Source organism: Oceanitalea stevensii, assembly GCF_014837105.1.
Lineage (GTDB): Bacteria > Actinomycetota > Actinomycetes > Actinomycetales > Actinomycetaceae > Oceanitalea > Oceanitalea stevensii.
The window spans coordinates 75,470-131,029 of sequence record NZ_JACSPO010000002.1; the positions used below are offsets into that span (position 1 = coordinate 75,470).

The following is a 55,560-nucleotide window of genomic DNA, read 5'->3' on the forward strand; positions in this document are numbered from 1 at the left end:
CCCGCCCGCCCCCCCCCCCCCCCCCCCCCCCGGGTCCCGACACGGAGGAGACGTTGACGATCCGGCCGTAGCCAGCAGCCTGCATGAGGCGCACGACGGCGCGGGTCATGAGGAACGTCGTCATGAGGTTCCGGTCCAGGGAGGCGTGCCAGTGGTCCAGGGAGAGCCGGCCGGCCGCCCCCGAGGCGTACGAGCCGGACACGGCAGTCATCCCGGCGTTGTTGACGAGGATGTCCACGCCGCCGAAGGCGTCCAGTGCGCACGCGACGACGGCGTCCACGCCGCCCTGGTCGGTGAGGTCGGCGACCACTCCTTCCGCGTCGATGCCCTGGGCCCGCAGCTCCGAGACTCGCCGGAAGATGCGGTTCGTCGTCGACGTGATCACCACCCGACGTCCGCCGGCACACCGAGGAGACGTGCCGCTGCGAAACCGATTCCCTGCGTGCTTCCCGCGCCGGTGACGATGGCGACCCGCTGCCTCTGCGTGCTCATGGTGACACCTTCCGTTGTTGTGGCACTGCCGCGCCGTCGTCGGGGTCCTCGCCTCCGCCTGCGTCGAACTGAGCCATGACCAGGGCGGCCGTGCTCGCGAACCCGGACGCGAGGAGGAGGAGCAGCGAGGGGACGAACTCGGCGGGTCGCGGAACCCACCCGCCGAGCGCCCAGGGCAGGACCATGGCGGCCAGGACCGCTGCGCTCGTCACCCACTCGTTGATCACGAACGCGTGGGACATCCCGGACCTGCCACCGGCCAGCGTGCGACGTCCCGTCTCGACGGTCAGCACGACGAGGACCGTGCCGAGGACGGCGAACGTGATCGCGCCCCAGAGCCGGTCCGTCGCCGCCAGGAAGAGCGGGACGAACAGCGGGATCGAGTAGGCGGTGAAGACCCATCGCGTGCCGGACCGGAGGTACACGTCCGTGGCACGGGAAGCGGTCATCCGGCGGTGCATGCTGGAGTCGATGTAGAAGAACACCCCGACGATGAAGGTTCCCAGGAGCGTGCCGGACACCCCAGCCAGGCTCAGCAGGAACTCCTGGTCCACCGCGGTCATGAGCGTTCCCCCTCTGTCTGGGCGACTCGCCGGGCACAGCGCGACGCGCTGTGGGGTCCGGTCCTGCTCGTCACCCGCACGGCGTCACCGAACTCGAGGTCGCGGCCCGATCCGGCCGAGATGCGTATGGGTGAAGCCCTCGTCGAGCTTGAGTCCGTAACCGAGCGCTCGGTCGACCGCGACGTGGAAGGCCCAGCACGCCGCGACGAGGAGGAGCCAGACCACCCGGTGGTCCGCGACGAGCAGGGCGAGGTACAGCGCCGACGTCATCGCCGGACCGGCGTAGCTGTGGACCGCGTTGTACGAGACTGCACCGGCACGTGAGCCACGGAGGTACCCGACGGCGGAGAGGTCGAAGAGGAGGAAGGCGGCGAGGAGCAGCCACCACGGCTGCCCGAGGGCCACCATCGCGAGAAGGATCGCGACGGCGACGGCAGCGTTCTCGACTCGCTGGACCGTCATGGCCATGTCAGTCCTCACCACCGGGACCTCGCCGCCCCTGTCGGGTGGTCCACCGCGGCTGCTCACGCGGCCGGCATCGACGACCTGCCGGTCGATCCCGGGCTCAAGGGTACGCATCGAAGGCTCCTCTCCGCCGTCGCAGCCCGCCACGTCCACGTCGATCCGTCCCGGAGCTCCGTGTGCAGGAGAACCAGGTGGACCGAGGCGACGGCGGTGCGTGCAGGGCCCGGACGGTCCGCTTGCCGCCGGCTCCTGAGATCCCTCAGGCTCGCACCGGTGGCAGGCCCTTCGCGTCGGTAGAAGCCCCTTAGAACGTGATCGCGCGGATCGCGCTCGCCCGGGTCCCTCAGTGGTCACCCGCACGAGACCCGACCGCTGCCCGGAGCGGTCCGTCCACCCAGCGGGTGACCTCCCTCGGCGAGCGGAGGCGGACGACGACGAGGTGAGGAGCATGCTCCTCGAGCTGCGGCACCCGGACGCGGAGCTTGCCGCGGGTGTGCACAGCCCAGCGCACGACGTGCTCGCGGTCGGTGAGGACCGTCCACAGCGGTGGCTCCACGTTGCCGTTCCACAGCTCCTCCCGGCGCACCCGGCGCCCGACCGTGCGGCGCAGCAGGCGGGGAAGGGTGACGGTGGTGAAGGGCAGGTCGAGCCAGACGAGGAGGTCGGCACGCGCGGCGAGGATCGGACGGGCCTCGGAGTACTGCCACTCGGTGGTCCAGGCGTCCTGGGCGGCGAACGCACGGACGTCGTCGAGGAACTCCGTCCGCGGCACCCAGCCGGGACCGTGGAAGAGCGCGTCGATCTCCGTGTGCGGGGCACCGACGAGGGAGCCGACCCGCCGCGCGAGCGTCGTCTTGCCGGCACCCGACACCCCCGCCACCAGGACCCGCCGGGGACGGCGCGGGAGGGGGTCGTCGTGGCGCAGCACGCCCGGAATGCTACGCGGCGGGCCGTCGGGTGGGGAGGCTAGCCCTCGGCGCCGGCCATGAGCTGCCCGAAGTACTCCCCGACCGTCGCGTCGGCCCAGCTCCAGGCGTCCTCCCCGCGGAGCACGACGTCGCTGCCTCCGTCGCAGTAGATGGTCTGCCCCGCGCAGTGGCTGTTCTCCACGGACGTCAGCCAGATGCACAGGTTGGCGATCGACTCGGGGGGCTGGTGGTAGTTCAGCGGCATCGGCACGACGGCGTCGACGAAGGCGGTGGACTCGGGCGACGCGAGGAGCTCCTCGGTCATCGGCGTGGTGACGATGCCCGGCCCGACGGCGTTGAGCGGGATCCCCGCGCCGGCCCACTCCGCCGTGACGGACTGTGCCCGCACCCAGCGGGAGATCGCCCGCTTGGACGAGGCGTAGATGAGGTTGCCGGTCTGCGGGTCCGCCGCCAGCTGCTCGGCGATCTCCCGGGCGGTGGCCTCGTCCGCGCCGAGGAGGGCCTCGACGAGCGGCGGGCAGTTCGGCTGCAGCGAGGACATCGAGCTGACGACGACGGCCCGGGGGGCCTCGGACTGCGCCAGCGTGGGTCGCAGCGCGGTGAGGAGCTCGGTGACGCCGTAGTAGTTGACCGACACCGTGAGCGCGCTCGGCAGCGAGACCCCGGCCGAGGCGATCACCGCGTCGACCCTCCCGCCGGTGGCCTCGAGCACCGCGGCGACCGCCTCCTGGCGCCCGGCCGGCGTCGAGAGGTCCGCGGTGACGTCCGAGCCGCGCAGGTCGACCCCCACGACGGTCGCTCCCGCCTCACGCAGCAGTCGCGCGGCCGTGGCGCCGATGCCTGAGCCGGCGCCGGTGATGACGTAGGTGCGAGCCATGGGATCCTCCGATGTTCGGTGTGGTCCCCACTCTTGCGGACCGGGGGCGCCCGAACGACGGCCGAAGGTCCCGCGCTCCCCTCCCGGAAACACCGAGAGCTGGACTGCGCGCGGCAGTCCAGCTCTCGGTGACCGGGCTGGGTCTAAAAGTCCCAGTCCTCGTCCTCGGTGTCCACGGCCTTGCCGATGACGTAGCTGGACCCGGAGCCGGAGAAGAAGTCGTGGTTCTCGTCGGCGTTGGGGCTCAGCGAGGAGAGGATCGCCGGGTTGACGTTGGTCTGGTCCTTGGGGAACAGGCCCTCGTAGCCGAGGTTCATCAGCGCCTTGTTCGCGTTGTAGCGCAGGAAGGCGTTGACGTCGTCGGTGAGGCCGAGGGGACCGTAGAGGTCCTCGGTGTACTGCTCCTCGTTGTCGTAGAGCTCCAGGAGCAGCTCGAAGGTGTAGTCCTTGAGCTCCTGGCGCCGCTCCGGGGAGGCCGTCTCGATGGCCTTCTGGAACTTGTAGCCGATGTAGTACCCGTGCACGGCCTCGTCGCGGATGATGAGGCGGATGAGGTCGGCCGTGTTGGTGAGCTTGGCCCGGGAGGACCAGTACATCGGGGCGTAGAAGCCCGAGTAGAAGAGGAACGACTCGAGCATCACCGAGGCGACCTTGCGCTTCTCGGGGTCGTCGCCGCGGTAGTACTCCATGATGATCGCGGCCTTGCGCTGGAGGTGCTCGTTCTCCTCCGACCACGCGAAGGCGCCGTCGATCTCCCGCGTCGAGATGAGCGTGGAGAAGATCGAGGAGTAGCTCTTCGCGTGCACCGACTCCATGAAGGCAATGTTCGTGTACACCGCCTCCTCGTGGGGCGTGACGGCGTCGGGGATGAGGCTGACCGCGCCGACCGTGCCCTGGATGGTGTCGAGCAGCGTGAGCCCGGTGAACACCCGGGTGGTCATCGTCTGCTCGGCCTCGTTGAGCGTGTTCCACGACTGGATGTCGTTGGACAGCGGCACCTTCTCGGGCAGCCAGAAGTTCCCGGTCAGGCGGTCCCAGACCTCGACGTCCTTCTCGTCCTGCACACGGTTCCAGTTGATGGCCTGGACCCGGTCGACGAGCTTGAGCTTCTCCACAGTCACGGCGCTTCCCTCTCTTCTCTCCAGTCGGCCGGGGACGCCGCCGACTCTTGGCAGTACTGGCAGGTCTCACTGACCTTGCCTTTGTTGGTGTGGTGTCGTGTATGAGCGTTTCGTCTGCTGCTGGGCATCGGCCGTCCTCTCAGCGCGGCCGAAACCCTTGCACGCGCCTCAGCGCTCGGCGTTTTCCCATAGTTTGGGTTCCGCTCTCCACGACGAGCCTCCGACAGCGCCTGACGCTGCTCCGGAGTCATCACGTGTCCGTAGGAGGGATGGTCCGGGCCAAACCTCCCGAAGTTGGGGTTCTTCGCTCCAAGATTCATCCCCCGCCGAGAAAGTGACCACGCCTCGCGCTGCTCGGCAGTGTGACTCTTCCCAAAGAAGGTGTTAGCGGCACCGAAACGACTGGTCCCCGGCCGGCCGGTGGAGCGCTGTCGAGCAGCCTCGCGCTGCTCGTCGGTCCACACGGCTCCGGTCGGGCCCAGACCGCCGTCGGTCAGGTTGAGCAGGCGATCTCCAGCCGCACGGCGCTCAGAGATCCAGCGCACCTCCGCCATGCCCAAGTCTTCACGGGTCGTGGTGATCGTCTCCAGTAGATCGACCTCGACGTTCTCAGCACCCTCTCGCCTTAGCCAGTCATAGAACGGCGTCTTGCGTCCTTGGCGTGCATTGCTGAGGTGTCGACGAAGCCGCCGTCGCACGGAGTACTGAGTCATACCGATGTACCGGTACTCAGTCGCGCCCACCTTGCGAATACCGTAGACGTAGCCCACGGCACCATTCTTGGGCGCAACCGAGTTCACGGCATCACACCTACAACGTGCAGCTGACGCAGTTTTCCACTTCCGTCCCCTGAAGCGCCATCTGCCGCAGGCGGATGTAGTAGAGGGTCTTGATGCCCTTGCGCCAGGCGTAGATCTGCGCCTTGTTGAGGTCGCGCGTGGTGACGGTGTCCTTGAAGAAGAGCGTCAGCGACAGGCCCTGGTCCACGTGCTGCGTGGCCGCGGCGTAGGTGTCGATGATCTTCTCGGGACCGATCTCGTACGCGTCCTCGTAGTACTCGAGGTTGTCGTTGGTCATGTAGGGCGCCGGGTAGTACACGCGCCCGAGCTTGCCCTCCTTGCGGATCTCGATCTTCGACACGATCGGGTGGATCGAGGAGGTCGAGTTGTTGATGTAGGAGATCGAGCCGGTGGGCGGGACGGCCTGGAGGTTCTGGTTGTACAGGCCGTGCTCCTTCACCGAGGCGGCCAGCGCGCGCCAGTCCTCCTGCGTGGGGATGTGGACGCCGGCGAAGAGCTCACGCACCCGCTCGGTCTGCGGCACCCACTCCTGCTCGGTGTACTTGGTGAAGAACTCACCGCTCGCGTAGGCGGAGCGCTCGAAGCCCGCGAAGGACCGGCCCCGCTCGATCGCCAGCTTGTTCGACGCGCTGATCGCGTGGAAGGCCACCGTGTAGAAGTAGATGTTGGTGAAGTCGATGCCCTCCTCCGAGCCGTAGTACACCCGCTCGCGGGCGAGGTAGCCGTGGAGGTTCATCTGGCCCAGGCCGATGGCGTGGGACTCGTCGTTGCCCTTCTGGATCGAGGGCACCGAGGTGATGTGCGTCTGGTCGGAGACCGCAGTCAGCGCGCGGACGGCCGTGCTGATCGTCTTGCCCAGGTCCGGGGAGTCCATCGCCTTGGCGATGTTGAGCGAGCCGAGGTTGCACGAGATGTCCTTGCCGACCTCCGCGTAGGAGAGGTCGTCGTTGAACGACGACGGCGTGGACACCTGGAGGATCTCCGAGCACAGGTTCGACATGCTGATCCGGCCGTCGATCGGGTTCGCGGCGTTGACCGTGTCCTCGAACATCACGTACGGGTAGCCGGACTCGAACTGGATCTCGGCGATCGTCTGGAAGAAGTCGCGCGCCTTGATCGACGTCTTCTTGATGCGGTCGTCGGCGACCATCTCGTCGTACTTCTCCGTCACGCTGATCTCGGAGAAGGGAACCCCGTAGACCCGCTCGACGTCGTACGGCGAGAACAGGTACATGTCGGCGTTCGTCTTGGCGAGCTCGAAGGTGACGTCGGGGACGACGACGCCGAGCGAGAGGGTCTTGATGCGGATCTTCTCGTCCGCGTTCTCCCGCTTGGTGTCGAGGAACTTCATGATGTCGGGGTGGTGGGCGTTGAGGTACACCGCACCGGCACCCTGACGCGCCCCGAGCTGGTTGGCGTAGGAGAAGGAGTCCTCGAGGAGCTTCATCACGGGGATGACGCCGGAGGACTGGTTCTGGATGCGCTTGATCGGCGCACCCGCCTCACGGAGGTTGGTCAGCGAGAGGGCGACCCCACCGCCACGCTTGGAGAGCTGGAGCGCGGAGTTGATGCCGCGGGCGATCGACTCCATGTTGTCCTCGGTGCGCAGGAGGAAGCAGGAGACGAGCTCGCCGCGCGAGGACTTGCCGGCGTTGAGGAAGGTCGGCGTGGCCGGCTGGAACCGTCCGGAGATGACCTCCTCGACGATGTCGAGCGCCACCTGCTCGTCCCCGGCCGCGAGCGCGAGGGCCACCATGACGACCCGGTCCTCGAAGCGCTCGAGGTAGGTCTTCCCGTCGAAGCTCTTGAGCGTGTACGACGTGTAGTACTTGAAGGCGCCGAGGAAGGACTCGAAGCGGAAGTCGAGGGAGTCGGCGAACTGCCAGACCCGGTCCAGGAACTCCGGGGAGTACTGCTCGAGCACCTCCTTCTCGTAGTAGCCCTCCTCGACGAGGTAGCGCAGGCGCTCCGCGACGCTGGGGAACGTGACGGTGCTCGGCTCGACGTGCTGACGGAAGTACGCGTCGACGGCCTGCCTGTCGGCGTCGAACTGGATGTTCCCGTCGGCGTCGTAGAGGTTGAGCATCGCGTTGAGGGCGTGGTAGTCGAGCTCCGGAGCCGCGCCCTGCGTCATGCCGATATCAGTGACCGTTGCTGCCAAAACTGTCCCAATCCCTCATGGACGCGCGAGACGTCCTCTGCTGTTCCGAGTAGTTCGAACCTGTACAGGTAGGGCACCTGGAGCTTCGCGGCGATGATGTCGCCGGCGATGCAGTAGGCGGTGCCGAAGTTCGTGTTCCCTGCCGCGATGACCGCGCGGCACAGCCGGCGGTTGTCGACGTCGTTGAGGAACTTGATGACCTGGCGGGGCACTGCCCCGCGCTGGTTGCCGCCCCCGTAGGTCGGCACGATGAGCACGTACTCCTCATCCACGGTGAGGAAGGGCTCCGTCGGCCGCAGCGGGATGCGGTGCGCCTCCAGGCCCAGCCGCTCCACGAAGCGGTGCGTGTTCTGGGAGGCCGACGAGAAGTAGACGAGGTTTCCCATGTCACCCCCTCGGGAGTCGGTTGCGTCGCCGGGCCGGGGCCCGGCTGGTCTCGGCCGGGTCGCCGGGTGAGGGCGACCCGGCCGAAGTCTGTGGGTCAGACCGCGACGGAGGCGGCCTGCGCCGCCAGCGCCTTGATCTTGTCGGGCCGGAAGCCCGACCAGTGGTCGCCGTCGGCGAAGACCACGGGAGCCTGCTGGTAGCCGAGCGCCTTGACGGTCTCGAGCGCCTCGGCATCGGTGGAGATGTCGACGACCTCGTACTCCAGCCCCTGCTTGTTCAGCGCGCGGTAGGTGGCGTCGCACTGCACACAGGACGGCTTGCTGAAGACGGTGATGCTCATCGGAGGATCTCCCCTCGGTTGCGGTTCCCCGCCGGCGGAGGCGGTGGAACGACAGGCGTGTAGTTCACTGGACGACTGGGCACGACACTACACCTAGTGGTCCGGCTTCGGAACAACCCCAAGGTGTTGTGTCGGCGAGTCGTGTTTTCGGCGTGTCATCCACAGCCCGCCGCGGTTTCTGTGCATCACGCTCCTCTTCCTGGGGACGGCCTGTGGAGCCCGTCGCGCCGCCTCGTCAGGCCCTGTCACCACCATCCCACCGAGCACTGACATCGCCGGTGACGACCGCCTGTGCACACCCGTCCTCGGCGTGTCGTCCACAGGTGGTGGACAGAGCTGAGGACAACCGTCGAGATCGCCGTCAGCGCCGGAGCGGGTGGCGAAACCCACACGCACCTGCCGGAGACAGGCCCAGACCCATCGCCCATGATGGGAAGCGTGAGGAAGATGAACGTCGAGAGCTTCAACCTCGACCACCGAGCCGTGAAGGCGCCCTACGTGCGCGTGGCGGACGCCAAGACCCTGCCGGGCGGTGACACGCTCACCAAGTTCGACATCCGCTTCTGCCAGCCGAACGTCGACCACCTCGAGATGCCGGTCGTGCACTCCCTCGAGCACCTCATGGCCGAGCACATGCGCAGCCACACCGACGCCGTCGTCGACATCTCGCCCATGGGCTGCCAGACCGGCTTCTACGCCCTCCTCCTGGAGACCGACCTCCCCGCCTTCCTCCCCCTGCTCGAGGCGACGCTCCGCGACGTCCTCGGCGCCGCGGAGGTGCCCGCCGCCAACGAGGTCCAGTGCGGCTGGGGCGCCAGCCACGACCTCGGCGGCGCACAGGACGCGGCCCGCGAGTTCCTCGACCGGCGCGACGAGTGGGAGCAGGTCCAGGCATGAGCGAGCTCTTCGGCGTCCCGGTCGCCCCCGGTGCCCCCCTCACGGCCCCGATCGCGACCGTCGACGCCGTCGTCGTCGCCGCCATGGACGAGGAGATCGCGCCCTACGAGCAGCGCGCGGACAGCCTGGCCCACCAGCGGCACGTCGGGATGGCGCGGTCCGTCATCGCAACCATCGGCGGACGCCAGCTGCTCCTCATCCGCTCGGGCATCGGCGGCGTCAACGCGGCGACCGCCACCGCCCTCGCCGTCCACGCCGTGCGCACCCCGCTCGTCGTCTCGACCGGGTCCGCCGGCGGCCTCGCCGACGGCGTGCGGGTGGGTGACGTCGTCGTCGGCGACGAGCACGCCTACGCCGGGGCCGACGCGACCGCCTTCGGCTACGCCCTGGGCCAGATGCCCGGCATGCCCGCCACGTACCCGGCGGTCGACACCCTCGTCGACCGCGCGCGGAACCGTCCCGGCGTGCTCGTCGGCGCGATGATCTCCGGTGACTCCTTCGTCGACGCCCGTACCGTCGACGCGCACCGGGCGACCTTCCCGCGAGCGCTCACGGCGGACATGGAGACCACGGCCATCGCCCAGGTCTGCTACTCCTTCGGCATCCCCTACCTCGCGGTGCGGGGCGTGTCCGACCTGTGCGGGCCCACCGCCGGTGACGACTTCCGCCTCGCCGTCGACGACGTCGCCGCCCTGGCCGCCGACGTCGTCCTCGACCTCCTCGACGTCCCCGCCCCCGTCCTCAACGGCTGACCCGCGACCGCTCCGCCTTCGGTGGTGGGCGGCGGGGCCGACCGTAGGATCGGGACGTGCTCACCTCCTGGTCCGCGCTGCTCCCGGTCATCGGCGTCATCGTCGTGCTCGCGGCGGGCGTCACGGTGGTCGTCGTGCTCCTCGTGCGGCGCAGCAGCAGTCAGCCGGGCCGGCTCGGACCTGTCGCCGCCCCGGGCCAGGCCGAGCGCAACGCGGCCGCCGGCCGCCTCGTCCACGAGCTCGACGACGCCGTCGCCCGGGCAGGCACCTCACTGCACTTCGCCCGGCTCCAGCTGAGCTCCGACGCCCCCGAGGAGCTGGCCGCCGCCGTCGAGGAGGCGCGGGCGAGCTCGGCGGCCCTCGCCGCCACCCTGGCCGGCACCCGCGACGGTGCGGCGCACGGCCCGGCCGGCACGGAGGTCGCCGGGCGCCTCACGTCCGCGCTCGCCCGGGCGGAGAGCGCCCACAGCCGGATCGCCGCAGCGGAGGCACGCGTGGTCGAGGAGACCCGCCGGCTGGAGCCCCCCGCGCGCTGACGCCTCCTCGTGCCCCCGCCACGGCCCCTCGGTACTGTCGCCGCAGGACCCCTGACGACGGAAGGACGCCCCCGTGGCCACGCCGCCCGAAACCTCACCCACGACACGACCGGAGCAGCCCGTCGACGACGGGCCACGCCGCTGGTACCAGTCGATCCACCCGCCGGTGTTCTGGCCCTCGATCGTCCTCATCCTCGCCTTCGTCGTCCTCGCCATCGTCGGCGGCGACGCCGTCGGGGAGACCATCTCGACGGTGCAGAACGGCATCGTCACCTACTTCGGGTGGTACTACACCGCGCTCATCTCCGCCTTCGTCGTCTTCGCCCTGTGGATGGGCCTGAGCCACTTCGGCGACATCCGCCTGAGCAAGGACGACGAGGGGCCCGAGTTCCGGCTCGGGTCCTGGCTCACCATGCTCTTCGCGGCCGGCATGGGCATCGGCCTGGTGTTCTGGGGGGTGGCCGAGCCGCTCAACCACTTCGCCGGGATCCCGAACCGCGCCTCGCGGATCGTCGCCGGCGACGCCGCCGGGGCGCAGGACTCCCTCGTCATCACCTTCCTCCACTGGGGGCTGCACCCCTGGGCGATCTACGTCGTCGTCGGCCTCGCGATCGCCTACGCCGTCCACGTGCGCAACCGGCCGATCTCGATCCGCTGGACCGTCGAGCCCGTGCTCGGCAAGCGGGCCAAGGGCTGGCTCGGCGACGTCATCGACGTCATCGCGGTCGTCGGCACCGTCTTCGGCATCGCGACGTCGCTGGGCCTGGGCGTCACGCAGATCGCCGGCGGGCTGGAGTTCCTCGACATCATCTCCACGCCGAGCAACATGGTCCTCGTCATCATCATCGGCATCGTCACCGGTCTGGCCCTCTTCTCCGTCGTCAGCGGCGTGACGAAGGGCATGAAGTGGCTGTCGAACATCAACATGTCGATGGCGGTGGCACTCATGATCTTCATCGCCGTCACCGGCCCGACGATGTTCCTGCTCCGCGAGCTCATCCAGGCCTCGGGCGCCTACTTCCAGAACCTCATCGCGCTGAGCTTCCGCACCTCTGCCCTCGCGGGCGAGCAGGGCATCGAGTGGCAGAGCTGGTGGACGGCCTTCTACTGGGGCTGGTGGATCTCCTGGGCGCCCTTCGTCGGCGTGTTCATCGCGCGGATCTCCAAGGGGCGCACCGTCCGCGAGTTCGTCATGGGCGTCCTCCTCGTGCCGACGGCCTTCAGCTTCGTGTGGTTCACCGTGCTGGGCGGCTCGGGCCTGTACCGGGAGCTCTTCGGCGGCGGCGGGATGGTGCAGACCGACGCCGAGGGCAACGCCGTCGTCGACGAGACGAACACGCTGTTCTTCCTTCTCGACGACCTGCCGGCGGCCGGGCTCGTCATCGGGGTGGCGATACTCATCGTCGTCCTGTTCTTCGTCACGTCCTCCGACTCCGGCTCCCTCGTCGTCGACATGCTCGCCTCGGGCGGCGAGGTCGAGCCGCCCGTGTGGAGCCGGGTGCTGTGGGCGGTGCTCGAGGGCGCAGTGGCGGTCGCCCTCGTCCTCGCCGGCGGCCTGACGGCGCTGCGCGGCGTCGCGATCTCGATCGCCCTGCCGTTCAGCATCGTCATGATCGTCATGTGTTTCGCCCTCGTCAGGCAGTTCCGGGTCGAGCGGCACAAGACCCTGCAGGCGGAGCTGCGGCTGCGTCGGGAGCAGTTCACCGCCCACGTGACCCAGACCCTGCAGGAGGACGGGCTCCTCGAGGAGGAGGCGAGCACCCCCGAGGTGGGTCGCCCGCGGCGTCGGCGTCGGCGCACCTGACGCCACGCTGCCCCGCGGTGTCCGCGGGGCCCCGCCACAGCCGCTATGGTGACCTGGATCACGGCCGGCGGCGGGGCACCCGCAGGCTCCACCGGTCGTCAACGACGAAGATCGGAGCGACGTGAACTCAGTGCTGCTCGCCGCCATCGGCATCGCCATGGTCCTCGCCGGGTACTTCCTCTACTCCAAGTACCTCGGCAGCAAGGTCTACCGGCTGAACGCCCACTTCCGCACGCCGGCCCACGAGCTCCAGGACGGCGTCGACTACGTGCCGACGAACAAGTACGTCCTGTGGGGTCACCACTTCACCTCCGTCGCCGGGGCCGCGCCGATCGTCGGGCCGGCGGTCGCCGTCATCTGGGGCTGGCTGCCCGCCTTCCTCTGGGTCACGCTCGGCACCGTCTTCTTCGCGGGCATGCACGACCTCGGCGCGCTGTGGGCGTCGATCCGCAACAGGGGCCAGTCCATCGGCACCCTCTCCGGCCGCTACATCGGCGCGCGGGGCCGCAACCTCTTCCTCGTCGTCATCTTCCTGCTGCTACTCATGGTCAACGCGGCCTTCGCCGTCGTCATCTCCGGCCTGCTCGTCAGCACGCCCACCTCCGTGATCCCGGTCTGGGGCGCCATCCTCGTCGCGCTCGTCGTCGGCCAGGCGATCTACCGGTGGAAGCTCCACCTCGTCGCCGTCTCCGTCATCGGCGTCGTCGCTCTCTACGCGCTCATCGTGCTGGGGGACAGCGTCCCCGTCGTCCTTCCCGACACGGTTCTCGGCCTGTCCGCCGAGGCCTTCTGGGTCGTCGTCCTCTTCCTCTACGCCGGCGTCGCCTCCGTCCTGCCGGTGTGGGTGCTGCTCCAGCCCCGCGACTACATCAACGGCCTGCAGCTCTTCGTCGGGCTCGGGATCCTCTACCTCTCCGTGTTCATCGCCTCGCCGGACTTCGTCGCCCCGGCGTTCAACAGCAACGTCCCGGAGGGGACGCCGAGCCTCGTCCCGCTCCTCTTCGTCACGATCGCGTGCGGCGCGATCTCCGGCTTCCACGGCATCGTCTCCTCCGGCACGAGCGCCAAGCAGCTGGACAAGGAGACCGACGCCCGCTTCGTCGGCTACTTCGGCGCCGTCGGCGAGGGGCTGCTGGCGCTCGGCTCGATCATCGCCGCGACCGCCGGCTACCGGACCCTCGCGGACTGGGAGGCGGTCTACTCCGCCTTCAACCAGGGCGGGGTCACCGCCTTCGTCGAGGGCGGCGGGAACATCATGAACGCCGGCCTCGGCATCCCGGCCTCGCTCAGCGCGACGATCCTCGCCACCATGGCCGTCCTCTTCGCGGCGACGACGATGGACACCGGCATCCGGCTCCAGCGCTTCGTCGTCCAGGAGTCCCTCGAGCTCGCCGGCCTGCGGCTGGGCAAGGGGGTCGCGACCGTGATCGTCCTCGTCGTCGGCATGGGGCTGGCCTTCGGCGCGGGGGCCGACGGCTCGGGCGGCATGGTGATCTGGCCGCTCTTCGGCACCACGAACCAGCTGCTCGCCGGCCTCACGCTGTCGATCGTCGCCGTCATCCTGCTGCGCAAGCGCCGGCCGGTGCTGCCCGTGCTCATCCCGCTCGTGTTCGTCATGGCGATGTCGCTGTTCGCGGCGATCGTCCAGGTGAGGACCTTCTACACCAGCGAGAACTGGCTCCTGCTCGTCCTCGACCTCGTCATCATCGTCGCGGCCATCTGGGTGATCCTCGAGGCGACCATCGCGATGACGAAGGCACGCAAGTCCCCTGCCGAGACCGACGACGAGAGCCTCGCGGTGGAGACCAGCGTCGACGGATGACCGAGCACCCCACCCGCCCGCCCGCGCGGGCCCGCCTCGCGGCGGGCCTGCGCGAGCTCTACGTCGGCCCGTACCGGCGCACCTTCGCCCGCGCCCAGCGCGACGAGGACGACCTCTTCACGATGATCGTCCTCGCCGAGGCGCTCGGCGTGCCCAACCCCGCGAGCTACTACACCGTGGAGCTGCTGCCCGTCATGTACGACCGCTTCCACGACTGGCACCGCCGCATGGGCATGGACCGCTCGCCGCTGGACCACCTCTCGTGCTGCTAGAGCTGGCCGCGCGGCGGCAGGTGCTCTTCGTCGGCGGGAAGGGCGGGGTGGGGAAGACGGCCGTCGCCTCCGCCGTCGCCCTCGCGCAGGCACGGGCGGGGCGGCGGGTGCTCGTCGTGTCAACCGACCCGGCCCACAACCTCGGCCACCTGTGGCAGCGGACGGTCGGTGACACCGTCGTCCCCCTCACCGACGGGCTCGACGGGCTGGAGATCGACCCGGCGAGGACCACCGACGAGCACCTCGCCGCCGTCGGGCACACGATGCGCCGCCTCATGCCCGAGCACCTGTCCGGCGAGGTGACCAAGCACCTCGAGCTCGCGCGGGACGCCCCCGGGACGCACGAGGCCGCCGTCCTCGAGCGGATCGCCGAGGTGCTCGAGGAGCCACAGCACGACCTCGTCGTCTTCGACACCGCACCGTCCGGGCACACCGCCCGCCTCATGACGCTGCCCGAGACGATGTCGGCGTGGACCGAGGGGCTGCTGCGGCGGCAGGACCGCTCCGCCCGTTTCGGGGCGGCGATGAGGGCCATGGACGACGACGGCGCAGCCGCGGACATCGTCGGCACCGGCCGGCGGCGGGACCGCCGGGAGGACCGCGACCAGGAGATCCGGCGGATCCTCCTGCGCCGCCGGACCCGCTTCGCCGCCCTGCGCGACCTCCTGGCCGACGGCGAGCGCACGGCCTTCGTCATCGTGCTCGCCGCCGAGCGGCTCCCGGCCCTGGAGACGGTCGAGCTCTACGGGAGGCTGCTGCGCGCCGGCGTCGAGGTCGGCGCGCTCGTGGTCAACAAGCGCTCCCCCGCGGACCGGGGGGAGTTCCTCGCCCGACGGCACGCGCAGGAGGAGGTGCACCTCGACACCGTCCGCGCCGCGCTGCCGCACGTCCCCCTCGTGCAGCTGCCCCTGCTCGCGGAGGACGTCGTCGGGGAGCGCGCGCTCGAACGCTTCGCCGAGGAGATCGCCCGCTCCCGCTGACCGTCGGGGCTCAGACGGCGTCGCGGCGACGGAAGACGACGGCGCCGAGGACGACGACGACGGCGGTGAGGACGAGCAGGTAGACCGCGCTGTGCCCGAAGGCCAGCGTGTGCTCGGTGAGGTCACACATCGTGCCGCCGGCCTCGGTCGTGCACTCCTCGGTGTAGTACATCGTCCCGTGACGGACCCACCCGTCGACGTTGATGACCGGCATCCAGGGCGCCATCCGCGGCACGAGTCCCTGGATCATCTGGCTGCCGATGAAGCCGACGACCACGACGCCCAGGACCCCGGCGGTGTGGCGCAGCAGGATGCCCAGCGCGGCGCCCACGAGCGCGCCGATGACCGCGAGGCCCACGATCCGCAGCGCCATCCACCCGGTGTCGGCCCACTGGGCGGCGCCCATCCCGGACACGAGGTCGAAGTGGTCGCCGATGAGCCACGAGCCGGCAGTGACGACGGCGACGGCGAGCACCGCCACCGGCACCACGCCGATGGCGGCCGCGGCCAGCTTGGAGGCGTACACCCGCAGGCGCCGCGGCTCGAAGCTCAGCCAGGTGCTCATCGCGCCGGTGCTGATCTCCGCCGCCGTGAAGGTCGCCCCGACGAGACCGACCGCGAACACGAGGAAGGTCGACGCGGCGCTGAGCGAGGAGGGCAGGGTCTCGTGAAGCGGTGAGGCGGTGAAGACGTACCACTCGCGCTCCGGGGCGGTCATCCCCTCGCAGCCCCAGTCCACGTCCTCACCGAGGCGCTCGGCCTCTGCGGCCTCGTCCTCCAGGCACTGGGCCCTGTCCTCCTCGCCGTGCTCCTCCCAGTACGCCAGCTCCTGCTCGTACATCTCCTCCGCCATGGCCAGGTCCTCGCCGGACATCGGCTGGGAGGAGTCCCACGCGGCCCACAGGACGAGCAGGGACGCGGCGAGCGCACCGAGCATCGTGAGGACGACGAGCTGCCGGGAGAAGAGCCGGCGCAGCTCGACGCGCAGCAGACGCATCATGCGGGGTCACCGCCGTCCGTCGTCGGGCTGGGCGTTCGGCCGTGCCGGCCGCCGGAGCCCTCGTCCAGGCCCTGGCCGGCGGTGAGGTCGAGGAAGACGCGCTCGAGGTCGACCCGCTCGGCGGTCAGCTCGTTGACGTACAGGCCCTGCTGGGCGAGCAGCTCGGTGACCCGCGCCGGGTCCTGGACCCCGCGCACCCGCAGCAGGCCACCGTCGACGCGGACCCGCAGTCCGGCGCGGGTGAGAACCTGCTCGGCCGCTGTGAGGTCCCCGACCCCGACCTTGATCGCGCCCGCCTCGGAGCGTGAGCCGATGACGTCGGCGACCCGCCCCTCGGCGAGCAGCCGGCCACGGCCGATGATGGAGACGGTGTCGGCGACCTGCTCGACCTCGGCGAGGATGTGGCTGGAGACGAGGACCGTCCGGCCCTCGTCGCCGAGGCGGCGCATGGTCTCGCGGATCTCCCGGATGCCGCCCGGGTCCAGGCCGTTGGTCGGCTCGTCGAAGATGAGCAGGTCGGGTGACTTGAGGAGCGTGGCGGCGATGGCCAGGCGCTGCTTCATGCCCAGGGAGTAGGTCCGGTACCGGTCCCCGGCCCGCTCGGACAGCGCCGTCGACTCGAGGACCTCGTCCACCCGGCCGGCCGGCGCCCCGATGGCACCGGCGAGCAGCTCGAGGTTCCGGCGCGCGGTGAAGGTGGGGAAGAACTTGGGCGACTCGACGATCGCGCCGACCCGGCCGATGACGTCCGGCAGCCGCGTGGGCACCTCCTGGTCGAAGATCCGCATGGTCCCGGAGTCGGGGCGGATGAGCCCGAGGAGCATGCGGATCGTCGTCGTCTTCCCCGAGCCGTTGGGGCCGAGGAAGCCGTGGACGCCGCCGACCGGGACGTGGAGGTCGAGGTTCTCGACGCCGACGCTGCCGCCACCGCGACGGCGGTAGGTCTTGCGCAGCGCGGAGGTGTCGACCGCGAGGTCGCTCATGCAGGGCTCCAGGGGAAGACGCAGACGGCCAGCGAGAGCCAGCCTTGGGGGAGGCTACCGGCTCGCGACCGCGCGGGACGGCGCTTTCGCGCGCGTCGTCGACAGGTGGGCGCACGCGCACGGCGCGCGTGGCCGTGCGTACGGTGGGTGCGGACCACCACCGACGGAGAGGGCAGCACCATGGGACAGCGACGCATCGCGATCGCCGGCTACGGGAACCTCGGCCGGGGCGTGGCCGCCGCCGTGGGGCAGAACGCCGACATGACGCTGCACGCCGTCTTCACCCGCCGCGACCCCTCGACGATCGACCCGCCCACGCCGCAGACCCCTGTCCTGCCCTGGGACGAGCTCCTCGACCACCGCGACGAGGTGGACGTCCTCGTCCTGTGCGGTGGTTCCAAGGACGACCTGCCGCAGCAGGGACCCGAGCTCGCCGCGCACTTCACCACGGTCGACAGCTTCGACACCCACGCCCGGATCCCCGAGTACGTCGCAGCCGTCGACGCCGCGGCACGGGCGGGCGGCAACACCTCGATCGTCGCGGTCGGCTGGGACCCGGGGATGTTCTCCCTCAACCGGCTGCTCGGTGAGGCGCTCCTCCCCGAGGGCGGGACCTACACCTTCTGGGGACCGGGACTCAGCCAGGGCCACTCCGACGCGCTGCGACGCGTTCCCGGGGTCGCTGCCGGCGTCCAGTACACGGTCCCCTCACCGGCGGCGATCGACGCGGTCCGCAGCGGCTCGCGACCCGAGCTCACCACCCGCGAGAAGCACACCCGCGAGTGCTACGTCGTCCTCGAGGACGGCGCCGACGCCGCGGAGGTGGAGCGGGCCGTCGTCACGATGCCGCACTACTTCGCCGACTACGACACCACCGTCACCGTCATCAGCGCCGAGGAGCTCGCGCGCGAGCACGCGGACATGCCCCACGGCGGCTTCGTCATCCGCAGCGGCACAACGGGCGGCGGCCACGACCAGGTGGTCGAGTACCGGCTCCAGCTGGGGAGCAACCCCGAGTTCACCGCGAGCGTGCTCGTCGCCTACGCCCGCGCGGCGGCCCGGCTCAACGAGCGGGGCGAGACCGGGGCCCTCACCGTGCTCGACGTCGCGCCCTCGCTGCTCTCGCCGAAGCCCGTCGACCAGCTCCGCGCCGAGCTGCTCTGACCCTCCTCCCTTGGAGTGAGCACCTCCTCCGAAGGGAGGAGTATGAGGCCTGCATGTGTCGTTCGGAAGGATGACAAAGGTCACAGGTGCGACCCCTTGCCGGGCCTGAACCCTCCCCGCAGACTTCATCCGTTCGCATGGATCTGCGACCCCCGGGCTTCGGCCCGGTGACTCCCATGGAGGGAACCCAATGGCTACGACGACTTCGACGTCCCGTTCCGCGCGCTACGCCAAGTGGCTGGCAGTCCCGCTCGGTCTCGTCATCAGCGCGGTGCTCGTCTGGCAGGCGTCCTACGCCGCCTTCACCGACACCACGGCCAACCGTGGCAACTCCTGGACCGCGGGCTCCGTGACGATCACCGACAACCGCGAGGGCGTGGCAATGTTCCAGGCCACCGACCTCGTCCCTGGTGCTGCGCCGGCAGGACAGACGATCACTGCCACCTACGAGGGCACGCTCGACGCCGACGTGAAGCTCTACGGTGAGGGGTTCAACGTCCTTGCCCCGACCAGCGCCGGGCTCCAGCCGGTCAGCGGCACGGAGAAGACGCTCGCCGACTACATCCATCTCACCATCGTCGGCAACGAGGGTGCGACCTTCGGCGCGGGCCCTCAGGGGGAGATCTTCCGCGGGACGCTCGCCGCGTTCGCCAGGGACTACGGCAGTGGCAACAGCAACCTGATCTACCGCGTCCCCGGCGGAGACATCCACGAGCAGGGAACCTTCAAGTTCACGTACTGGGTCGACGCAGGTGCGCCCAACTCGGTCCAGGGGCAGCAGGTCACCCTCGACTTCGTCGCCGCGGCCACGAGCACCCGCTGACCGGTCCGGTCACCGGGAAGGAGCCCGCCGTGAGCGAGGCACCTCCGAACCGGTGGGTCCGGCACACCGTCGCCCTGTGCGCGCGGTCGGTGCTGGCCACCGTGGCCGGACTCCTTGTCTGGACGGTGCTGCCGGTCCTCATCGGCTGGCATCCGACCGTCGTTCTCAGCGGTTCGATGGAGCCGGCGATCCGCACGGGTGACGTCGTCGTCACCCGCGAGATCCCCGCGAGCCGCTTGCGTCCGGGCCAGGTCCTCCTCGCCGATGCCCCCGGCGAGGAGGGCAGCCGGCTCCTCCACCGCCTCGACAGCACCGATGACGAGGGCGGCCTCGTCCTGCGCGGCGACGCCAACGCCGCGCCGGACACCCTGCCCGTCGCGGCGCAGGCGGTCCACGGGGTCGGCGTCCTGCGCGTCCCCTGGGTCGGACTGCCGTACGTCTGGGCAGCACAGGGGCGCTACGTCAACGTGGTGCTCACCGTGCTCGGCCTGGTTGCCTGCGCCCTGCTCGGCCGGGTCCGCGACGTCGACGGCCGCCACCGGGCCCCCGCCCACGCAGCCCCGGGACGGAGACGCACCTGGGGGCCCCTCGCCGCGGTCACGCTCCTCGCGGTGGCCGTCCCCTCGACGGGCAGTGCCGACGCGGCCTTCGCCTCCTCCGTCACCTTCTCCATGACCTTCACCACGCGGGCCCCCGAGACGCCCTGAGCAGATTGCGTCGCTCGGGGCACAGGCGGAGCATGGCTCCCATGGCTTCCGAGGACCCGGCAACCGCAAGCACGTCCCCCGCAGCGCCGGGGAGCACCGGTGAGGTCGGGGGCTTCCTCGGGCAGCCGCGCGGCCTGGCGAACCTCTTCTCCGTCGAGCTGTGGGAGCGGTTCTCCTTCTACGGCATGCAGGGCATCGTCCTGCTCTACATGTACTTCGAGACCACCCAGGGTGGTCTGGGGATCGACCGGACGGTCGCCGCCGGGATCGTCGGCGCCTACGGCGGGTCCGTGTACCTCTTCTCCATCCTCGGTGGCTGGGTGGCCGACCGTCTGCTCGGCTCCGAACGCACGATGTACGTCAGCGCCGTCCTCATCATGCTCGGACACGTCGCGCTGGCGGTCGTGCCGGGCGTCGCCGGTCTCGGCGCCGGTCTCATCCTCGTCGCGATCGGCTCCGGTGGCCTCAAGGCGACGATCACCAACCTCGTCGGTGCCCTCTACACCGAGGACGACCCCCGCCGGGACGCCGGCTTCTCCATCTTCTACATGGGGATCAACATCGGCGGACTGCTCGGCCCGCTCCTCACCGGCCTGGTCCAGGAGAGCTGGGGCTTCCACCTCGGCTTCGGCCTCGCCGCCGTCGGCATGGCCATCGGGCTCGTCCAGTACTCCCTGGCCCGCCGCCACCTGCCCCACCCCACGCGCCGCGTGCCCGACCCGCTGCCTCGCGAGCAGTACGGGCGGTACGGGGCGATCGCCGTCGGGACCGTCGTCGTCCTCGTCGTCGCCGTCCTCACCGGGCTCCTCACCCCCGGCAACCTGGCCGACGTCGTCGTCGTCGCCACCGCCGTCGCTGCCGTCGTGCTCTTCGCCATCCTCCTCACGAGCCGGAAGGTGCAGGGGGACGAGCACTCGCGGGTGGTCTCCTTCATCCCGATGTTCGTCGGCTCGGTGGCCTTCTGGGCGCTGTTCCAGCAGCAGTTCACCGTCATCACGATCTACTCCGAGACGCGCCTGGACCGCGACTTCACCCTGCCGCTGATCGGCGACTGGACGATGCCGATCCCGTGGGCACAGTCCTTCAACCCCTTCTTCATCATCGTCCTCGCGCCGGTCTTCGCGGCCCTGTGGACCCGGCTCGGACGCCGCCAGCCGACGACGCCGGTGAAGTTCAGCCTCGGCGTCATGCTCATGGGCGCGGCGTTCCTCGTCTTCCTGCCCATGGCCGGCACGGCGGCGGTGCCGGTGCTGTGGATCGCGCTCATCATGCTCGTCGCGACCTGCGGTGAGCTCCTGCTCTCCCCGGTGGGCCTGTCCCTGTCCACCAAGCTCGCACCGAAGGCCTACCCGGTGCTCATGGTGTCGCTGTTCTACCTGTCCGTGGCGCTGGGCACCGCGCTGTCCGGCTCGCTCGCCTCCTTCTACAGCGAGGACAACGAGGTGGCCTACTTCGGGACGCTGGGCGCCGTGACCATCGGCATCGGCCTGGTCCTGCTCGCCCTGGCGCCGCGGATCACGCGGGCCATGCGCGGCATCAGATGAGCTGGCGGCCCTCGCGGCGGGCCTCGCGCCAGTCGCGGAAGAAGCCGCGGGCGATCACGAAGAGCACGACCGCCACGGTCGCGGGCCACATGAGGACGTAGAAGGTGAGCATGTCTGCCTCTCAGCGGGTCGGGGTGGGGGCGGGGGTGTCGACGGCGTCGTCACGCTGGTCGAAGTCACCGGTACGGCGGGCGATGAGCGAGAAGTCGAAGTTCTCCCGGCTGCGCAGGGACACCGCCACGCACACGAGCGTGCTCACCGCGTAGGCGACCAGCGAGGCGCTGAGCACGGTGTAGTCGTGGAGGAAGCCGATCCCGAAGGGGGCGACGACGACGGTCGCCACGGTCCCGACCGCGAGCGCCACGCGCAGCCCGAAGAAGCCGAAGCACATGAGACCGAGGACGACGCCGACGCCGATGACGGCGAGGACGTCGACGAGGAGACCGACCGGGCCGCTCATCGGGACGAGCTCGAAGCGGACGGGCACGAAGAGCGCGATGGCGCTGAGCGTCGCGACGGTGAAGGCCGCGTTGGTGACCCGGGGCCAGTAGAAGCTGGCGATGACCGGGAACACGAGCGCACCCCACAGCGCGCCGACGAAGACGAGCAGGTCGAGGATGTTCATCTGCCCGCTGGCGAAGTACAGACCCGCCGCCGTCGCCACGATCATCGTCACCCGCCCGACGAGCAGCATGGTGCGCGGGTTGGCGCCGGTCCGGCCGGCGACGTTCTGGCCGTAGACGTCGGCCATCATGATCGAGCTCAGCGCCGAGAGGTCGGAGTCGGCGGTGGAGGACAGCGCACCGATGATCATGATGAAGAAGACCGCGAGCAGCACCGGCCCGAGGTAGGTGGTGGCCAGCTGCGGGATGAGGTTGTTGACGTCCCCGCCCGCCGGCTCGACCCCGAGGTACAGGGCGAGGACGCCGAGCATCCCGATGCCGATGATCGTCGCGCCGTAGCCGACGGTCGCCGTGACGAAGGTCGGCTTGATGAGGTCCTCGCGGACGGCGAAGAGCCGCTGGGCGATCGTCTGGTTGCCGATCGCGTAGGCGAGGACGGCCGCGATGTACGGAGCGCCCTGGTTGAGGAAGGCGTCGGAGGAGAAGAAGCTCTGCTGCTGCGGCGTCACGTGCGCCGCCGCGCCCTCGGTGAAGATCGCCGGACCGCCGGCGGCGAAGAAGATGACGGGGATGATGACGACGACGGCCCCGAGCATGGCCATCACCTGGGTGAAGTCGGTGAGCACGGAGGCCCGGAAGCCGGACCACAGCGTGTAGAGCAGGACGCCACCCGCGATGGTGACGATGCCCTGCTGGAAGCTGAAGGGCGAGAGCATGGCGACGAGCGCCCCGCCGGCGATGAAGTTCGAGGTGAGGCTGATGACGCTGCCCAGGACGTTGGAGCCGGCGAGCATGAGCTGGCTCGAGCGGCCGTGGCGGGCGTACATCACCTCGGCGAGGGTGTGCGCGCGGGGGGCGACCGTCCGGATGCGCCGCCCGAAGGGGTAGATGAACAGGATCATCAGCGCGCCCCACAGCCCGTAGTGGATGGGGCCGGAGACGCCGTAGGTGTACCCGGCGGTGGCCGAGGCGTACATCGAGGACGCCCAGATCCACGTCGCCGTCATCGAGGCCGCCGAGACGCCGAAGCCGATCTTCGAGCCGGCCGTCATGTACCCGTCGGCGTTCTCCTTCTTCTTCCTGATCGTGAAGGTGATGAGCAGCGTGCCGCCGTAGAAGAGGACGAGCAGCGCGATGATGAGGGGAGCGCTCAGCTGGCCTGCGGTTCCCTCGGGACTCATGGTCTTCCTCTCCTCGGCGGGCCGGGGCGGCCTCGCGGATCTCAAGGCACACGGGCGCGACGGCCCGCCGGACCGGCCCCGCAGGGCGTCCGCGCGTCCGTGCACACCGGCGCGTGCGGCTCCCCGACGTCGGGCCAGGAAGCCCGGTCAGCGCGCCAGGCAAGCTCTCCCGCCGTCTACGAGCGGGGGGCGCGGGCACCGACCAACGCGACGGACACTAGCAACATCGGTCAAGGAAGGCTAAACCGTCGGCGTGCATCCGGGCATGCGAAAGCCCGTTTTCCGCATGGTGACGGGGCTGGCGAGGCCGGTCGTGCTCAGGCGGGCGCGCGGTCCGGCGGGAAGCCGCCGGTGGCCACGGGCCCCCACCCGGTGACCGTGATGCGCAGCAGCGACTTGCCCTGGCGGCGCATCGCCTCGCGGTACTCCTGCCAGTCGGGGTGCTCGCCCGCGATGCAGCGGTAGTACTCGACGAGTGCGTCCTCCGCCTCGGGCGAGGGCATGTCGAGGACCTCCGCGGTCCCGTCGACCTGGACCCACGCGTCGTCCCAGTCGTCGGAGAGCACGAGGACGGAGGCTGCCGGGTTCCGCCGCAGGTTGACCGCCTTCGCGCGGTCCGGGTAGGTCGAGATGACGATCCTGCCCTCGGAGTCGACGCCGCCGGAGACGGGCGAGAGCTGGGGGCGGCCGTCGGCCCTGCTGGTGAGCAGGACGAGGTGGTGACGGTCCCGCACGAAGGCGAGGAGCTCCTCGCGGGTCACGCGGTCAGCGGTGGCGATGCGAGGCATGCGCACCATCGTAGGTGGGGCACGGGTGCCGCGCCGGGTCAGTCCCCGCGCATCCCGAGGACGAGCCACGAGCCGCCGAGCAGGAGCCCGCCGAGCATCACCATGAGTCCCAGCCCCTCGGGCCCGGACTCGGGGAGCTCCTCGAGCACCTCGGCCTCCGCCTCGTCCGTGGCGACGGCGGCCGCCGGCTCGGGCACCACCGCGGCCACCGTGAGCACCGGGGCGGGGAGCTCGAGCTGCTCCTCCGCCTCCTCCTGCGGCTCCTCGGGGGTCGTCCCGGGCACCGCCGGTGACGGCGCCGCCTCGGGGACCGGTGCCGGCTCGACCGCCGTCGGCGGCGCGTCGGTGAGGACGAGGACCACCTCGACGGCCCCTCCCGCGCCCGGGAGGGTCTCCACCGGTGCGCCGTCGACCTCGAGACGGTGCCCGTCGGCCGCGGTGACGGTGAGCACGACGGTGGCCACGCCGTCGACGTACTCGGCCGTCACCGGATGGGTGCCGGCGTCGAGAAGCTCGGCTCCGGCGTCGCGCACCACCTGGGTGGCGGCGTCGGGGACGACGACGGCGTCCTCGCGGCCCTCGCCGTCGAGCGAGGTGGGCGCGACGAGCTCGGCCGCGACACGCGGGTCGACGACGGAGCGGACCGGGGAGGTCGTGCCGTCGGGTCCGAGCAGCTCGTGGCCGGGGTCGGCGACGACGGCGAGCACGAGCTGAGCGGCGTCCCTGCCGAGGGCCGCGGCGCTGAGCTCGTACGAGCCGCCGTCGGGCGAGAGGCGTGCGGCCGCACCGAGCTCGTCGACGCGGACGCCGTCGACGAGCCACGTGAAGCCGCCGTCCCCGAGCGGCAACGTGTAGCCGGGGGCACCGTCGACGACGCCGAGCACCGGCTCGGGCACGACGACGAGGACCGGCCCGGAGTGCTCGGGCTCCTCAGGTGCGTCGCCAGTCGGTGCGTCGTCGACCGGCGTCTCCGCGGCCGGGGGTGCGTCGGTGGTGGGCTCCTCGAGCGGAGGCCCGTCGGTGGCCGGCTCCTCGACCGGGGGCACGGTCGGGGCGGTGTCCGCGGGGTCGTCCGGGCCGGGTTCCTGGGTCTCGTCCTCGGCCGGGGTAGGAGCCTCCTCGGCGGGGACCTCGGTGACGGGGTCCGGACCCGGCTCGAGCGGCTCGAGGTCGGCCCCGGGCAGCGCGGCGCCACCGGCGAGCAGGAAGGCGGCCGTGCCGGCAGCCCATCGGCTCGACCACGCGCTGGCGCTGATCACGGTGGGCTCCCCAGGGATGTCAGGCAGAAGAGGGCGCGCACGCGCCCACCGCACCTATCGGCACGCTCGAGGCACTTTCAAGGGGTTGGGACGATCAGCCGGCCGAGGACCACGCGGCCGCGAGGCCCGCACTCTCCTCGTCGTCCCGGGCCTGCGCCAGGGGGTGGCGACGCAGGACCGGGAGACTGCTGCCGGTGGCGGCCTCACGGACGGCGGGGGCGTCGACGTCCGGGGCGACCTCCCGGCGAGCGGGAAGCGGACCGAGGTCGGAGTCGGCGGCGATCGGCCTCAGGTACGGACGCCTTCGCTTCATCGACCGACTCCCTCAGCGGCTCTGTCGGGGAACGGCTGGTCCGCTCCCGTGCCCAGTCCCATCGGCGGAACCGGCCGGGACCTGAGGGGTCGGCGGGTTCCGGACTTCCCTCGCGGTGGAGGCGCGGTGCGTCTCGCCAGTCCTTCGAGGACCCGCACCGTTCGCCTGCGGGGTGGCGTCGCCCGTCCCTAGGGTGACGGGATGAGGCGGCTCGTGACACTGGTGCTGGGCATGCTCGGCGGTGTGGTGGTCTATCTCCTCGCCACGCAGCTCGTCCTGCTGACAGCCGGTTCGGGTGGTGACGGCCTGGCTCCGCGACTCGTCGGAGTGCTGGCGTCCGCCGCTCTTGTGGCTGCGGCAGTGATGGTCGGGCGCTGGTGGCCGACCATGGCGATGGCGGGCGCAGCGGTTGTGGCGCTCCTCGTGTCCATCAGCCTTGCCACCTTCGAAGGTGGGCTGCCCACAGGGATGCTCCTCAGCGCTACTGACCTCATGCGGTACGGCGCCAGCTCCCCCCTGCCCGTTGCCATTGCTGCTGCGGGTGGTGTCGCCGCACTCACGGGCAGGGACCCGAGGTCGCGCGCGGGCGCTCCGACGACGACCGAGCCATGAGGGGCAGCGCAGAGGGGGAGTGATGGTGACAAGCCGGTGCCGAGGACCGTCACTCGAAGACAAGAAAAAGACCCGCAGGCCCCAACTTCTCGTCGGGATCCTGCGGGTCTTCTGCTGTGCGCGAGGGGGGAGTTGAACCCCCACGCCCTTTCGGGCACACGGACCTGAACCGTGCGCGTCTGCCTATTCCGCCACTCGCGCGTTGTACAGCGTGGACGAGATTAGCACGCAGCCCGGGGCCCCGACGACGCCGCTGCCCCCAGGGAGAGGCGTCTCACAGCGGGGCCACCCGCTCCCCCGCATCGCGCCGTGAATGCGTCAGCCGCGATGCACAATCGTTACGATCATGAGGGGTCGTGGGAGGAGGTGTACCGATGGGAACGCTCGATCGCTTCGAGAAGAAGGTCGAGAACGCGGTGAACAACGTGTTCGCCAAGGCGTTCCGCAGCGAGGTCAAGCCGGTAGAGATCGCGAGTGCGATCCGCCGGGACATGGACGACCGCGCTGCCGCCGTGTCGCGTGACCGCACCGTCGTGCCCAACGAGTTCACCGTGCTCCTGAGCCCCTCCGACCGCGAGCGCGTGGACGCGTGGGGCGCCGACGCCCTCGCCGAGGAGATGGTCGCGGCGGCCACCTCGCACGCCGACTCCCAGCACTACGCCTTCGTCGGGCCGGTCCGGGTGCACTTCGAGACCGACGAGTCCGTGAGCACCGGCCGTCTCAGCGTCACCTCCGCGACCCGCCGCGGCTCCACCGCGCCCGCGACGTCGACGGCGGCCTCCACCCGTCACCCCATCATCGACATCGACGGCCAGCGCTATCTCCTCACCGGCCCGGTCACGGTGCTCGGCCGCGGCACAGAGGCGGACGTCGTCGTCGACGACACCGGCGTCTCGCGCCGTCACCTCGAGCTCCGCGTCACCCCCGCCGGCACGGTCGCCACGGACCTCGGCTCGACCAACGGCACCTTCGTCGAGGGGCACCGGATCCAGGCCGCCACGCTGCTGGACGGCAACACCATCACGATCGGCCGCACCCGGATCATGTTCTGGAACGGCGCCGACGACGACGACCTGGCAGGCGGCTGACCCATGACCGAGCTGGCCGTGACCCTCCTGCGCGTGAGCTACCTCGTGCTGCTGTGGGTCTTCGTCCTCGGCGCGCTCGCCGTGCTGCGCCGCGACATCTTCGGCACGAAGATCACCCGCCGCTCCCGGGGCGAGTCCCAGCGCGGCCGCCGCCCCACGCCGCCCGCCCCCAGGCGGCCCGCACGCTCCACCCCCACCCGTCTCGTCGTCACGCAGGGCCCGCTCACGGGCACGACGATGCCGCTGGGCCCCTCGGCCGTCGTCGTCGGCCGCGCCGCCAGCTCCACGCTCGTGCTCGACGACGACTACTCCTCCGGACGGCACGCCCGCTTCTACCCCCAGGACGGCGCCTGGTGGGTGGAGGACCTCGGCTCGACCAACGGCACCTTCGTCGGGGACCAGCGCCTGACCCAGCCCGTGCAGCTGACCGCCGGGACCCCCGTGCGCGTCGGGCAGACCGTCATCGAGCTGCAGCGCTGAGCCCATGCCCCTGACTCCCCACTACGCCGCCCGCTCCGACGTCGGGCTCGTGCGCTCGAGCAATCAGGACTCCGGTTACGCCGGTCCCTACCTGCTCGTCCTCGCCGACGGCATGGGCGGGCCGGCCGGCGGCGACATCGCCTCCTCCGTCGCCCTGGCCCACCTCGTCCACCTCGACGACGACCACCCGCCCGCCGACGAGCTCCTCCCCAGCCTGCGCGACGCCGTCGCCGCCGCCCACGCGGACCTCGAGGAGCGCGCCGACGCCGACCCCGAGCTCGCCGGCCTGGGCACCACGTGCATCGCGCTGCTGCGCTCCGGCAACAAGATCGCCATGGTCCACATCGGCGACTCCCGCGCCTACCTCCTGCGGGACGGCGAGCTCACGCAGGTCACCACCGACCACACCTTCGTCCAGCACCTCGTCGAGACCGGGCGGCTGAGCCCCGAGCAGGCCGAGCGGCACCCCCAGCGCTCGGTGCTCCTGCGCGTGCTCGGTGACACCGACGGGGACGTCATCCTCGACGAGTCGGTCCGCGAGGTGCGCGTCGGCGACCGGTGGCTGCTGTGCTCCGACGGTCTGTCCGGCGTCGTCAGCGCCGAGACCATCTCCGACACCCTCATCCGCGTGCCCGACCCGGGTCGCTGCGCCGAGGAGCTCATCGACCTCGCGCTGCGCGGGGGCGGGCCCGACAACGTCACCTGCGTCGTCGCCGACTTCCTCGACTCCGACGACCTGCCCGCCGGCCTCGTCCCGGCGTCGGGCCCGCAGGTCGTCGGCGCGGCCGCCACGGACCGCCTGCGCGGCACCCGCGGCACCACGGGGGCCGCCGGCCGGGCCGCCGCCCTCTCCCCCGCCGCCCCGTCCCCGGACGACGACGACGAGCCGGAGCCGCCCCGCAGGCGACGCTGGATCGGGCGCACCCTCCTCACGCTCCTCGTGCTGGTGCTCGTCGGCGCCGGCGGGTGGCTGGGCTACCGGTGGACCCAGACCCAGTACTTCCTCGCCCCCGAGGGTGAGGTCGTCGCGATCTACCGCGGCATCCCCCAGGAGCTGGGGCCGCTGTCCCTGTCCACCGTCCACTCGCGCACCGACCTGCGCCTGGACGAGCTGCCCGGCTACGCGCGCGACCGCCTCGAGGCGACGATCACCGTCTCCTCCCTGGACCAGGCCGAGGACCGCGTCACCGAGCTGCGCGACGAGGTCCGGGCCGTCGACCCGGCACCCACGCCGACCACCACGCCGTCGCCCGGACCGTCGCCCAGCACCTCGCCCAGCCCGGCACCGACGGCGGAGGCCGGCTGATGGCCATCGTGAGCCAGCAGCCCGGCCGCCGGGGACGCGGCGTCGAGCTCGTCCTCCTCCTGCTCGGTTTGGCCATCGGCCTGTACGCCTACCTCCAGGTCGGCCTGGCGACGGAGGGCGCCCCGCCCGCGGACATCGTCACCCAGGTGGGAGTGCTCGTCGTCCTGGCGCTGGTGACCCACGTCGTCCTGCGGTGGCGCGCCCCCTACGCCGACCCCGTCATCCTCCCGGTCGCCGTCGCCCTCAACGGGATCGGGCTGGCGATGATCCACCGCATCGACATCGCCGAGGGCAGCGCCTTCGCCTCCCGCCAGGTGCTGTGGACGATGCTCGGGGTCGCGGCCGCCGTCGCCGTGGTCATCGCGCTGCGCGACCACCGGCTGCTGCGGCGCTACACGTACCTGTCGATGATCCTCGGCCTCGTCATGCTGCTCCTGCCGCTCCTGCCGGGGCTCGGCCGCACCATCAACGGCGCCCGCATCTGGATCTCCATCGGCTCGATGTCCTTCCAGCCCGCCGAGCTCGCCAAGGTGCTCCTCGCCATCTTCTTCGCCGGCTACCTCGTCACCAACCGCGACACCCTGGCACTGGCCGGGCGGCGGGTGCTGGGCCTGCAGCTGCCCCGGGTGCGCGACCTCGGCCCGATCCTCCTCGCCTGGGCGGTGGCGCTCGTCGTCCTCGTCTTCCAGCGGGACCTCGGCACGGCACTGCTGTTCTTCGCGCTGTTCGTCGCCATGCTCTACGTCGCCACCGAGCGGGTGAGCTGGGTGCTCCTCGGCCTGCTCCTCTTCGGCGGGGCCGCCGCGCTGGCCGCAACCACCCTCGGGCACGTGAGCGACCGCTTCGACGTGTGGCTCAACGCGCTGGACCCCGACATCTACTCCCGCCAGTTCGGCGGCTCCTACCAGGTGGTCCAGGGCCTGTTCGGGATGGCGTCGGGCGGCCTCATGGGCACCGGCTGGGGCCAGGGCCGGCCGGACATCGTGCCCTACGCCCAGTCCGACTTCATCATCGCCTCGCTCGGCGAGGAGCTGGGGCTGACCGGCCTGCTCGCGATCCTCCTCATGTACCTCGTCCTGGCCCAGCGCGGCATGCGCGCGGCCATCGGGGTGCGCGACGGCTTCGGGACCCTGCTCGCCTCGGGCCTGTCCTTCGTCGTCGCCTTCCAGTGCTTCGTCGTCGTCGGGGGCGTCACCCGCCTCATCCCGCTCACCGGTCTGACGATGCCCTTCCTCGCGCAGGGCGGGTCCTCGCTCGTCGTCAACTGGGTGATCGTCGCGCTCCTGCTGCGCATCTCCGACGCCGCGCGACGCCCGGTCCCGATGAGCGGCGACCTGCCGATCGGCCCGCTCGACACGAGCGGCGACGTCGCCGAGGTGAGCTTCCGCCCCACCGGGGACGACGCGAACCCCACCGAGGTGGTGAGGCTCTCGTGAACACCCCCGTCCGGCGGCTCATGACGATCGTCGCCCTCATGTTCCTCGCGCTCATGGTGGCCGCGACGTCCGTCCAGTTCGTCCAGGCGCCGTCCCTCAACGCCGACGGCCGCAACGTCCGCACCATCTACCGCGAGTTCGGTCAGGACCGCGGCCCGATCATCGTCGCCGGGGACGCCATCGCCTCCTCCACGCCGGTCGACACCGCCTACGGCTACCAGCGCGCCTACGCCGAGCCGCTCCTCTACGCCCACACGACGGGCTACTTCGCGGCCGCGCTCAGCTCGATGACCGGCATGGAGCAGGCCGCCAACGACGTCCTCGGCGGCACCGCCGACTCCCTCGTCGTCCAGCGCCTCCAGGACCTCGTCACCGGCCGTCAGCCGCAGGGCGGTTCTGTCGAGCTCACCCTCGACCCCGCCGCCCAGCAGGCCGCCTGGGACGCCCTGGGGGACCAGCGCGGCTCCGTCGTCGCCCTCGACACGCGCACCGGCGCGATCCTCGCCTCGGTCTCCAAGCCGAGCTTCGACCCCAACGAGCTCGCCACCCACGACGCCGCCGCCGCCCAGGCTGCCTACGACGCGCTGCTGGCCGACCCGGCCGACCCGCTCGTCAACCGCGCCATCGCCGGCGACCTCTACGCGCCGGGCTCCTCCTTCAAGGTCATCACCGCCGCCGCGGCGATCGAGGAGCTGGGACTCGAGGCGGACAGCCCGGTGCCCTCCCCGGCCCAGCTCCAGCTGCCGCTGTCCACCCAGGTGGTCAACAACCCCGGCGGGATCTCCTGCACCTCCGAGGACACCGCCCCGCTGCGGTACACGCTCGAGCAGTCGTGCAACACGACCTTCGCCCAGCTCGGCATGGACCTGGGCCCCGAGCGCCTCGCCGAGCAGGCCGAGGCCTTCGGTTTCGGCCAGGAGCTGCGCATCCCGCTGCGCGTCACCCCGTCCACCTTCCCCGCGGACATGGACGGTGCGCAGACCGCGATGTCCGCGATCGGCCAGTTCAGCGTCCGGGTGACCCCGCTCCAGATGGCGATGGTGTCCCAGGCGATCGCCAACGGCGGGGAGCAGCTGCAGCCCTACCTCGTGGCGACCGAGCGCAACGCCGACCTCGAGGTCGTCGCCACCACCGAGCCCACCGTGCTGCGCCGGTCCGTCACCGAGGAGACGGCCGACGTGCTCACCGAGCTCATGACGAGCGTCGTCGCCAACGGCACCGGCAGCGCCGCCCAGCTGCCCGGCATCGCCGTCGCCGGCAAGACCGGCACGGCGCAGAGCGGCACCGACGCGCCCCCGCACGCGTGGTTCACGTCCTTCGCGCCGGCCGACGACCCGCAGGTGGCGGTCGCCGTCGTCGTCGAGAACGGCGGCATCGAGGGCGACATCGCCTCCGGTGGCACGACCGCGGCGCCGATCGCGCGCGAGGTCCTCGCCGCGCTGCTGACGGACTGACCATGGCCATCCGTCCCGGCCACCTCCTCCGCGAGCGCTACGAGCTCACCGAGCGCATAGCCGTCGGCGGCATGGGCGAGGTGTGGCGCGCCCAGGACCTCCTCCTCGGCAGGACCGTCGCCGCCAAGGTGCTGCGCGAGGACCTCCTCGGGGACGCCGCCTCCCTCGCGCGGCTGCGCGCCGAGGCCCGCAACGCGAGCGGCGTCGTCCACCCGAACGTCGCCGTGCTCCTCGACTACGGCGAGCAGGACGGCGGCGGCTTCCTCGTCATGGAGTACGTGCCCGGAGAGCCGCTGTCGGAGCTGCTCGAGCGGGACCGCACCCTGTCCCCGCAGCGGCTGCTGCCGGTCCTCGCCCAGTGCGCCGAGGGCCTGCACGCCGCCCACCAGGCCGGGGTGGTCCACCGGGACGTCAAGCCGTCCAACATCCTCGTCATGGCCGACGGCACCGCCAAGCTCACCGACTTCGGCATCTCCCTCGGCGCCGGGCAGCCCGCGCTCACGGCCGCCGGCATGGTCATGGGCACCGCCCAGTACCTGCCGCCCGAGCTCGCCATGGGCCGTCCCGCCCGGCCGGCCGGCGACGTCTACGCCCTCGGCGTCATCGCCTACGAGGCCCTCGCCGGCCGACGGCCCTTCACCGGCAACAACCAGGTCGACATCGCGATGGCGCACGTGACGACCCCCCTTCCGCCGCTGCCCGACGACGTGCCCCCGCCCGTCCGTGAGCTCGTCACCGCCATGCTCGCCAAGGACCCGGCCGAGCGCCCGGTCTCCGCCGCGGCCGTCGCACGCCGGATGAGGGAGCTCGTCGCCGCCGACGTGCCCTCGCCCACCCCCGACGTCGCCCGGTCCTCCGGCGACGCCGCACCCCCGCCCGAGCCGCGCCGGTGGCGCCGCCCCACGTGGGCGGAGCTCGCCGCGGACCGGCTCTGGCTCACCGTCGTGGGCGCCGGTCTCGCCCTCGCCGCGGTGCTCGCGCTGACCCTCGGTACCCTTGCCCTGGGCGGGGACCAGCCGTCGGGCAGCAGCCCGGAGACTCGAGCCGATCGACTGACAGTGAGGAACCACTAGTGGTGGACGAAGTACCCAAGGTGCTCGCCGGACGTTACGAGATCCGCGAGCTCATCGGTCGTGGCGGCATGGCCGAGGTCTACCTCGGCTACGACAACCGGCTCTCGCGCACCGTCGCGATCAAGGTGCTCCGCTCCGACCTCGCCCGGGACCCCACCTTCCAGGCGCGCTTCCGGCGTGAGGCGCAGTCCGCCGGTTCGCTCAACCACCCGGCGATCGTCTCCGTCTACGACACCGGGGAGGACGACGTCGTCACCTCCGCGGGCGAGCGCGCCCACGTGCCGTACATCGTCATGGAGTACGTCGAGGGCCACACCGTCCGCTCGCTGCTCACCGACGGCTCCGCCGTGCCGATCGACGAGGCGAGCGAGATCGTCATCGGGGTGCTGTCCGCGCTGGCGTACTCGCACCGCGAGGGCATCGTCCACCGGGACATCAAGCCCGGGAACGTCATGCTCACGCCCACGGGCCAGGTCAAGGTCATGGACTTCGGCATCGCCCGCGCGATGGCAGACTCCGCCGCCACGATGACCCAGACCCACGCCGTCGTCGGCACGGCGCAGTACCTCTCCCCGGAGCAGGCGCGCGGTGAGGTCGTCGACGCCCGCTCGGACATCTACTCCACCGGCTGCCTCCTGTACGAGCTGCTCACCGGCCAGCCGCCGTTCAGCGGTGACTCCGCCGTCGCGGTGGCCTACCAGCACGTCCGCGAGATCCCCAAGCCGCCGAGCGAGGTGGCCTCCGACATCCCCGAGGCGCTGGACCGCATCGTCCTCAAGGCGCTGGCCAAGGACCGCGAGGACCGCTACCCCGACGCCGCCGCGATGCGCAGCGACCTCGAGGCCGCGCTGCGGGGCGGCGCCGTGAGCGCCCCGGCGACGAGCACGTGGGCCGCCGCCGCGGCCGCCGCGAGCCAGCCCACCACCGTCATGGGGGCCGGCCAGGCCACCCAGGCGATGCCGGCCACGCGCGCGCGCACCGCCGTCGCGCCCGAGGAGGACGAGGAGGAGAACAAGCGCTCCCCGTGGTGGGTGTGGCTGCTCGTGCTCGTCGGACTCCTCGCCGCTGCGGGCGTCACCTACCTCCTCCTGACCAACGACCGGGAGGAGGAGCCGCCCGCGCCGACGACGGTCACCGTGCCCCCGCTCGAGGGGATGGACCAGACGGAGGCCCGCGAGGCCGTGGAGGCGGAGGGCCTGACCTTCGCCATCGGGGACCCCGAGTTCTCCGCCGAGATCGAGCCGGGCCTCTTCGTCAGCTCCGACCCCGAGGTCGGCGAGACGGCCGAGGAGGGCGAGACGGTCACCGTCCGCTTCTCCGCCGGTCCCGAGGCCGTCGAGATGCCCGACGTCACCGGCCTGAGCCAGCGCCAGGCGCAGGACCAGCTCTCCGAGCAGGAGCTCGGGATCCGGGTCCGCATCACCTACGCCCCGATCGACAGCCCGGACTACGAGAAGGACCGCGTCGCGCGGACCGAGCCCGAGGCCGGCGTCGCGATCGAGCCGGACGCCGAGGTCGTCCTCCACATCGCCACCGGCAACGTCGAGGTCCCCGACCTCACCGGGGAGACGGTCGAGTCCGCCACCGAGACCCTGCGCGAGCTCAACCTCTCCGTCACCCAGACGGAGCAGCCCTCCGGCGACTTCGACCCCGGGACGGTCCTGGACCAGAACCGCACCGGCCCGGTGCCGCGCCTGAGCACCATCGAGCTCGTCGTCGCCGTCGAGCCGCCCGAGCCCGAGCCGACGACGCCTGAGCCCACCACCGAGGAGCCCCCGCCGGGTGACGAGGAGGAGCCGCCGTCGGACGAGCCGAGCGACGAGGAGACGTCCGCCGACGGTCCCGGCAACAGCGACTTCGGCCGCGGCCAGGGTCGCGGCAACGGACGCTGACCGCCACCCCTCTTCCGCGAGTACGCACAAACGGTCACGCACAGCCCCCGTCCGGGGCTCCGCGTGACCGTTTGTGCGTACTCGGCGGGGGGTGGGTGGTGCGGGGGTGCCAGGGGTCGCGTCAGGCGCGGACGAGCGGGGCCATGCCCTCGCTGCGGGCCGGCGCCTCGGCGTCCCCGGTGACGGCCAGCCAGTTCGCCAGCAGCCGGTGACCGTGCTCGGTGAGCACCGACTCGGGGTGGAACTGCACGCCGTGGAGCGGCAGCTCGCGGTGCTGCAGGCCCATGACGACGCCACCGGCCGTCGTCGCCGTGACGGCGAGCTCCTCGGGCACGGTCGCGGCGTCGACGGCGAGGGAGTGGTACCGGGTGGCGGTGAACGGCGTGGGCAGGCCGGCGAAGACGCCGGAGCCGTCGTGGTCCACCGGGGAGGTCTTGCCGTGCATGAGCTCGGCGGCGTGCGTGACCGTCCCCCCGTAGAGCTCCCCGAGGGCCTGGTGGCCCAGGCACACCCCGAGCATCGGCACGCGGTGCTCGGCGCAGCGCTCGATGACCTCCAGGCTCGCGCCGGCCTCCTTGGGCGTGCCCGGGCCGGGGGAGACGAGGACGCCGTCGAAGTCACGGGGGTCGGCGGTCACCGCGTCGTTGCGCTGGACGACGGTGCTGGCCCCGAGCTGCTCGAGGTAGCCGACGATCGTCCACACGAAGCTGTCGTAGTTGTCGACGACGAGGAGCCGGCTCATGCGCCGTCCTCGATCGTCGTCTCGTTGAAGGGCATGTACGGGGCGATCTCCGGGAAGAGCCAGGTGAAGCACGCGTAGACGACCGCGGCCGCAAGGAGCAGCGCGAGGATGACCCGGAACCACACGGGCCCCGGCAGGACCCGCCACAGTGCGCCGTACATCAGCGTCCCTCCTCGAGGAGCTCGGCCGGCTTGCCGTCGCTCTTGTCGATCCAGTACTGGAACTCGCCATAGGTGATCCACCGCTCGGCCGCCGAGAACAGCGGGTGGCAGGTGGTCAGGGTGATCATCCGCTCGGTCGGGGCGACGCCCGGCTCGTTCGGCACGGGCGCGATGACCTCCACCTGCGAGGGGTGGACGATCTCGGTCTCGGTCACCGCGTAGACGAGGTAGGCGTCGTTGGTCTCGACGATGAGGGAGTCCCCGACGACGATCTGCTCGATCTCCCGGTACGGCGCCCCGTAGGACTGGCGGTGCGCCGCCGTGGCGAAGTTGCCGGTCTCGCCGGGCAGCTGGGTGTCTGGGTAGTGCCCGATGTAGCCCTTGTTGAGCACGTCGCCCAGGCCGACGCCGTGGGCGATGGTGACGCGGTAGTCGTCACCCAGGCGCGGGATGTACATCGTGCCGAGCAGCTCACCCTCGGCGACGGCGTCGGGAATCGGCGGCGGGTCGGTGCGCCGTTCGCCCTCCTGGGGCGGGGCCTCGACGGTGTCCTCGCGCTTGTCCCACTCCTCGAGGATGCCCGCCTGGTAGCTGTGCGCCTCGACGTCGGTCCACCACAGCTGCCACACGACGAACAGGCCGAGGAGCACGCCCGCGGTGATCATGAGCTCGCCGATCACGCCCACGAGCGTGGAGAAGAATCCCCGCTTCTGGCGTCGGCGCCGGGTGCGGCGCGGCGGCTCGCTGCCGTCCTGCTGCCAGGGCAGCTCCTCGAGCTGGTCGAGCGTGGCCATCACGGGGTCCTTTGTCGGTCGAAGTGTCCAGGTCGAGCGTAGTTCACCCGGCCTGGGCGTGGTTCAGGCGCAGGGAACCGGTGTAGGCCGGCATCTCGATCTCCTCGTCCTCCGTGAACGACCAGCCCAGGCCGAGGGCGTCGACGTACTGGAGGTAGACCGCCACCTCCGCCGAGGTCTCCACGGCCTCCCGCAGCGCCTCCGGGTCACCGATGGCGGAGATGCGGTAGGGCGGGGAGTAGTGGCGGCCGTGCAGGAGCAGCACGTTGCCGACACAACGGACCGACGACGTCGAGGTGATGCGCTGGTCCTGGATCATCATCGCCTCCGCACCACCGGTCCACAGGGCGTTGATGACCGCCTCGAGGTCCTGCTGGTGGACGACGAGGTCGTCCGGGTGCAGGCCGCTGGCGGTGAGGTCGGGGGGCACGGGAGCGTCCCACAGCTCGACGACGACGCCCGGTCCCGTCACGGGCGTACGTCCGGCAGCGAGGGCGGTGAGCCCGCTGCTCCCGGTGTCCGGCTCGGCCAGCGGCTGCTGGGCGGCGACGAGCGCGTCCCGCTGCGTGCGCAGGGCGGAGACCTCGGCCTCGTTGTCCTCCAGCCGCGCGGTCTCGACGCGGGCGAGGTCGACGAGATTCGTCGGGGAGCGGTCGGCGTCGTCCTCGAAGAGGGTCGCGCTGGTCGCGAAGAGGACGCCGGCGAGGGCGGCGACGACACCGACGGCGACGGACCCGCGTCGGCGGTCGGTGGAACCTGGCTCGGACATCCTCACCTCCTCGTCAACGCGTTGGCCCCCACAGACGTTCCCGACCACTACGCTAGGGGAGGTGCCGTGCGCCTCGGAAGGGCAGCGACGCCACGTACAGAACCGAGGTACCGCCAGCCGGGCGGAACACCCGAAGGAGAGCTGACAGTGCCGGAGTCCAAGCGCCGCAAGAAGAAGGCGACGTACACGCCCCCGACCGCGCCCGCCGAGGTCAAGGAGAGCCCTCGCTGGTGGGTACCTACCGCCGTCGTCCTCATGGTCGTGGGGATGCTGTGGGTGGTGGTCACCTACATCGTGCAGGCCGCCGGCCCGATCCCCGGGATCGGGAACCTCAACCTCGGGATCGGCTTTGTCGTCCTGCTCGTCGGGTTCCTCATGACCCTGCGCTGGCGCTGACGCCAGCCGACACGGAGCGCCGGTTCCCCTCGGGGAGCCGGCGTTCCGCGCATTCCGGGGCCGGGGAGTTGCCCACAGCTGTGGAGCACCCTGTGGAGAACTACACCCGTGTAAGTCCACAGGTGTGCACAACCCTGTGGAGAACTACATCCGTGTAAGTCAGCTGATCGCGTACTTCGCGACCGCCAGCGCGACGAGCACGGCGGCGACGACGACCGTCGCCACGATGCTCGTGGCGGTCTGCCGCTTGCGCGGCGCGTAGACGTACGCCGCGGCGAGCAGCGCGCCGACGACGAGGCCGCCGAGGTGGGCCTGCCAGGCGATGTTGGGGATCGTGAACCCGATGACGGTGTTGATGGCGATGAGGACGAGGATCTGCGTCGTGTCCCGTCCCAGCCGTCGCATCGTCACTCCCACGGCTCCGAAGAGCCCGAAGACCGCGCCCGAGGCGCCGACGACCGGGGTGATCCACTCGAGCTCGTACGGGGAGGCGAAGAGCAGCACCCCGACGGAGCCCGCCACCGCACTGACGAGGTAGAGCGCGGCGAAGCGCCAGCGGCCCAGGGCCGGCTCGAGCACGGAGCCGACGATCCACAGGGCGTACATGTTGATGGCCAGGTGGAGGAAGCCGCCGTGGAGGAACGCCGCGGAGAGGAACCGGTAGGGCTCGCTCTCGCCGGCGAAGGGGACGAAGACGAGCGCGGTCCGCGCCTCGGCCGTCCGCAGGACGACGTAGGCGAGGAGGCACAGCACGATGATCGTGATCGTCACGACCGGGCGCCCCTCGCGGACGCGCCCACCGAAGACCGTGCGCCGGGCGGGCATCGCCGCCTGCGCGCTGGCGACGCAGTCCACGCACTGCACCCCCACCGGTGCGGGCCGCTGGCACTCCGGGCAGACGGGACGGTTGCAGCGCTGGCACCTGACGTAGGAGACCCGGTCGGGGTGCCGCGGGCAGGCCGGCGCCGCGTCGGTGCCGGCCTGCCCGTACGGACTCGCGGTCATTCGATCAGTCGGTGATGGTGATCGAGGAGATGACGACGTCCTCAACGGGGCGGTCGCCGCGCCCGGTGGGGGTCGTGCCGATCTTGTCGACGACCGCGCGGCTCGCGCCGTCGGCGACCCGCCCGAAGATGGTGTGCTTGCCCTGGAGCCAGGTGGTCGGCGCCGTCGTGATGAAGAACTGGGAGCCGTTGGTGCCGCGCCCGCCGATCTTGCCGGCGTTCGCCATGGCGAGGATGTACGGCTGGGTGAAGTCGAGCTCCGGGTGGATCTCGTCGTCGAAGGTGTAGCCCGGGCCGCCGGTGCCGGTGCCCAGCGGGTCGCCGCCCTGGATCATGAAGTTGGGGATGACGCGGTGGAAGACGACGCCGTTGTACAGCGGCTCGTTCGTCTCCTCACCCGTCCCGGGGTGGGTCCAGGTTTTCTCGCCCTTGGCGAGGGAGACGAAGTTGTCGACGGTCTTGGGGGCGTGGTTGGGGAACAGCTCGATGACGATGTCCCCGAGGTTCGTGTGCACAGTTGCTTCCATGCCTCCGATCCTTTCACGGCCCCCGCGGTCCGCGCAGGTGCGGGTCGTGCCCTCGGCGCGAGGACGTGGGAGGGTGGGGGCAGGACGGGGTCGCGGACGCGCCGCAGGGCGAGAAAACGGCACCCGGAATGGTGCGCTCGTCTGCCCGCGGTGGGACGATGAGCCACACGTACCTGTCAGTCACGAGGGAGAGCACATGTCGCGCAAGCAGAAGATCCGCGAGGTCGACACGGACAAGGTCCGCCAGCAGGCCGTCGAGCTCGGGCACGTCCTCGGCGAGCAGGCCGGCAAGGCCGGCGAGCTCGCCGCTTCCCTCGCCGGGCAGGGCAAGGTCTGGGCCACGGACGTCGCCGCCCCCAAGATCGACAAGGCGCTGCGTGACGGCGTCAAGGTCGCCGCCCCCAAGATCGAGGCCGCTGCCGAGAAGGCACGCCCCGTCGTCGACACCACCCGCGACAGGATCGTGGACGACTACCTGCCCCGCGTGCAGAAGGCGATGCACGACGCCGCGGAGGCCGCAGGCGGCAAGGGCACCGTCACGGAGAAGGCCACCAAGGCCGGCAAGGCCGCCCAGAAGGCGATGACGACCAAGCCCAAGAAGAAGAGCTCCGGCAAGAAGGTCGGGTGGATCCTCGTCGGCACGGCCGCCGCCGGCACCGGCTACCTGCTGTGGCGCCGCACGCAGCCCGTGGACGACCCGTGGGCCGAGGAGTACTGGGAGGACACCACCGTGACGACCCCGAACGACGACGCCTCGAGCGGCGGCCAGGTCAGCTCCGTGCCCAACACCCTGGAGGAGGGCGAGCCTGCGGTCGACGCTGCCACCGTGGTGGAGGAGACCGAGACCTCGGCCGGCGCGGTCACCACCGAGACCACCCCGGTCGACGCCGGTCGCGGCGAGACGGACGTGGACAAGACCCGCAACGCCTGAGACACGCGCACAGACGCCCGGGACCTGCTGGTCCCGGGCGTCTTGCACGTCGTGGCTAGCGAAGAGCTACCACTTGATCATCGTGCCGTGGGCGATGTTGTAGTACATGCCGATGTGCGTGTAGAAGTTCATCGCACCGAAGAGGGCGAAGGCGATGCCGCCGATGACGAAGGCCCACACCACCCAGCGCAGCAGGCGCGTGCGGCCGGTCCAGAACGCGATCGCGAAGAGGATCGCGCCGACGGCGACGACTCCCCACAGCCCACCGAGGAACAGTGCCTCGAGGAGCGGCAGGTGGCCGAAGCGCCCGGTGATGGGCTCCTCGGGCGGCGCAGCACCGAGCTGGTAGCGGACGAAGGAGATGGCGATGACGGCCATGCCCAGGCCGAGGACGCCGACGAAGATGCTCGTGGGCTTGAGCGCGTCCAGCGCGCGGGCGTTCGCAGTCTCGACGTCGCCCTCGAAGAGCGTGCGCTGGCGCCACAGGTAGACGGCGGCGACGAGGAGGAGCGCGCCGAAGCCGGCGGCCGGCTGGCCGAAGGCGATGTTGGCGTACTCGAAGCCGTCCCCGCCGTAGGGCCACGTCACTGTCGTGTGGAACCCGAGGGCGAAGAGGAGGCCGCCGGTGACGCCGAAGAATGCCGCCCACGCCTCGCTGTTCACCCTCTCGGAGCGGATGAGGAGCTGGAGGAACTTCGCGAAGCCCAGGAGACCGGCCCCCGCCGTGATGGCGATGAGCTCGTTGTAGACAACCACGGACATTTTCCCTTCTCTGACGGCGCACGGCGCCGTAATGTTGAAGGGTCAACTTTACAGAAGTCGGAGAGGGTCGGAGACCACCGTCCGGGACGCGTCATCGCGTGGTGGAGCCAGCGGGACTCGAACCCGCAACCCCCTGCTTGCAAAGCAGGTGCGCTACCAATTGCGCCATGGCCCCCGGCGCCGGCACAGCCGGCAGGGGAATGCTACCCGCGCTCAGGCGGTGGTGCTGGTGCCCGTCTCGGGGAAGGTGTTCCCGCCGAAGCTGTCGGTGACCTCGGCCCAGAGCTCGCGCTCCTCGCGGTCGGCCTTGACCTTGGTCCAGACGGCGTAGCCGGCGCCCGCCAGCGCGGCCAGTCCGAGGATCTTCTTCATGCGGGTCTCCTCCTCGGGTGATGATCGGGTGGGCCTAGCTGGACTCGAACCAGCGACCTCTTCCTTATCAGGGAAGCGCTCTAACCGTCTGAGCTATAGGCCCGGTGCACTGCGGCGTGTGGCCGGGGGGTGCCGCAGCAGACTACCCCAGCCCGCGGACCGTTCCCAAACCCGTGAGGGCTTCGCGGAACGTCGCGTTCGCCACAGTTCAGTCGTCGGTCAGCGTCAGGTGCACACCACCGACGAGAGCCGCGACGATGTTGTAGAGGAACGCGCCGAGGGTCGACAGGGCCGTGAGGAGGAGGACGTCGACGACGGCGATGATCGCGGCCATCGAGATGACCCGGTCGAACTGGACGTAGTCCATGAGCCGCAGGAAGTTCTCCGAGTCGAGCGTGACGAGCAGCTCCTCGACGTCGGCGAACACGTGCATCGAGTCGAGGACGAACCACATCGCCGCCGCCGCGACGACGATGCCGATCCCGACGGCGATCGACAGGAGGAAGGACAGCTTCATCACCGACCACGGGTCCACCCGCGCGACCGACAGGCGCACCCGGCGCGGGCCGGCGGCGGGCCGGGACGCCGGACGCGCCTCACCGGTGGCTGCGGAGGCCTGGGTCTCGCGCTGGGCCGGCTGGGCCGCCTGCTGGGGTGCCGTGGCCGGACCGGAGGTGCTCGTGGCGGAGGCGCCGTAACGGGGAGCCGTGGCCGTGCCGCCGGCGACCCCGGAGGAGCCCGGGCGGACCTGGCTGGTGGCTGTGGCGCTCACCGGTGCGGAGTCGTCGGGACGGGGCACCACGGGGTGCTCCTCCACGCCGCGGGCCGCGGCGAAGCGCTCGGCGAGACTCGTCCGCATCGCGGCACGGTCCTGCTGGGACGGGCGGGGCGACTCACCGTCGGGCGGGGTCACGTCCCCCGCGCCGCCCTGGCCGGGCGTGGTGCTGCTCATGCGTCTCCTCCATCGTCGCCCTCAGCGGGCTCCTCGGTCTCGTCAGGGGTCGACGCTACGCCATCGGCGTCGCGCTCGGCGTTGCGGGCGACGGCGATGATCCGGTCGCCCTTGTCGGGCTTGGCGAAGATGACGCCCTGGGTGTTACGGCCCGTGAGGCTGACCTCAGCCACCGAGGACCGCACGATCTTGCCGCGCTCCATGATGACGAGCACTTCGTCCTCCGGGCTGGTGAGCAGCGCGCTGACGAGGTCGCCGCGTGCCTCGACGAGGTTGGCCACCTTGATGCCCAGCCCGCCGCGGCCCTGGACGCGGTACTCCTCCACGGCAGTGCGCTTGGCGTACCCACCCTCGGTGACGACGAACAACGCCGCGTTCTCGTACCAGGGACGCACGACGTCCATGGCGAGCAGCTCGTCGTCCCCGCGGAACTTCATGCCGGTGACGCCGGAGGTCGAGCGGCCCATCGGCCGCAGCGCCTCGTCGGTCGCGGTGAAGCGGATCGACTGGCCCTTGCGCGAGACGAGCAGCAGGTCGTCCTCGCTGTTGACCAGCTGGGCGGAGACGAGGCGGTCCCGCTCGCCGTCGGCGTCCTCACGGAGGTTGATCGCGATGATGCCACCGGTGCGGTTGGTGTCGTACTCCTGCAGGCGGGTCTTCTTCACCAGGCCCGAGCGGGTGGCGAGGACGAGGTAGTCCGCGTCCTCGTAGCTGCGCAGCGCCACGACCTGCGCGATGCGCTCGTCGGGCTGGAAGGCCAGGAGGTTGGCCACGTGCTGGCCCTTGGAGTCGCGGCCCCCCTCGGGCAGCTCGTACCCCTTGGCGCGGTAGACGCGGCCCATGTTGGTGAAGAACAGCAGCCACTGGTGGGTGGTGGTGACGAAGAAGTGCTCGACGATGTCGTCCTCGCGCAGCTGCGCGCCACGCACGCCCTTGCCGCCGCGGCGCTGGGAGCGGTAGTTGTCCGTCCGCGTGCGCTTGGCGTAGCCGCCCCGGGTGATCGTGACGACCACGTCCTCCTCGGGGATGAGGTCCTCCATCGACATGTCGCCCTCGTAGGGCACGACGGTGGTGCGGCGCTCGTCGCCGTACTTCGCGACGATGGAGCCGAGCTCCTCGGCGACGATGGTCCGCTGGCGCTGCGGGGAGGCGAGGATGTCCTTGAACTCCCGGATCTCCGCCTCGATCTTGTTGTGCTCGTCGATGATCTTCTGGCGCTCGAGGGCCGCGAGGCGGCGCAGCTGCATCGCGAGGATCGCGTCGGCCTGGACCTCGTCGATGTCGAGGAGGTCCATGAGGCCCACCCGTGCGACGTCCCCGCTCTCGGAGGCGCGGATGAGCGCGATGACCTCGTCGAGCATGTCGAGGGCCTTGAGCTGGCCGCGCAGGATGTGGATGCGCTCCTCGGCCCGGTTGAGCAGGAAGCGGGTGCGGCGCACGACGACGTCGATCTGGTGCGTCACCCAGTGGCGGATGAAGGCGTCCAGGCTCAGCGTGCGGGGCACGCCGTCGACGAGGGCGAGCATGTTCGCCGGGAAGTTGTCCTGCAGCTGGGTGTGCTTGTACAGGTTGTTGAGGACGACCTTGGCGACGGCGTCACGCTTGAGCACGATGACGAGGCGCTGGCCGGCGCGGCCGGAGGACTCGTCGCGCATGTCGGCGATGCCCTGGAGGCGCCCGTCGTGGACGAGCGAGGCGATCTTCGTCACGAGGTTGTCCGGGTTGACCTGGTAGGGCAGCTCGGTGACGACGAGGCACTGCCGGCCCTGGATCTCCTCGACGTTGACGACGGCGCGCTGGGTGATGGAGCCGCGGCCGGTGCGGTAGGCGTCCTCGATCCCGCGGCGGCCGAGGATCGTCGCGCCGGTGGGGAAGTCGGGGCCCTTGATGCGCTCCATGAGCGCCTCGAGCAGCTCTTCCTTGCTCGCGTCGGGGTTGTCGAGGAACCACTGGACGCCGGCCGCGACCTCGCGCAGGTTGTGCGGCGGGATGCGGGTGGCCATGCCGACGGCGATGCCCTCGGAGCCGTTGACGAGCAGGTTGGGGAACCGGGCCGGCAGGACGTCCGGCTCCTGGTTCTTGCCGTCGTAGTTGTCGTGGAAGTCGACGGTGGCCTGGTCGATGTCGCGGACCATCTCCATGGCCAGCGGCGCCATCTTGCACTCGGTGTACCGCGGGGCCGCGGCGCCGAGGTTGCCCGCGGAGCCGAAGTTGCCCTGCCCCGCGATGAGCGGGTAGCGCATCGACCACGGCTGCACGAGACGCACGAGGGCGTCGTAGATCGAGGTGTCACCGTGCGGGTGGTACTGCCCCATGACCTCGCCGACGACGCGCGAGCACTTGTTGAACGACGCGTCGGGGCGGTACCCGCCGTCGTACATCGCGTACAGCACGCGGCGGTGGACCGGCTTGAGTCCGTCGCGGACGTCCGGCAGCGCTCGCCCGACGATGACGCTCATCGCGTAGTCGAGGTACGAGCGCTGCATCTCGAGCTTGAGGTCGACCTGCTCGACGTGGTCGATGGGGGGCTGGGTCACTTCGTCCTTCTATCCTTCGGCAGGCAGAGCGGGGCAGGGAGGTCTAGATGTCCAGGAAGCGCACGTCGTGCGCGTTGCGCTGGATGAACTCACGACGGGACTCGACGTCCTCGCCCATGAGCACGGAGAAGACCTCGTCCGCAGCCGCGGCCTCTCCCACCGTGACCTGCCGCAGGGTGCGGGTGTCGGGGTCCATCGTCGTGTCCCACAGCTCCTGCTCGTTCATCTCGCCGAGGCCCTTGTAGCGCTGGATCCCGCTGTCCTTGGGCAGCCGCTTGCCGGCGGCCGCGCCCTCGGCGAGGAGGGCGTCCTTCTCCCGGTCGGTGTACACGTACTCGTGCGCCGAGTTCGTCCACTTGAGGCGGTAGAGCGGCGGCTGGGCGAGGTAGACGTGCCCACCCTCGATGAGGGGGCGCATGTACCGGAAGAGCATGGTGAGCAGCAGCGTGGTGATGTGCTGGCCGTCGACGTCGGCGTCGGCCATGAGGACGATCTTGTGGTACCTCAGCTTGGCGATGTCGAAGTCCTCGCCGATGCCGGTGCCGAAGGCGGTGATGAGCGCCTGGATCTCCTGGTTGCCCAGGGCGCGGTCGAGCCGGGCCTTCTCGACGTTGAGGATCTTCCCGCGCAGCGGCAGGATCGCCTGGTGCTCGGGGTCGCGGCCCTGGACGGCGGAGCCGCCGGCGGAGTCGCCCTCGACGATGAAGATCTCGGACTTTGTGGCGTCGCGGCTCGAGCAGTCCTTGAGCTTTCCGGGCATCGAGGCCGACTCGAGGGCACCCTTGCGGCGCGTGGCCTCACGGGCCTTGCGGGCGGCCATCCGCGCCGCCGCGGCCTGGAGTGCCTTGCGGATGACGTCCTTGGCCTCGTTCGGGTGCGCGTCGAGCCAGTCACCGAGGTGGCTGTAGACGACCTGCTGGACGAAGGTGCGGGCCTCGGTGTTGCCGAGCTTGGTCTTCGTCTGGCCCTCGAACTGCGGCTCGCCGAGCTTGATCGAGATGACCGCGGTCAGTCCCTCACGGATGTCGTCCCCGGTGAGGTTGTCGTCCTTGTCCTTGAGGAGGCCCTTGTCCTTGGCGTACCGGTTGATGAGGGAGGTGAGCGCGGAGCGGAAGCCCTCCTCGTGGGTGCCACCCTCGGAGGTGTTGATGGTGTTCGCGTAGGTGTGGACCGACTCGGAGTACGCGCTCGTCCACTGCATGGCGATCTCGAGGGAGATCTGCCGGCCGGTGTCCTCGGACTCGATATCGATGATCTCGGGGTTGACGAGCTCGACCTTCTTCGCCGAGTTGAGGTGCGCGACGTAGTCACGCAGCCCGTTCTCGTACTGGTAGGTGACCTCCCGGCGGCCGGGGTGGGCGTCGTCGGCGGTGCCCTCGTCGTCGCCGGTGACCTCATCGCCCGCGTCGGTGACGCCGGCGCGCTCGTCGGTGAGGGTGAGGCGCAGGCCCTTGTTGAGGAACGCCATCTGCTGGAAGCGGGCGCGCAGCGTCTCGAAGTCGAAGTCGGTGGTCTCGAAGATGTCGCCGTTGGGCCAGAACGTCACGGTCGTGCCGGTGCGCTCGGTGCTGCCCACCCGCGCGAGGGGTGCGGTGGGGACGCCGTCCTGGTAGCTCTGGCGCCAGATGTCTCCGGCGCGGTGCACCTCGACGTGCAGCCGCGTGGACAGGGCGTTGACGACGGAGACGCCCACACCGTGCAGACCACCGGAGACGGCGTAGCCGCCGCCGCCGAACTTGCCACCGGCGTGCAGGACGGTGAGGACGACCTCGACGGCGGGCTTGCCCTCGGACTCGACGATGTCCACCGGGATGCCGCGGCCGTCGTCGACGACGCGCACGCCGCCGTCGGGCAGGATCGTCACGTCGATGGTGGTCGCGTGGCCGGCGAGCGCCTCGTCGACGGAGTTGTCGACGACCTCGTAGACGAGGTGGTGCAGGCCGCGCTCACCGGTGGAGCCGATGTACATGCCCGGCCGCTTGCGGACGGCCTCGAGGCCCTCGAGAACGGTGATGTTCGTTGCGTCGTAGCCGGCGTCCTGCTGGCTCGTCCCGGGGCTCGGGGGCATCTCGTCAGCCACTGTCTGGGGCTCTCCTCGTCATTCGTCGCGGCGCAGTACCGCATCGTCGCCGGGTCCGGGACGGTGCACCTGGCACCACAGCTGCCCGGGGGTGTGACTCCAGCCGACACCCCGCGGGCGGGGTCACCCGATTCTACTGCGTGGGGGCCCGAATCACCGCATATCCACAAGTTCATCCACAGTGTCATTGGTCGCCCGCGAGCCCTCTCGCGAGCGGCCTCAGCCGTAGGTGTCGCGCGGTCCTCGGCCCCGCACCGACCGCGGCCCGCGCGTCCAGCTCGGCCCACCGGGCCCGCGGATGACGATCTTCTCCACGACGTCCTCGCCGACCTCCTCGGCCAGTCGGCGCTCGAGCTGGGGCTGGAGGAGGCGCAGCTGCGTGGCCCAGGCGGTGGAGTCGGCCCGGACGACGAGCACGGCCTCGTCGAAGGTCTCGACGACGCAGTGGTCGGCGAGCTGGTCGCCGACGATCTCGCGCCATCGTCCGACGACGCCGCCCAGGCTCACCGGTGCGGTCCAGCCGCGCTCGGTGAGGATCTTGTCGACGATCGGGCCGAGCATCTGCGGGTCACGGCGGGAGGGCCCGGAGCCGCTGCCGACGTCCCCGAAGCCCGGCCCCGGCCGGAAGCGGCGCTTGTTGGGGACGGGGCGCCCGGCGGCGCTGCGCCGCAGCCCCTTCGCCGCCGCAGCGGCGCGAGCACGGGCCAGGGCCTGGCTCGCGGCCGACGACGTCGCCTCCTCCTCCGGCTCCTGCTGCTTCTCGTCACTCACGAGTGACCTCGCCCTTGGTGACGGTGAAGCGCGTCCCGCGCAGGGACTCGGGGACATCCTCGGCGACGGCCGCCGTGATGAGAACCTGCTCGGCACCGCCCACCATGGTGGCCAGCCGCTCGCGCCGGCGGACGTCGAGCTCGGCGAAGACGTCGTCGAGGATGAGCACGGGTCCGCCGTCGTCGTCGTCCGAGAGCACGTCGAAGGAGGCGAGCCGGAGGGCCAGGGCGTAGGACCACGACTCCCCGTGGCTGGCGTAGCCCTTGGCGGGGAGCCCGCCGAGGGTGAGGACGAGGTCGTCCCGGTGCGGGCCGACGAGGCTCACGCCGCGGTCGATCTCCTTGTCCCGGACCCGGGCCATCGCCTCGACGAGCCGCTCCTCGAGCTGGGCCACGTCGGTGAGCGCGCTCTCCTCCTCGGGGGTGGCCTCGCCCTCGCTGTCGAGGCCGAGGAGCGCCGACCGGTAGCCGAGGTGTGCCTCGCCCTGCCCGGCGCTGACCTGCTCGTAGGCCTGCGCCGTCTGAGGGCGCAGCCGGTGGAGGAGGTCGATGCGGGCGGCGGTGATCTCCGCGCCCGCCGCGGCGAGGTGGCGGTCCCACACGTCGAGGGTGGACAGGTCCGGGCTGGAGCCGCGGCGGCGGGCGGCCCCGGCGGTCTTGAGGAGCGCACCGCGCTGGCGCAGGATCTTGTCGTACTCGCTGCGGACGCCGGCCAGCCGCGGGGTGAGGAGCACGAGGAGGTCGTCGAGGAAGCGGCGGCGCGCCTGGGGGTCGCCCTTGACGAGCTCGAGGTCCTCGGGCGCGAAGACGACGCTGCGCACGATGCCCAGGACGTCGCGGGTCCGGCTGACCGGCGCCCGGTTGAGACGCGCCCGGTTGGCCTTGCCCGCGACGATCTCGAGCTCGACGAGGGTCTCGCGTCCCCCGCGGTTGGCCTTGGCACGCACGACGGCGCCGCCCGTCCCGTGCCGCACGAGGGCGGCGTCGGAGGCGACGCGGTGGCTGGAGAAGGTCCCGAGGTAGGCGACGGCCTCGACGATGTTCGTCTTGCCCTGGCCGTTGTGGCCGACGAAGGCGGTGACGCCCGGGTCTAGCGCGAGGACCAGCTCGGTGTAGGAGCGGAAGTCGTGCAGGGAGAGGTTGGAGACGTACATCCTCAGCGCTCGTCGGCGCGACGGACCGCGTGTCCCCCGAACTCCTCGCGGAGGGCGGCGATCGCCTTCATGGCGGGAGACTGCTCCTGCCGGGAGGCGAAGCGGGCGAAGAGCGCGGCGGCGATGGTCGGGGCGGGCACGGCGTTGTCGATGGCTTCCTCGAGGGTCCAGCGCCCCTCGCCGGAGTCGTTGGCGTAGTCGTCGACGCTCGCGAGGCCCGGGTCGCCCTCGAGGGCGTCGACGAGCAGCTCGAGGAGCCACGAGCGGACGACGGTGCCGCGCTGCCACGCGCGGAGCACGGCCGCGACGTCCGGGACGAGGTCGGAGCGCGAGGCGATGATCTCGTAGCCCTCGGCGTAGGCCTGCATGAGCCCGTACTCGATGCCGTTGTGGACCATCTTGGAGAAGTGCCCGGCGCCGACGCCGCCGGCGTGGACGAAGCCCTCCTCGCGCGGCCCGTCGGGGCGCAGGGCGTCGAAGATCGGCATCGCGCGCTCGACGTCCTCGGCGCTGCCGCCGACCATCGTGCCGTAGCCGTACTCACGGCCCCACACGCCGCCGGAGATACCGGCGTCGATGTAGCCGATGCCGCGCTCGGCGAGCATGGCCGCGTTGGTCTGGTCGTCGCGGTAGTAGGAGTTGCCGCCCTCGATGACGAGGTCCCCGGCGCCCAGCCGGGTGGCCAGCTCCTCGAGGACCGTCAGGGTCGGCGCACCCGCGGGGACCATGATCCACACGACGCGGCTGCCGGCCGGCAGCGCCTCGGCGAGCTCGGCGAGGGAGGCGACGTCGCTGATCTCCGGGTTCGTGTCGTACCCGGTGACGGTGTGCCCGGCGGCCTCGATGCGCTGGCGCATGTTGCCGCCCATCTTGCCCAGGCCAACCATGCCGATGTGCATGTCTGCTCCCCTCGTGGACGGCTGCGTCGAACGTACCCGGAGCGCGGCTACCCGGCGAACCGGATGGGCATGAGGAGGTAGCGGAACTCGTCCTCGCTCTCCCCCTCGGCGCTGCCCTGACCGGTCATGACGGCCGGCTTGCTCGGGTGGGTGAAGGACAGCCGCACGAAGTCGGTCGTCAGCGCTCCCAGGCCGTCGAGCAGGTAGTGCGGGTTGAAGGCCGTGACGATGTCCTCGCCGACGAGCGTGGCCTCGAGGACCTCCGAGGCCTGCGCGTCCTCACCCTGGCCGGCCTCGAGGACGACCTGCCCGTCGGAGAAGCTCAGGCGGATGGGGGTGTTGCGCTCGGCGACGAGCGAGACGCGGCGGGCGGCCTCGACGAGCGCGGCGGTGGCGACGACGGCGTGGGTGGTCGTCTCGTCCGGGAAGAGACGACGCACGGGCGGGTAGTCACCCTCGACGAGCAGCGACGTGGTCTGCCGGCCACCGGCAGCGAAGCCGACGAGCGAGGCGGACTCGCCCCCGAGGGCGACGTCGACGCTGCCGGCGCTGGTGAGCGACTTGGCGACGTCGGACAGCGTGCGGGCCCGGACGAGGGCGACGGAGGAGATCGACGGGTCAGTCGGGTGCCAGCTGAGCTCACGCATGGCCAGGCGGTAGCGGTCGGTCGCCATGAGCGTGAGCTTCTCGCCCTCGATCTCGACGCGGACGCCGGTGAGGAGCGGCAGCGTCTCGTCGCGGCTCGCGGCGATGCTCACCTGCGCCACCGCCTCGGTGAGGACGTCGGCGTCGATGGTGCCGGAGAGCTCGGGCATGGCCGGCAGCGCCGGGTAGTCCTCCACCGGCATCGTGAGCAGCGTGAAACGGCTGGCGCCGCAGCGGAGCACGACCTTGGTGCCGTCCAGGGTGAGGTCCACGGGCTTCGCCGGCAGGGCCTTGGCGATGTCGGCGAGGAGGCGGCCCGAGACGAGGACGACACCGGCCTCCTCGACCGCCGCGGGGACCGCGGAGCGGGCCGAGACGTCGTAGTCGAAGGTCGACAGGGTGAGGGACCCCTCGCTGCTCGCCTCCAGGCGGACACCGGCGAGCACCGGGACCGGCGGCCTTGCCGGAAGGGAGCGAGCTGTCCAGGCGACGGCCTCGGCAAGGACGTCCCGTTCGACCCTGAGCTTCACGATTGTTGACCTCTCTCGGAGCGTGACGGCGCAGCGCATGGTGCTGCGCACGGGAAACCTTACGCGAGTGCACCGACGCTCAGGACGCGAGTGGGATGCCATCGCCCGGCCAGATCTTGTTATTCACAAGCGATTTGGAAGTGGGGTCTCGTCTTCGTCATCGGTGGTGTGGACACTGTGGACATCTCACGTCCGTGCAGGTCACCGCGGTAGCCGGGCTGTGTGGGGCGGTGCTGGTCGTCCTGTGGAGGACGAGCCGTCGCAGTGGATTGTTGTCATTGCCCTCGGCGTCATCCACCGACGGGGGACGGTCTGTCCACTGACAAGTTTCCGCTGTCCACGTCAATCCACAGACTTGTCCACAGCTGTGCATTGGGCCGCAGAGCACATTTCCTTCGTCCAGCGCCGCCGTACGGCGAGGGCAGCGAGCGCCGTGGTCCGCGAGTAGCGCACCCCGCTGTGGGCAGCACGAAGTGACCTGCGTGACGACGTGCCGCCGTCGAGCAGGTCACTGAAGGGTCGAGCGGCTCAGCCGCCGGTGCGTGCCTTCTGCTTGATCCGGTTGGTGAGCTCGGTGACCTGGTTGAAGGTCGAGCGCTTCTCCGCCATCTGCTCGCGGATCTTGCGGTTGGCGTGCATGACCGTCGTGTGGTCGCGGCCGCCGAAGAGCTGGCCGATCTTCGGCAGGGAGAGCTCGGTCAGCTCACGGCACAGGTACATGGCGATCTGGCGGGCGTTGACGAGGACACGGGAGCGGTCGGCGCTGCACAGGGCGTCGATCGACACGGAGAAGTAGTCCGCCGTCTGGCCCATGATCAGCGTCGGGGTGATGTCCTCGCCGTCGGTGTCGGTGATGAAGTCCTTGAGGACCATGACGGCGAGCGACTCGTCGACCGGCTGACGGTTGAGGTTGGCGAAGGCGGTGACCCGGATGAGGGCGCCCTCGAGCTCACGGATGTTCGTCGAGATCCGCGAGGCGATGTAGGAGAGGACGGCGTCGTCGATCTCGAGGTTCTCGTTGTTCGCCTTCTTGCGGAGGATCGCGATCCGGGTCTCGAGGTCCGGCGGCTGCACGTCGGTGAGCAGGCCCCACTCGAAGCGCGAACGCATGCGGTCCTCGAAGCCGTTGAGCTGCTTGGGCGCGAGGTCGGAGGTGATGACCACCTGCTTGTTCGCGTTGTGCAGCGTGTTGAAGGTGTGGAAGAACTCCTCCATCGTCTGTTCCTTGCCCTGAAGGAACTGGATGTCGTCGATGAGGAGGACGTCGACCTCGCGGTAGCGACGCTGGAAGGCCTCGGCCTTGTCGTCGCGGATCGAGTTGATGAAGTCGTTGGTGAACTCCTCGGAGTTCACGTAGCGCACGCGGACACTGGGGTCCAGGCTCCGGGCGTAGTGCCCGATCGCGTGGAGCAGGTGGGTCTTGCCAAGCCCGGAGCCGCCGTAGATGAACAGCGGGTTGTAGGCGCGGGCCGGCGACTCGGCGACGGCCGTCGCGGCCGCGTGGGCGAAGCGGTTGCTCGAGCCGATGACGAAGGTCTCGAAGGTGTACTTCGGGTTGAGCCGGGCGGCGTCCGCCTCCGCGACCGCCGAGGCGCGCCGGGCAGCGGCGCGCGTCTCCTGGGGGGTGGGCGGCGCGGGGGCGTCGTCGGGGGTGTCGGCGCTGGGGACGCGCGGTGACGTCTCCTCCAGCGTGGGGTCGACGGTGACGGCGAAGCGGACGGCCGAGCCGAAGGCCTCGGTCAGCGCCTCGGTGAGGGCGACCCGGGCGCGCGTCTCGAGGAAGTCCTTGGCGAAGTCGCTGGGGACCGCGAGGAGGAGGGTGCCGTCGACGGCGCCGAGGGGACGGGTGAGCCGGATGAAGGCACGCTGGGCGCCGCCGATGTCCCCACTCTCGGTGAGGATGTCCACGGCACGTGCCCAGACGTCGGTGATGTCGTCGTTCTCGGGCACAGCGGTCCTCTCTAGCAGCGGGCAGAGCCACGAGTGTCGCACCTCGCCCCTCGATCCACATAGATATCCACAGATGTGCAGAAGGGGCGTGAGGGACGGCATACTCGGGCGCTCGGAGGTCGGATTGACCGGCGTTCTCCCGCTCGCGTATCGTGGCCAAGCCGTCCTGACGGCTCTTCCGTGGTGCCTGCGCACCGCTTCTGTAGTGCGGAGGAGCGGCGCAGCCGCGCATCTGCTGCCCAGCCGCAGCGTAGACAACCGACGTTTTGGAGTACTGCCGTGAGCAAGCGGACTTACCAGCCGAACAACCGGAAGCGTGCCAAGGTGCACGGGTTCCGGCTGCGCATGCGCACGCGCGCCGGGCGCGCCATCCTCGGCGCCCGTCGTCGCAAGGGCCGCGAGAAGCTCTCGGCCTGAGTCGTGCTGCCGCCGCAGCACCGGATGCGTCGGTCGGAGGACTTCACCGACGCGGTGCGCGGTGGTGCTCGCAGCGGCACGCGCCGCCTAGTCGTCCACCTTCGGTCCGCCGAGAATGCCGCACCGGCCGCGCCGCGTGCGGGTCTCGTCGTGTCCAAGGCGGTCGGCAACGCGGTGGAGCGCAACCAGGTCAAGCGCCGGTTGCGCGGACTGCTCGCCTCCCGGATCAGCGCCCTGCATGACGGCGACAAGCTCGTCGTGCGGGCGCTTCCGGCTGCCCGCGGGGCGTCGAGCGCGGCGCTCGGGGCGGACCTCGACACGGCGCTGAGCGGTGCGCGCCGACGGGGAGCGCGACGATGAGTGGCCGCCTGAGCGGTCTCCTGGGCCGGGGCCTCGCTCTGCTCGTGCGCGGCTACCAGCTCATCGTCTCTCCCTGGTTCGGGCCGACGTGCCGCTACTACCCCTCGTGCTCCGCGTACGCGGTGACGTCCTTGCGACGGCACGGTGCGGTGCGTGGGCTCGCTCTCGCCGTCTGGCGACTGCTGCGCTGCAACCCCTGGAGCCGGGGCGGGGTCGACCACGTCCCGCAAGCCGGCGAGCCGATGCCGTGGTCAAGACGCGACGCCCGACCACGTACCCTCGGTGTAGCTGCCGGTGGGGCGCGTGTGACCGACGCGCCGGAAGACTTCTAGGAGACGACCCGCATGGGTGCCTTTGACACGATCCTGTACCCCATCAAGTGGGTCGTCGCGTGGATTCTCTACCTCTTCCACGAGCTGTGGACCTTCGCCGGCCTCGACCCGGCGAGCGGGTGGACGTGGGCGCTGTCGATCGTCGGGCTGACGGTCCTCATGCGCATCTTCCTCATCCCGCTGTTCTTCAAGCAGATCAAGGCGTCTCGCGGCATGCAGGTCCTGCAGCCCGAGCTGCAGAAGCTGCAGAAGAAGTACAAGGGCAAGAACGACCCTGCGTCGCGTCAGCAGATGCAGTCCGAGATGATGGCGCTGTACCAGAAGCACGGGACGAACCCGTTCGCCTCCTGCCTGCCGATCCTCGCGCAGTCCCCCATCTTCTTCGCCCTGTTCCGGGTGCTCTACTCGATGCCGCAGATCGCCGACGGCACCTACCGCGACGGGCAGCCGCTGGGGCCGATCGATCAGGCCGCGGCCTCGCAGTTCCTCGACGCGACGCTGCTCGGGGCGCGACTGTCACAGTCCTTCCTGGGTGAGGGAGCGACGCTCAACGTCCGGATCCTCACGGCCGTGCTCATCGTTCTCATGTCGGTGACGACGTTCACCACGCAGCGGCAGCTGACGATGAAGAACATGCCGCAGAGCGCGCTGGACAACCCGATGGCCAAGCAGCAGCGCATGCTCATGTACTTGATGCCGCTGATCTTCGCCTTCTCCGGCGTGTACTTCCCGATCGGTGTCCTCATCTACTGGCTCACGACGAACCTGTGGACGATGGGCCAGCAGTTCTACACGATCCGCAAGATGCCGGCAGCCGGATCCGAGGCCGAGAAGCGCTTCAAGGAGCGTGAGCGCGCGAAGCTCGAGCGGAAGGCCGCCCGCAAGGGTGTGCCGTTGGAGGAGCTCCTCCCCGAGCCGCCGGAGCCGGAGCGGCCGGTGCAGCGCGGCCAGCGCGTGCAGCCCAAGCGCAAGGACCGCCAGCGCCGCCCGGGCACACCGGGTGCCACGGGCTCCGAGGCGCAGACGGGTGCCAGTGCCGCGTCCCCGGACGACGCTGCCGAGGTCGAGACAACGGAGACGCCGACCCCGGCTGGTGCGACGGGCGAGGGTAAGACACCCCAGCAGCGCGCTGCCGAGCGCCATGCGAAGCGAGCGGCCCAGCGTCGGGCCGAGATCGAGCGCCGTGGCAAGGGCCCCGGCAAGTCGAGCAAGTAGAGACCTGTTCAGTGCCCGGGGCGACGGGCCGAGAGAGAAGGATCAACCCGTGAGCGAGCAAGACGTGCAGACCGACGACACGACGTCGGAGCAGGGCGCGACGACGGCTGAGACGACATCCACTGAGCGCACCGCCGCGCCGACGAGCGTGAAGCGCCTCGAGGAGGAGGGCGAGATCGCCGCCGACTACCTCGAGGAGCTGCTCGACATCGCAGATCTCGACGGCGACATCGACCTCTCGATCGACCACGGCCGAGCCGCGGTGGAGATCGTCAACGAGGGCGGGTCCGACCGTGAGCTCCAGCGGCTGGTGGGCAAGGACGGCGAGGTGCTCGAC

The 55,560-nt window shown here is 70.8% G+C and carries 59 protein-coding genes and 3 tRNA genes (1 of these 62 running past the window's edge); 26 read left to right on the forward strand and 36 right to left on the reverse strand.

The genetic code is table 11. The features are described 5' to 3' along the window. The 10 genes from H9624_RS06450 to nrdH form a co-directional block, all read right to left on the reverse strand. A partial coding sequence (locus tag H9624_RS06450; protein ID WP_251839074.1) for an SDR family NAD(P)-dependent oxidoreductase occupies positions 1–388 on the reverse strand: 388 nt, incomplete at its 3' end. 100 nt (positions 389–488) lie between these two features. Next, positions 489–1,055 (reverse strand): hypothetical protein, encoded by a 567-nt coding sequence (locus H9624_RS06455; protein WP_251839075.1) that lies wholly within the window; start codon positions 1,053–1,055, stop codon positions 489–491. A gap of 84 nt (positions 1,056–1,139) precedes the next feature. Then, the gene (locus H9624_RS06460) at positions 1,140–1,517 is read right to left on the reverse strand and encodes a DUF4260 family protein (RefSeq protein WP_251839076.1); all 378 of its coding nucleotides are present in this window, start codon (positions 1,515–1,517) and stop codon (positions 1,140–1,142) included. 346 nt (positions 1,518–1,863) lie between these two features. After that, a complete protein-coding gene (locus tag H9624_RS06465) occupies positions 1,864–2,448 on the reverse strand; it encodes a P-loop NTPase family protein (RefSeq protein WP_251839077.1) in 585 nt (194 codons plus the stop codon). Positions 2,449–2,486: 38 nt separating this feature from the next. Further along, positions 2,487–3,326 carry an SDR family oxidoreductase gene (locus H9624_RS06470; RefSeq protein WP_251839078.1) on the reverse strand — a complete coding sequence of 280 codons (840 nt, stop codon included), beginning with the start codon at positions 3,324–3,326 and terminating at the stop codon, positions 2,487–2,489. A 143-nt stretch (positions 3,327–3,469) separates the two neighbouring features. Beyond that, positions 3,470–4,447, reverse strand: coding sequence for a class 1b ribonucleoside-diphosphate reductase subunit beta (nrdF, locus tag H9624_RS06475; RefSeq protein ID WP_251839079.1), 978 nt, complete (start codon positions 4,445–4,447; stop codon positions 3,470–3,472). Further along, complete coding sequence (locus H9624_RS16855) at positions 4,444–5,217, reverse strand: NUMOD3 domain-containing DNA-binding protein (RefSeq protein WP_251839080.1); 774 nt, start codon at positions 5,215–5,217, stop codon at positions 4,444–4,446. The genes nrdF and H9624_RS16855 overlap by 4 nt, the downstream gene beginning before the upstream one ends. 40 nt (positions 5,218–5,257) lie before the next feature. After that, positions 5,258–7,381: a class 1b ribonucleoside-diphosphate reductase subunit alpha gene (nrdE, locus tag H9624_RS06485; RefSeq protein WP_251839081.1), complete on the reverse strand. Its 2,124-nt coding sequence runs from the start codon at positions 7,379–7,381 to the stop codon at positions 5,258–5,260. Next, positions 7,378–7,794, reverse strand: coding sequence for a class Ib ribonucleoside-diphosphate reductase assembly flavoprotein NrdI (gene nrdI, locus H9624_RS06490; protein ID WP_251839082.1), 417 nt, complete (start codon positions 7,792–7,794; stop codon positions 7,378–7,380). The genes nrdE and nrdI overlap by 4 nt, the downstream gene beginning before the upstream one ends. Before the next feature lie 95 nt (positions 7,795–7,889). Then, on the reverse strand, positions 7,890–8,135 hold the full coding sequence (nrdH, locus tag H9624_RS06495; RefSeq protein WP_110853410.1) for a glutaredoxin-like protein NrdH: 246 nt from the start codon (positions 8,133–8,135) through the stop codon (positions 7,890–7,892). 447 nt (positions 8,136–8,582) lie between these two features. Between nrdH and H9624_RS06500 the strand changes: the two genes are divergently transcribed. From H9624_RS06500 to H9624_RS06530, 7 genes are all read left to right on the forward strand, one after another. Continuing rightward, on the forward strand, positions 8,583–9,032 hold the full coding sequence (locus H9624_RS06500) for an S-ribosylhomocysteine lyase (RefSeq protein WP_504740244.1): 450 nt from the start codon (positions 8,583–8,585) through the stop codon (positions 9,030–9,032). After that, positions 9,029–9,784: a 5'-methylthioadenosine/S-adenosylhomocysteine nucleosidase gene (gene mtnN / locus H9624_RS06505; protein WP_251839083.1), complete on the forward strand. Its 756-nt coding sequence runs from the start codon at positions 9,029–9,031 to the stop codon at positions 9,782–9,784. The genes H9624_RS06500 and mtnN overlap by 4 nt, the downstream gene beginning before the upstream one ends. A 56-nt stretch (positions 9,785–9,840) precedes the next feature. Continuing rightward, a complete protein-coding gene (locus tag H9624_RS06510) occupies positions 9,841–10,320 on the forward strand; it encodes a hypothetical protein (RefSeq protein ID WP_251839084.1) in 480 nt (159 codons plus the stop codon). A 73-nt stretch (positions 10,321–10,393) separates the two neighbouring features. Beyond that, positions 10,394–12,124: a BCCT family transporter gene (locus H9624_RS06515; protein ID WP_251839085.1), complete on the forward strand. Its 1,731-nt coding sequence runs from the start codon at positions 10,394–10,396 to the stop codon at positions 12,122–12,124. 121 nt (positions 12,125–12,245) lie between these two features. Next, a complete protein-coding gene (locus tag H9624_RS06520; protein WP_251839086.1) occupies positions 12,246–13,946 on the forward strand; it encodes a carbon starvation CstA family protein in 1,701 nt (566 codons plus the stop codon). Next, entirely contained in the window at positions 13,943–14,218 is a 276-nt protein-coding gene (locus tag H9624_RS06525; protein ID WP_251839087.1) for a cory-CC-star protein, read from the forward strand. The genes H9624_RS06520 and H9624_RS06525 overlap by 4 nt, the downstream gene beginning before the upstream one ends. After that, entirely contained in the window at positions 14,209–15,198 is a 990-nt protein-coding gene (locus H9624_RS06530) for an ArsA family ATPase (protein ID WP_251839088.1), read from the forward strand. Before H9624_RS06525 ends, H9624_RS06530 begins: the two co-directional genes overlap by 10 nt. 10 nt (positions 15,199–15,208) lie before the next feature. Here the strand turns inward: H9624_RS06530 and H9624_RS06535 are convergent, their stop codons facing one another. After that, positions 15,209–16,198: an ABC transporter permease subunit gene (locus tag H9624_RS06535; protein ID WP_251839089.1), complete on the reverse strand. Its 990-nt coding sequence runs from the start codon at positions 16,196–16,198 to the stop codon at positions 15,209–15,211. Beyond that, positions 16,195–17,181, reverse strand: a complete 987-nt coding sequence (locus H9624_RS06540) for an ABC transporter ATP-binding protein (protein WP_251839090.1) — start codon at positions 17,179–17,181, stop codon at positions 16,195–16,197. Before H9624_RS06540 ends, H9624_RS06535 begins: the two co-directional genes overlap by 4 nt. Before the next feature lie 180 nt (positions 17,182–17,361). Between H9624_RS06540 and H9624_RS06545 the strand changes: the two genes are divergently transcribed. The 4 genes from H9624_RS06545 to H9624_RS06560 all read left to right on the forward strand — a co-directional run bounded on the left by H9624_RS06545 (position 17,362) and on the right by H9624_RS06560 (position 21,419). Further along, complete coding sequence (locus H9624_RS06545; RefSeq protein WP_251839091.1) at positions 17,362–18,345, forward strand: diaminopimelate dehydrogenase; 984 nt, start codon at positions 17,362–17,364, stop codon at positions 18,343–18,345. 190 nt (positions 18,346–18,535) lie between these two features. Further along, complete coding sequence (locus tag H9624_RS06550) at positions 18,536–19,168, forward strand: hypothetical protein (RefSeq protein WP_251839092.1); 633 nt, start codon at positions 18,536–18,538, stop codon at positions 19,166–19,168. Between the two features lie 29 nt (positions 19,169–19,197). Then, on the forward strand, positions 19,198–19,875 hold the full coding sequence (locus tag H9624_RS06555; protein WP_251839093.1) for a signal peptidase I: 678 nt from the start codon (positions 19,198–19,200) through the stop codon (positions 19,873–19,875). Between the two features lie 41 nt (positions 19,876–19,916). After that, positions 19,917–21,419 (forward strand): peptide MFS transporter, encoded by a 1,503-nt coding sequence (locus tag H9624_RS06560; protein WP_251839094.1) that lies wholly within the window; start codon positions 19,917–19,919, stop codon positions 21,417–21,419. Here H9624_RS06560 and H9624_RS06565 read toward each other — a convergent pair. The 5 genes from H9624_RS06565 to H9624_RS06585 form a co-directional block, all read right to left on the reverse strand. After that, positions 21,412–21,531, reverse strand: a complete 120-nt coding sequence (locus H9624_RS06565) for a putative transporter small subunit (protein WP_251839095.1) — start codon at positions 21,529–21,531, stop codon at positions 21,412–21,414. The two genes, H9624_RS06560 and H9624_RS06565, sit on opposite strands and share 8 nt — an antisense overlap. 9 nt (positions 21,532–21,540) lie before the next feature. Further along, the gene (locus H9624_RS06570) at positions 21,541–23,223 is read right to left on the reverse strand and encodes a sodium:solute symporter family protein (protein WP_251839096.1); all 1,683 of its coding nucleotides are present in this window, start codon (positions 23,221–23,223) and stop codon (positions 21,541–21,543) included. Positions 23,224–23,540: 317 nt separating this feature from the next. Continuing rightward, complete coding sequence (locus H9624_RS06575) at positions 23,541–24,011, reverse strand: PPOX class F420-dependent oxidoreductase (protein WP_251839097.1); 471 nt, start codon at positions 24,009–24,011, stop codon at positions 23,541–23,543. 38 nt (positions 24,012–24,049) lie between these two features. After that, the gene (locus tag H9624_RS06580; protein ID WP_251839098.1) at positions 24,050–25,270 is read right to left on the reverse strand and encodes a hypothetical protein; all 1,221 of its coding nucleotides are present in this window, start codon (positions 25,268–25,270) and stop codon (positions 24,050–24,052) included. Positions 25,271–25,364: 94 nt separating this feature from the next. Continuing rightward, positions 25,365–25,583 carry a hypothetical protein gene (locus H9624_RS06585; RefSeq protein WP_251839099.1) on the reverse strand — a complete coding sequence of 73 codons (219 nt, stop codon included), beginning with the start codon at positions 25,581–25,583 and terminating at the stop codon, positions 25,365–25,367. A gap of 201 nt (positions 25,584–25,784) precedes the next feature. Between H9624_RS06585 and H9624_RS06590 the strand changes: the two genes are divergently transcribed. Beyond that, entirely contained in the window at positions 25,785–26,195 is a 411-nt protein-coding gene (locus tag H9624_RS06590; RefSeq protein ID WP_251839100.1) for a hypothetical protein, read from the forward strand. A gap of 117 nt (positions 26,196–26,312) precedes the next feature. Here H9624_RS06590 and H9624_RS06595 read toward each other — a convergent pair. Continuing rightward, positions 26,313–26,396, reverse strand: a tRNA-Leu gene (locus H9624_RS06595). Positions 26,397–26,569: 173 nt separating this feature from the next. On the opposite strand from H9624_RS06595, the gene H9624_RS06600 reads away from it, so the two are divergent. Genes H9624_RS06600 through pknB form a run of 7 tightly spaced genes read left to right on the forward strand, consistent with a single transcriptional unit; the run spans position 26,570 to position 34,924 of the window. Continuing rightward, positions 26,570–27,283, forward strand: coding sequence for an FHA domain-containing protein (locus tag H9624_RS06600; RefSeq protein ID WP_251839101.1), 714 nt, complete (start codon positions 26,570–26,572; stop codon positions 27,281–27,283). 3 nt (positions 27,284–27,286) lie between these two features. Continuing rightward, positions 27,287–27,763, forward strand: coding sequence for an FHA domain-containing protein FhaB/FipA (locus tag H9624_RS06605; protein WP_251839102.1), 477 nt, complete (start codon positions 27,287–27,289; stop codon positions 27,761–27,763). Between the two features lie 4 nt (positions 27,764–27,767). Beyond that, positions 27,768–29,069, forward strand: coding sequence for a PP2C family protein-serine/threonine phosphatase (locus H9624_RS06610; RefSeq protein WP_251839103.1), 1,302 nt, complete (start codon positions 27,768–27,770; stop codon positions 29,067–29,069). After that, complete coding sequence (locus tag H9624_RS06615) at positions 29,069–30,505, forward strand: FtsW/RodA/SpoVE family cell cycle protein (protein WP_251839104.1); 1,437 nt, start codon at positions 29,069–29,071, stop codon at positions 30,503–30,505. Before H9624_RS06610 ends, H9624_RS06615 begins: the two co-directional genes overlap by 1 nt. After that, positions 30,502–31,959 carry a peptidoglycan D,D-transpeptidase FtsI family protein gene (locus H9624_RS06620; protein WP_251839105.1) on the forward strand — a complete coding sequence of 486 codons (1,458 nt, stop codon included), beginning with the start codon at positions 30,502–30,504 and terminating at the stop codon, positions 31,957–31,959. The genes H9624_RS06615 and H9624_RS06620 overlap by 4 nt, the downstream gene beginning before the upstream one ends. Before the next feature lie 2 nt (positions 31,960–31,961). Further along, complete coding sequence (locus H9624_RS06625) at positions 31,962–33,032, forward strand: serine/threonine-protein kinase (RefSeq protein WP_251839106.1); 1,071 nt, start codon at positions 31,962–31,964, stop codon at positions 33,030–33,032. Positions 33,033–33,034: 2 nt separating this feature from the next. Then, positions 33,035–34,924, forward strand: coding sequence for a Stk1 family PASTA domain-containing Ser/Thr kinase (pknB, locus tag H9624_RS06630; RefSeq protein ID WP_251839107.1), 1,890 nt, complete (start codon positions 33,035–33,037; stop codon positions 34,922–34,924). Between the two features lie 121 nt (positions 34,925–35,045). Here the strand turns inward: pknB and H9624_RS06635 are convergent, their stop codons facing one another. From H9624_RS06635 to H9624_RS06650, 4 genes are read right to left on the reverse strand one after another with little or no spacing between them, the layout of a single operon-like run. Further along, positions 35,046–35,666, reverse strand: coding sequence for an aminodeoxychorismate/anthranilate synthase component II (locus H9624_RS06635; RefSeq protein WP_251839108.1), 621 nt, complete (start codon positions 35,664–35,666; stop codon positions 35,046–35,048). Beyond that, entirely contained in the window at positions 35,663–35,827 is a 165-nt protein-coding gene (locus H9624_RS06640) for a hypothetical protein (RefSeq protein ID WP_251839109.1), read from the reverse strand. The genes H9624_RS06635 and H9624_RS06640 overlap by 4 nt, the downstream gene beginning before the upstream one ends. Next, positions 35,827–36,621 carry a class E sortase gene (locus H9624_RS06645; RefSeq protein ID WP_251839110.1) on the reverse strand — a complete coding sequence of 265 codons (795 nt, stop codon included), beginning with the start codon at positions 36,619–36,621 and terminating at the stop codon, positions 35,827–35,829. The genes H9624_RS06640 and H9624_RS06645 overlap by 1 nt, the downstream gene beginning before the upstream one ends. Before the next feature lie 43 nt (positions 36,622–36,664). Beyond that, complete coding sequence (locus tag H9624_RS06650; RefSeq protein ID WP_251839111.1) at positions 36,665–37,390, reverse strand: DUF881 domain-containing protein; 726 nt, start codon at positions 37,388–37,390, stop codon at positions 36,665–36,667. A gap of 147 nt (positions 37,391–37,537) precedes the next feature. Here H9624_RS06650 and H9624_RS06655 point away from each other — a divergent pair, with 147 nt between their 5' ends. Further along, on the forward strand, positions 37,538–37,786 hold the full coding sequence (locus H9624_RS06655; RefSeq protein WP_251839112.1) for a cell division protein CrgA: 249 nt from the start codon (positions 37,538–37,540) through the stop codon (positions 37,784–37,786). A gap of 159 nt (positions 37,787–37,945) precedes the next feature. On the opposite strand, the gene H9624_RS06660 is transcribed toward H9624_RS06655, so the two are convergent. Next, positions 37,946–38,791, reverse strand: coding sequence for a rhomboid family intramembrane serine protease (locus H9624_RS06660; RefSeq protein ID WP_251839113.1), 846 nt, complete (start codon positions 38,789–38,791; stop codon positions 37,946–37,948). A 4-nt stretch (positions 38,792–38,795) separates the two neighbouring features. Continuing rightward, positions 38,796–39,317, reverse strand: coding sequence for a peptidylprolyl isomerase (locus H9624_RS06665; RefSeq protein WP_251839114.1), 522 nt, complete (start codon positions 39,315–39,317; stop codon positions 38,796–38,798). A 196-nt stretch (positions 39,318–39,513) separates the two neighbouring features. Here H9624_RS06665 and H9624_RS06670 point away from each other — a divergent pair, with 196 nt between their 5' ends. After that, positions 39,514–40,248, forward strand: coding sequence for a hypothetical protein (locus H9624_RS06670; RefSeq protein WP_251839115.1), 735 nt, complete (start codon positions 39,514–39,516; stop codon positions 40,246–40,248). A gap of 66 nt (positions 40,249–40,314) precedes the next feature. Here the strand turns inward: H9624_RS06670 and H9624_RS06675 are convergent, their stop codons facing one another. From H9624_RS06675 to dnaA, 12 genes are all read right to left on the reverse strand, one after another. Next, complete coding sequence (locus H9624_RS06675; RefSeq protein WP_251839116.1) at positions 40,315–41,010, reverse strand: DUF981 family protein; 696 nt, start codon at positions 41,008–41,010, stop codon at positions 40,315–40,317. Between the two features lie 99 nt (positions 41,011–41,109). Next, positions 41,110–41,185 (reverse strand) — tRNA-Ala (locus H9624_RS06680). Between the two features lie 38 nt (positions 41,186–41,223). Further along, complete coding sequence (locus tag H9624_RS06685) at positions 41,224–41,382, reverse strand: DLW-39 family protein (RefSeq protein ID WP_307784934.1); 159 nt, start codon at positions 41,380–41,382, stop codon at positions 41,224–41,226. Positions 41,383–41,411: 29 nt separating this feature from the next. Further along, positions 41,412–41,485: transfer RNA gene (locus tag H9624_RS06690), tRNA-Ile, on the reverse strand. Positions 41,486–41,590: 105 nt separating this feature from the next. Further along, positions 41,591–42,154, reverse strand: coding sequence for a DUF3566 domain-containing protein (locus H9624_RS06695; protein WP_504740245.1), 564 nt, complete (start codon positions 42,152–42,154; stop codon positions 41,591–41,593). Positions 42,155–42,330: 176 nt separating this feature from the next. Next, positions 42,331–44,820: a DNA gyrase subunit A gene (gene gyrA, locus H9624_RS06700; RefSeq protein ID WP_251839279.1), complete on the reverse strand. Its 2,490-nt coding sequence runs from the start codon at positions 44,818–44,820 to the stop codon at positions 42,331–42,333. A gap of 94 nt (positions 44,821–44,914) precedes the next feature. Then, positions 44,915–46,939, reverse strand: a complete 2,025-nt coding sequence (gene gyrB / locus H9624_RS06705) for a DNA topoisomerase (ATP-hydrolyzing) subunit B (RefSeq protein WP_251839280.1) — start codon at positions 46,937–46,939, stop codon at positions 44,915–44,917. 231 nt (positions 46,940–47,170) lie between these two features. Then, positions 47,171–47,722: a DciA family protein gene (locus H9624_RS06710; protein ID WP_251839118.1), complete on the reverse strand. Its 552-nt coding sequence runs from the start codon at positions 47,720–47,722 to the stop codon at positions 47,171–47,173. After that, positions 47,715–48,875: a DNA replication/repair protein RecF gene (recF, locus tag H9624_RS06715; protein ID WP_251839119.1), complete on the reverse strand. Its 1,161-nt coding sequence runs from the start codon at positions 48,873–48,875 to the stop codon at positions 47,715–47,717. The genes H9624_RS06710 and recF overlap by 8 nt, the downstream gene beginning before the upstream one ends. Positions 48,876–48,877: 2 nt before the next feature. Then, positions 48,878–49,774 carry a phosphogluconate dehydrogenase (NAD(+)-dependent, decarboxylating) gene (gnd, locus tag H9624_RS06720; protein ID WP_251839120.1) on the reverse strand — a complete coding sequence of 299 codons (897 nt, stop codon included), beginning with the start codon at positions 49,772–49,774 and terminating at the stop codon, positions 48,878–48,880. A gap of 47 nt (positions 49,775–49,821) precedes the next feature. Next, positions 49,822–50,949, reverse strand: coding sequence for a DNA polymerase III subunit beta (dnaN, locus tag H9624_RS06725; RefSeq protein ID WP_251839121.1), 1,128 nt, complete (start codon positions 50,947–50,949; stop codon positions 49,822–49,824). 528 nt (positions 50,950–51,477) lie between these two features. Then, a complete protein-coding gene (gene dnaA, locus H9624_RS06730; protein ID WP_251839122.1) occupies positions 51,478–52,899 on the reverse strand; it encodes a chromosomal replication initiator protein DnaA in 1,422 nt (473 codons plus the stop codon). A gap of 279 nt (positions 52,900–53,178) precedes the next feature. Here dnaA and rpmH point away from each other — a divergent pair, with 279 nt between their 5' ends. From rpmH to H9624_RS06755, 5 genes are all read left to right on the forward strand, one after another. Continuing rightward, positions 53,179–53,316: a 50S ribosomal protein L34 gene (rpmH, locus tag H9624_RS06735; protein ID WP_110853377.1), complete on the forward strand. Its 138-nt coding sequence runs from the start codon at positions 53,179–53,181 to the stop codon at positions 53,314–53,316. A 3-nt stretch (positions 53,317–53,319) separates the two neighbouring features. Further along, the gene (rnpA, locus tag H9624_RS06740) at positions 53,320–53,676 is read left to right on the forward strand and encodes a ribonuclease P protein component (protein WP_307784936.1); all 357 of its coding nucleotides are present in this window, start codon (positions 53,320–53,322) and stop codon (positions 53,674–53,676) included. Next, positions 53,673–54,008 carry a membrane protein insertion efficiency factor YidD gene (gene yidD, locus H9624_RS06745; RefSeq protein WP_251839124.1) on the forward strand — a complete coding sequence of 112 codons (336 nt, stop codon included), beginning with the start codon at positions 53,673–53,675 and terminating at the stop codon, positions 54,006–54,008. Before rnpA ends, yidD begins: the two co-directional genes overlap by 4 nt. A 12-nt stretch (positions 54,009–54,020) precedes the next feature. Next, a complete protein-coding gene (gene yidC / locus H9624_RS06750) occupies positions 54,021–55,223 on the forward strand; it encodes a membrane protein insertase YidC (RefSeq protein WP_251839125.1) in 1,203 nt (400 codons plus the stop codon). Positions 55,224–55,287: 64 nt separating this feature from the next. Beyond that, a protein-coding gene (locus H9624_RS06755; RefSeq protein WP_504740246.1) for a Jag family protein crosses the window boundary here: on the forward strand, positions 55,288–55,560 show its 5' portion. 282 nt of this gene lie beyond the right edge of the window; only the first 273 of its 555 coding nucleotides appear in the window; it begins with the start codon at positions 55,288–55,290; the stop codon falls past the right edge of the window.

Bases quoted from the DNA above. Each gene is read 5' to 3' on its own strand.
- H9624_RS06455 (WP_251839075.1), bottom strand. From the start codon at position 1,055: ATGACCGCGGTGGACCAGGAGTTCCTGCTGAGCCTGGCTGGGGTGTCC.
- H9624_RS06460 (WP_251839076.1), bottom strand. From the start codon at position 1,517: ATGACGGTCCAGCGAGTCGAGAACGCTGCCGTCGCCGTCGCGATCCTT.
- H9624_RS06470 (WP_251839078.1), bottom strand. From the start codon at position 3,326: ATGGCTCGCACCTACGTCATCACCGGCGCCGGCTCAGGCATCGGCGCC.
- nrdE (WP_251839081.1), bottom strand. From the start codon at position 7,381: ATGACGCAGGGCGCGGCTCCGGAGCTCGACTACCACGCCCTCAACGCG.
- nrdI (WP_251839082.1), bottom strand. From the start codon at position 7,794: ATGGGAAACCTCGTCTACTTCTCGTCGGCCTCCCAGAACACGCACCGC.
- nrdH (WP_110853410.1), bottom strand. From the start codon at position 8,135: ATGAGCATCACCGTCTTCAGCAAGCCGTCCTGTGTGCAGTGCGACGCC.
- H9624_RS06500 (WP_504740244.1), top strand. From the start codon at position 8,583: ATGAACGTCGAGAGCTTCAACCTCGACCACCGAGCCGTGAAGGCGCCC.
- mtnN (WP_251839083.1), top strand. From the start codon at position 9,029: ATGAGCGAGCTCTTCGGCGTCCCGGTCGCCCCCGGTGCCCCCCTCACG.
- H9624_RS06525 (WP_251839087.1), top strand. From the start codon at position 13,943: ATGACCGAGCACCCCACCCGCCCGCCCGCGCGGGCCCGCCTCGCGGCG.
- H9624_RS06535 (WP_251839089.1), bottom strand. From the start codon at position 16,198: ATGATGCGTCTGCTGCGCGTCGAGCTGCGCCGGCTCTTCTCCCGGCAG.
- H9624_RS06540 (WP_251839090.1), bottom strand. From the start codon at position 17,181: ATGAGCGACCTCGCGGTCGACACCTCCGCGCTGCGCAAGACCTACCGC.
- H9624_RS06545 (WP_251839091.1), top strand. From the start codon at position 17,362: ATGGGACAGCGACGCATCGCGATCGCCGGCTACGGGAACCTCGGCCGG.
- H9624_RS06550 (WP_251839092.1), top strand. From the start codon at position 18,536: ATGGCTACGACGACTTCGACGTCCCGTTCCGCGCGCTACGCCAAGTGG.
- H9624_RS06560 (WP_251839094.1), top strand. From the start codon at position 19,917: ATGGCTTCCGAGGACCCGGCAACCGCAAGCACGTCCCCCGCAGCGCCG.
- H9624_RS06565 (WP_251839095.1), bottom strand. From the start codon at position 21,531: ATGCTCACCTTCTACGTCCTCATGTGGCCCGCGACCGTGGCGGTCGTG.
- H9624_RS06570 (WP_251839096.1), bottom strand. From the start codon at position 23,223: ATGAGTCCCGAGGGAACCGCAGGCCAGCTGAGCGCTCCCCTCATCATC.
- H9624_RS06575 (WP_251839097.1), bottom strand. From the start codon at position 24,011: ATGCCTCGCATCGCCACCGCTGACCGCGTGACCCGCGAGGAGCTCCTC.
- H9624_RS06585 (WP_251839099.1), bottom strand. From the start codon at position 25,583: ATGAAGCGAAGGCGTCCGTACCTGAGGCCGATCGCCGCCGACTCCGAC.
- H9624_RS06590 (WP_251839100.1), top strand. From the start codon at position 25,785: ATGAGGCGGCTCGTGACACTGGTGCTGGGCATGCTCGGCGGTGTGGTG.
- H9624_RS06600 (WP_251839101.1), top strand. From the start codon at position 26,570: ATGGGAACGCTCGATCGCTTCGAGAAGAAGGTCGAGAACGCGGTGAAC.
- H9624_RS06605 (WP_251839102.1), top strand. From the start codon at position 27,287: ATGACCGAGCTGGCCGTGACCCTCCTGCGCGTGAGCTACCTCGTGCTG.
- H9624_RS06610 (WP_251839103.1), top strand. From the start codon at position 27,768: ATGCCCCTGACTCCCCACTACGCCGCCCGCTCCGACGTCGGGCTCGTG.
- H9624_RS06615 (WP_251839104.1), top strand. From the start codon at position 29,069: ATGGCCATCGTGAGCCAGCAGCCCGGCCGCCGGGGACGCGGCGTCGAG.
- H9624_RS06625 (WP_251839106.1), top strand. From the start codon at position 31,962: ATGGCCATCCGTCCCGGCCACCTCCTCCGCGAGCGCTACGAGCTCACC.
- H9624_RS06635 (WP_251839108.1), bottom strand. From the start codon at position 35,666: ATGAGCCGGCTCCTCGTCGTCGACAACTACGACAGCTTCGTGTGGACG.
- H9624_RS06640 (WP_251839109.1), bottom strand. From the start codon at position 35,827: ATGTACGGCGCACTGTGGCGGGTCCTGCCGGGGCCCGTGTGGTTCCGG.
- H9624_RS06645 (WP_251839110.1), bottom strand. From the start codon at position 36,621: ATGGCCACGCTCGACCAGCTCGAGGAGCTGCCCTGGCAGCAGGACGGC.
- H9624_RS06650 (WP_251839111.1), bottom strand. From the start codon at position 37,390: ATGTCCGAGCCAGGTTCCACCGACCGCCGACGCGGGTCCGTCGCCGTC.
- H9624_RS06660 (WP_251839113.1), bottom strand. From the start codon at position 38,791: ATGACCGCGAGTCCGTACGGGCAGGCCGGCACCGACGCGGCGCCGGCC.
- H9624_RS06665 (WP_251839114.1), bottom strand. From the start codon at position 39,317: ATGGAAGCAACTGTGCACACGAACCTCGGGGACATCGTCATCGAGCTG.
- H9624_RS06670 (WP_251839115.1), top strand. From the start codon at position 39,514: ATGTCGCGCAAGCAGAAGATCCGCGAGGTCGACACGGACAAGGTCCGC.
- H9624_RS06675 (WP_251839116.1), bottom strand. From the start codon at position 41,010: ATGTCCGTGGTTGTCTACAACGAGCTCATCGCCATCACGGCGGGGGCC.
- H9624_RS06685 (WP_307784934.1), bottom strand. From the start codon at position 41,382: ATGAAGAAGATCCTCGGACTGGCCGCGCTGGCGGGCGCCGGCTACGCC.
- gyrA (WP_251839279.1), bottom strand. From the start codon at position 44,820: ATGCAGCGCTCGTACCTCGACTACGCGATGAGCGTCATCGTCGGGCGA.
- gyrB (WP_251839280.1), bottom strand. From the start codon at position 46,939: ATGCCCCCGAGCCCCGGGACGAGCCAGCAGGACGCCGGCTACGACGCA.
- recF (WP_251839119.1), bottom strand. From the start codon at position 48,875: ATGTACGTCTCCAACCTCTCCCTGCACGACTTCCGCTCCTACACCGAG.
- gnd (WP_251839120.1), bottom strand. From the start codon at position 49,774: ATGCACATCGGCATGGTTGGCCTGGGCAAGATGGGCGGCAACATGCGC.
- yidD (WP_251839124.1), top strand. From the start codon at position 53,673: ATGAGTGGCCGCCTGAGCGGTCTCCTGGGCCGGGGCCTCGCTCTGCTC.
- yidC (WP_251839125.1), top strand. From the start codon at position 54,021: ATGGGTGCCTTTGACACGATCCTGTACCCCATCAAGTGGGTCGTCGCG.